We start from the raw sequence: 44,553 nt of genomic DNA, 5'->3' as shown, positions 1-44,553 counted from the left end.
TGACCGCCAGTTGAGCCTCAGTATATGTTAAAAGCCTCAACCGGACAGCCGTGGGTCAAGCCCGGGCATGACGGAGCAACTGATTGGCACGATCGTTGGTCGCACCAGCCCTGTTCGTTATGTCGATGGCCCCGCCTGCGCGAAGGCATTGGCGATGTTGAGGTGACGCTCCGAGCCTACCGCCCCATCAGCTGATCGGCGTAGTAGCCGATGGTCTTGCGGTAGATCACCGCCCTGTTCCACTCGCGCATGGCATCGAAATTCGCGGAGCCCTCGTCATAGGGCGCGCCCATCTTGAAGCCGTTGCTGTGCAGCAGGTTGGCGGTCGAGGCCAGCACGTCGGCGGTCGAGTGGCGCAGGTCGACGCGGCCGTCGCCATCGAAGTCGACGCCGTATTTGATGTAGGACGACGGCAGGAACTGGGTCTGGCCGATCTCGCCGGCGAAGGCGCCGACGAGGTCGGACTGCGTGAGATCGCCGCGCTGCAGGATCTTCAGCGCCGCCAGCAGCTCGCCCTGGAACAGCTCGGTGCGGCGGCAGTCATGCGCAAGGGTGGCCAAGGTGCGAATGACCGGCAGCTTGCCCATATCGCCCTTGCCGAAATCGGTCTCCAGTCCCCAGATCGCGACCAGGATCTGACGCGGCACGCCATACTGCTGCTCGATGCGCGACAGCAGCGCCGCGTGCCGCTGCAGCATGGCGCGGCCGCCATTGATGCGGCCGGCGCCGACGCGGGTCGAGACGTACTGCTCGAAGCTCTTGTTGAAGGTGTAGCGCTGGCGGCGGTCGAAGGCGAGCACGGCCGGATCGAGCGTCACGCCCGACAGCGCCTGGCTGACCACGGCGCCGGAGACGCCGGCGCTCTGCGCTTCCGCCGACATGCTCGTGACGAACGTATTGAAATCGCCGCCGCAGCGCGCGGCCAAAGCGGGCGAGGCAAACGACAGGATCGCAACGGCGACGAGGGATCGAAAAGCCAGCATCAGATGAAAGGTCCCTGCATGAGAGCGTGGTGGGAACGGGCAGGTCGCGCGCCCGCCGGTTACGCGATGGCCATGATCGGGCAACCATGATGAACATGGCATGGCCGGGCCGATCATCGCGCCTGCCGCGCCGCCGAGGCGCCGCGACAATGCCCGATTTCGCCGCGGCAGGCCAGCCGCGGCGGACGATCGGTCGCAATCGGTCCGCGCAAGCCGTCACACACTCGGCCGTCACAAATTCAGCCGTCACACATTTGAACGGCCGGCGGCGTCATCCTCACCAATGGCAGACGTGCCCACGTCTCACGTCCCGTCGTCCGTAGATCTCGAACCACAACAGCCGTCGCCGACGAGAGCCTTGATCCACACGGGCCGTGATCCGCAGGAGCCTCGGCCCGCCATTTTCTCGAGAGGTCACAATGAAAATGCGTTTCCGCCCCGGCACGCTGGCGCAACTGGCGCTCATCGCGGCTTCGATCTTTCACTCTTTCGCGCCCGCGGCCGCTCAGCCCGGTGATGTGGCGGGGGCCAAGGATTATCCCGGCATAGGCCGCTTCGCCGGCAGCGTCATCACCGGCTATGTCGCCAAGGATTTCGACGCGGCGCGGCTGCAGGCAGCACCGTTCAAGGACGGCAAGGCGACCGACGAGCGGCGCCTGGAGGGCCGCATCGTCAGGATCGCCTATCGCACTGCGCCGGGCCCTTCGATCCTGGAAGTGGCGCGCAATTTCGAGAACCAGCTCGCCAAGCAAGGCTTCGAGCCGCTGTTCGCCTGCGACACCGACGCCTGCGGCGGCATCCCCTTCACCGAGGCGATCGACATCCTGCCGGTGCCGCAGATGTGGGTCGACGGCTTCGAGTATCGCTATGTCGCCGGACGCAAGGCCGCTGATGGCCGCGAGATCTATGCCGGTGTGCTGGTCAGCCAGAACAATCAGCAGATCTATGCCCAGCTGACGATCGCCGAGCTCGGCGCGATGGAGAACAAGATGGTCAGCGCCGCCGCGATGGCCAAGGGCCTCGGCGACAAGGGCCACATCGCGCTCTACGGCATCTATTTCGACACCGACAAGGCGACCATCAAGCCGGAGAGCCGGCCGACGCTGGAGCAGATCGCGCAGCTGCTGACCGGCCAGCCGCAGCTCAACGTCTTCATCGTCGGCCACACCGACAACCAGGGCAGCTATGACTACAATCTCGATCTGTCACGGCGGCGCGCCGAGGCGGTCGCCGCAGAGCTGGTGAGGAGCTTCCGCATCGTGCCCGCCCGGCTGCGCACCGCCGGCGTCGGCCTGCTCGCGCCGGTCGGCAGCAATGCGACCGATGCGGGCCGCGCGCTGAACCGGCGTGTCGAACTGGTGGCGCCGTGAGGCCAGGTGCCTGAGGCAAGATGTCTGAGACAAGGTGCCTGAGTCAGGGTGTCCTGGCAGCCGCTTGATCCGGATCAACGCCGCGCCATCTTCGCTTTCTAAGCTGAACCACAAAGGAGATGACGCGATGATCGGGATTACGCTATCCGCCGACCAGATCCGCTCGGCGCCGCCGGAGGTGCGCCGCTGGATCGAGCATCAGGTGCTCGCCAGCCTCGGGCTCGGCCCGGAGGCGGCGCAGACGCCTGCGCTCCCGACCCAGGGCGCGCATCTCGTCGCCTGCAGCATCGAGGATGCGGCGAAGGTCCTGGCGCAGATCCAGAGCGCGCTGCCGGCGGTGAACGTGTTCTTCGAATTCGGCCGGCCGGGCATCGCGATGGGCCAGCCGCCGATCATGATGTTCCGCCTGATCGACATCCTGCATCACACGCGGCTGCAGAACATCGGCCAGGTGATGGCCTCGCTGGAGATGATCAACAAGGCGCTGGTCGAGGTGCGGCACGATCCCTCGGTGCGCTTCTGCGGCTTCGACAATGAAGGCCACTGCCTGATCGCACCCGAGACGCAACGCGCCATCGCCAGTGTCTGGCAGAGCGTGATCGCCCGGCAGCATGGCGTGGCCGAGGGCGAGGCGGCGTGAGAGCGGCGGAGTTTTGTGCGCTGAGCGCAGGTCTGGACAAGTTCATTCCAAGCCCACGCCCTTCGCTCTTGCTCCGTGATTCCGTGGCGCTGGCGCCCTCCTCTTGCTCCGTCATTCCGGGGCGCTCGCGCAGCGGCAAATCAGCGAAGCTGATTTGGTGCGGAGCGGGCGAGCCCGGAATCCATACTCACAGGCCGGCGTTGTCGGGGCTAGCTGGTGGCAAAGAGGGTGCCTGATCACGTTCGCCTGTGGTTATGGATTCCGGGCTCGCGCTGCGCGCGCCCCGGAATGACGGAGCAAGAGGAGCACGCGGTTCTCCCCATCTGACGGTTTTGAAGAAGGCATATCAATGCGGCGACCACCGCCTCGGGCCCCAGACGGCCGGCCACTCACACGATGACAATCGACCACCTGTCCCAAAACGATGCGCCCTCGCTGCGCCACAGCCATGTCCGCACCGGGCGGCTCCGGCCTTGAGCCCGGTGAGATCGATGCTACGATTCCGCTCATCGCTCACGATCCGCAGGAGATCGCCGATGCAGCCCAGCCAGCGCCCGCGCCGACTGCTCCAGGTGCCCCTGTTCCGCCTGCTCGCGATCAACCTCGCGCTCGGCCTCGGCATGGCCGTGGTGCTGGTCGGCGGCCTGCTGGCGCTCGATCCCTGGGGCCTGCGCCACCTGATCTTCTCCGACCACTCGCCCGGCGTCGCCATCGGCCTGCTGCTCGGCTCGTTCTTCGTCACCTTCGGCTCGACCGCCATGGGCACCGCCATCATGGCGCTCGGCGGCAGCGATGACGACGACGATGACAGCCGCGGCCCACGGGTGCATGCGCGGGTCAAGGTGCGGCGGCGTTAGACTCGAACTGTCGCGACACCGACGGTGCGCTCCCCTCCCCCACGCCGCAATCGCGCAGCGATTGTCGGCAGCGGGGAGGGGAGTTCACCGCCATCGCGGTGAGAGTGTGGGCTCAAGCAAAGATCCCCCCTCACCAATGCCCCTGGCGCTTGTTCCAGGCGAACAGCACGTCCGCGAAGCGGTCGTAGCCGAAGCGGGTCAGCGGGCGCATCAGGCGGTTGCCGAACAGCGTCGCCAGCCAGCTTTCGCCCGGCGTGAGCTTCCACAGGCGGAGCGCCACGTCGGCGCCGGTGATCAGCTGCCCGTCCTCGTCGGTCGCGTGCAGGCGGCGGCGGACATCGTCGACGTCGGCGCCGAAGGAACTGAGCGCCTCCGGCTCGTCGTTGATGTCCTTGAACACGACCCGTCCCGACTTGACCAGCGCCAGCAGCTTGTTGCGTTGCCAGTCGATGCCGGCGTCGCAGACCGGGCAGCGCGTGTTGTACCAGACGGTGAGTTGGGGCATCGACATCAGCGGGGTTCATTCGCGGCTTCGTTGGGCCGCACAGGGATGCACGTTCATCCGGCAAAATCGAGGAGCATCGCCGGTGCGGTCGAAGCCCGAACCGGTGCGGCGGCGCAACCTGCCACCGCGCCTCCCGGGACGGCCGTTGCAGCGGCATCCCGTCACCTCCGGTGGAGGACTTTGCCGCTGTCGGCGGGACCTCGCCGCCACGCCGATTCCCGCGAAAACCATATGACGGGAAAGTCAAATTCGGACAGCGGATAAGCATTTTCTTGCATTGACCGGACGGGTCCCGCCGCCGTAAAGCGCACCCCATGGCGAAAAAACCCGGCTCCAATCCCAAAGGCGAATTCGCCTTCTTCAACGTGACCTACGAGGACGGCTCGCAGCGCTCCAACCGGCGCGTCCCGGCCGAGCTGCTCGGCGGCCTCGACGGCGACGAGCCGGCCAAGGGCTTCATCATGGAGCAGGACCGCGACATCGCCGAAAAATCCGGCCGCCCGCCGCTTCAGATCAAGTCGCTGGAGCGCGTCGGCGCGAAGAAGAAGTAGCGGAGCCCCGCCGCAGTAGGGTGGGCAAAGGCGCGCCGAGCGGCTTCCGTAACGAAGACAAGCTCCCGCGCCGTGCCCACCATCCGCTGACTGCCGCAAGACGCGGTGGGCACGGCGCGCTCGACACCGTCCTCATCTCAACACCGTGCCGCGCCTTTGCCCACCCACCGGCAGCGGGCTATGCGGCTTGCCTCTCGCGCTCCGGCAAGAGCGCGTTCTCCCCGGCGTTCATCGCCCTCGGCCGGTTGATCAGGCTGACCAGCGTGTAGCTGATGATCAGCAGCAGGAACCATGAGCCGAGCTTGGCCGGCGACACCATGGCCCAGCCATGGGCCTGCTGCGGATACAGCCAGACCCGGGTGAAGGTGCCGACGTTCTCCGACAGCCAGATGAACAGTGACACCAGGATCAGCCCGAGCAGCAGCGGCATCGCGCGGTGCACGCGCCAGACCTTGAAGTGGACCGTCGCCGGCGCGAACAGCAGCGCGGCCCAGCCGAACAGCACGAGCCGCAGATCGAGCCCGTAATGGTCGGTGAAGAAGTTGAGGTAGATCGCAGCGCTTAAAGCGATCAGCCAGCGCCGCGACGGATGGCCGGTGAAGCGGAAATCGAACAGCCGCCAGACCCGGCAGAGATAGCTGCCGATGCAGGAATACATGAAGCCGGAGAACAGCGGCACGCCGCCGAGCTTGATGAGGCTCGGCTCGGGATAGATCCACGAGCCGGTCGCGGTCTTGAACAGCTCCATGGCGGTGCCGACGAGGTGATAGATCAGGATGATCTTCGCCTCCTCCCAGGTCTCCAGGCGCGCAGCGAGCAGCGCGGCCTGGACGCCGAGCATGCAGAGAAAGAGAAAGTCGTAGCGCGCCAGCGGCGCGTTGGCCGGATAGAACCGCCACGTCAGCAACATCAGCGCCACCGCGATGCCGCCGAACAGGCAGGCCCAAGCCTGCTTCACGCCGAAGCGAAGGAATTCGTAGAGGAAGACGGTCCAGGGCGTCTTCGCCGCGCGCACGGCGAGACGCGCCTCAGCGGCGATGAAGGGACGCAGTGGCGCCCAGATCGCGGCGGCGCTGTCATGCGCTGCGGCCGATGAGAACTCGTCGTCATGCATGGGAATCGGCGTCCGGTGAGGCGCCAATTGCTAGCAGTCGATCGCCCAACGCCGTCTGCGCAAAGTTCAGCCTCTTGCGGCAAGGACACGGACATTTGCGGACAAGAGGCCTTGTCGGCCGACCCTGGAAGCTCGGAGCCGCCCTCGACGCGAGATGAAGTGCACTGTCATCGTCACATCCCGAGCGCAATCGGTAAGCTCGTACGGATTGGAAGCCACCTCTCCTCTCTCGTCACTATCCCGGAATTCTCTTGATGATCACGCGTTCCTGGTTGCGCGACTCTCCGATCACACCTAAGTAAGGTGTGTTGGCAATCGCTTCTTTTCCGAAAGCGACCTCACAACGGTGATCTGTCAAGAGCCGAGAGTGTCGCGCGCAAGCGTGGCAGATGCAAAGCTCAAAGAGCCAGCGGATGCGTCTTTGACCATCTGGTGGCGTGGCAGAACAACGGAGGTGTCCATGTCCGTGGTGCATAATACTAAGAGACGGACTAACGACATTTGTGACGGAGCGCCCAAGGGGCGGGGGCGGCGGGCCGACAAGGCTCGTTCACGATATGTTCTCACGATTGCCGCGTGGGTCGTCTGGGCGGGGATCGTCGTAGGAGGTTTACTAAGCTGGTCTACCAGCGCAGTTGATCTCTCGTCGGTGATCTGTCATGAGCCGAGAGTGTCGCGCGCAAGCGTGGCAGATGCAAAGCTCAAAGAGCCAGCGGATGCGTCTTTGACCATCTGGTGGCGCCAGTTCTATCAAGCTTAGGTGCACCGCTAACCTCGATCCTAAGCTTGTGCGAACGGAATGTACCCGAGACCCACAAAGATACTATCGAAATCGAAATTGCGCGCAGCTTGGAATGCTTCGCGAGACTCGTCGGCAGATGTTGGCCGCCCTGGGCTCGACGGGATTACGGCAGCAAGATTTGGAGCAAACCTAGATCACAATCTTACTGTGCTAGCCGAGCAACTACAGAAAAACATCTATGGCCCAGCACCACTCAAAGCGATTTTTATTCCGAAGCCAAATTCAGATAAAGAACGGATGATCTGCATCCCGACAGTGCGTGATCGGCTGGTTCAGCGCACCATCATTGCCTATCTCAACCGAACTAGAATACTCCCAATCTATCACTCATCATCTTTCGGCTTTCTACCTCAACGAGGCACAAACGCGGCCATCAACCTAGCTGTAAGTTATCGCCAGTCCTTCGACTGGTGCCTAAAGACTGACATCGAATCCTTCTTCGATAAGATACCAAGGCACTACTTGAAAGTTTGCGTGGAGAAGGCTTTAGGCAGACATAGCCTAGTCCCGATCATCAATAGAACAATTGATTGCGAAGTAAAGCTTACCGACCGGAACAGATCCAAGTTTTATCGACAAGGGATTAAAGCAGGGACTGGCATACGGCAAGGCATGCCGTTGTCTCCGATCTTGGCAAATCTGATTTTGTCTTCCTTTGACAAGAATGTCGAGAGACGTGGACTGAGCATGGTGCGCTATGCGGATGACATAGTTGTGTTTACACCTTCAAAGGAAGAAGCGAAGGCTACTCACGCGTTCGTCGGCAAACTCTTGGATGATATAAAGCTCTCGATTCCCGGGTTAGATTCAGAATCAAAAACGCAGATCCTTGGGCCAGACGACCCGATAGATTTTCTTGGTCGTGAAATTGTCCGGGTCGGCATCGAACAACGAGCCGTATGGCGCGTGTCTAAGAAGCAAATAGCTAAGATTGTTAGACGGCTTGAGGACGAGTATACGCTTGAAGCTCGATTGAAAGATGGAAGTAATTTTCAAGATACAATTATTGATGTAAGGAATTCGATTGCGGCATACTTCTCGATCTACAAAGGCGCGCACAATTTTCCGACGTTGGACACTGAGCTTCACGGAGCCAACCGACGAATTATTCGTGACATCTTTTTTGATCTGTTCGGCGAAAATGCTTTTACAAACATCACACTTGAACAGCAGAAATTTTTAGGAATAAGCCGCATTGATTTAGATGAGACCGACCACGAATTTATCGCCTAACACTCATCATCGATGATCAACAAATGGCCGTCTTAGATATGCCGATAGCTGGCTACAAGCGCGGACGGCGGTCTTTTACCCGCCATTTCATTTCGATGGATTGCCGAGTCAGGCCCGGAAATGACAGCCTGTCTGACAACCAAGTTCTTCAAGAAGCTTCGCAGCTTCTTCGACCCGTGACGGATGCTTCAGCTTCCACAGTGCCTTGGCTTCCCACCTCGAAGCCGCCTTTCGCGCGAGAAATTGATGCACCCTAACCCAAGTCAGCTCTGTCGACCCCGGCAATAGGTCTGCCACATCGTGCGATAGGCTGCTTCGACGTCCCTTGTGTAGACGGACGGAGCACAGCGTGCGGCGATGAGGTCGGGAAGCTGGTGACGGAGCGTCCTGAGCCGGTCCGGCGTCGCCCGCAGCGCGATGTCGACATAGTCATCATCCGTCGTGGCGACCCAGTCGGCCAGGCCGATCGCCGTCAGGATCGCACCGCCGGCCCGGCTGCACATCCCGTTGCCGAGCTTCGACACCACCGGCACGCCCATGTGCAGGGCTTCCCAGGCCGAGACGCCGCCGCCATTGGGAAATGGATCGAGCCAGATGTCGATCAGCCGGTGGGCGGCCAGATGCTCGTCGCGGGAGGTCGGTCCGATCAGGTCGATGCGCTCCGGCGCGATGCCGCGCGCGGCGAAGTCGGCCAGCAGCCTGGCCTGGACCGCAGCATCGCCGAGCAGATAATCCTTGACCAGCAATCGGGCGGTGACGTCGGCGCGCAGGATGCGGGACCAGACGTCGATGACGGCGCCGGACAACCGGTTCGCCCGGGTGAACGCGCCGTAGGTCACATGGCCATTGGACGTCACGGGCGCCTCGAGGCTGCGCAGCCCCGCCGGTGGCGGCTCGATGATGATCAAGCAGGGCAGATCGTAGATCTGCTCGGTAAACAGGTGACGCACCTCCGGCGGCGCCATCACGGGATCGCCGAACAGGTAGTCCATCGTCGCCAGGCCGGTGCCGGTCGCATGGCCCCACGCGGTGACCTGGACGGGGGCAGGCTTGCGCGCGAAGGTGGCCAGCCGATTGCCGCGCGAATGTCCGGACAGGTCGACCAGAATGTCGACCCGGTCGGCCCGGATGCCATCCGTGAGCTGATCGTCGGACCATTGCATCACCTCGCGCCACTTGTCGGCAACCTGCCGGAACGAGTCGGTGATCTCGTCCTGGACCGGTGAGTTCGAATAGCAGATCACCTCGAACTGCGATTTGTCGTGATTTTGCAGCACGGGCCGGAACGTGCGGGCGGCGGAATGCTCCTTGAAGTCGCCCGACACGTATCCGACGACGATCCGTCGGTGAGGGTCGAGATCATTGGCGTGGTCAGGCGGATGCCTCTCGGCGATCCTGGAGCCGATCCGGCGCCACCACTCCGACCGGGCCGCCTGGTGCTGCGCATAGCCGACATCGCAGAAGTCCAATGAGAAGATCCGGTTCGCCAGCGCAATGTCGTCGGCCGGGTCGATCGCGAGCGCGCGATCGAAAAAGGCGACGGCGGCCTCCGCATCGCCCAGCAGGGCATGACATTGACCGATCTGGCTCAGCGCTTTCGGTGAGTTCGGCTCGATCGCAACCGCGCGCTGGCAGGCCGCCAGCGCCTCGCTCACCCGCTTGTTCAGCATCAGGACGTTGGCGCGGCCGAGCCAGCCCAGCGCAAGTCCCGGATCGAGCGCGATCACCCTGTCGAAATCAGCGAGCGCCTCGTCGTTGCGTTTGAGCGAGAGGAACGTCTCGCCGCGATCGATCAGCGCCGTGGTGTCGTCGGGCGCCAGCGCAAGCGCCCGGTTGAAATCGGCGATCGCCTCATCGGCGCGACGCAGATCCTTGAACGCGCAGCCCCGGTTGATCAGGGCGGCCACATGCGCAGGCTTTGCCGCGAGCAGCTGATCGTAGCAGGCGATCGCGTCGACGAACCTGCCGAGATAGTGCAGCGCCTCGCCCTTGCTGATCAGGACGTCCAGCTGCTGCGGGTTGATCAGCAGGGCGTTGTCGAAACTGACGACGGCTTCGGCGAAACGCTGGAGTCGCAACAACAGCTTGCCGCGTTCCAGATGCGCATCGAAGAAATCCGGCTTCAAGGCCAGCAGATCGTCGAAGCCTGTCAAGGCCTCGCTGTCGCGCTGCAGCGTGGACAGGACGACGGCCCGGGCATACCTCGCCGCAACGGATTGCGGGTCGACCAGCAGCGCCCGCTTCAGAAGGCGCTCCGCCGCGACCGAATTGTTGCTCTGGTGTTCGGACAGTCCAAACATGTAAAGCGCGCCGAAATGGTTCGGCCGCTTCTTGAGGATCTTGGTGTAGCCGGCCTGAGCCTTGGCCAGATCGCCGGAGCGGTGGAACGCACTCGCCCGGGCGAACATGTCGGCGACATCGTCGCCTTTCCGCAAGGCTGGCTGCATGCTGAAAACTTCCAGAGATCAGCCGCCATCGTCATGTTCTGTCACGACGGGGCAGAGTGCCGGAACCCGAGCGTCATTCGGTCGCCCGGCGAAGCTTCGATGAGAAGCGTAAACAATTCATTGACCATGTCTCTGCGGCAGTTTGCGGGGCCAATGCCATCATATGACGAAGCTCTTTGACGAGCTGCTTTCGCCTGCAGGCGGCCCTCTCACTACGGATCCACCGCAGACTGCAGAATGAGCATCAGTTCGTCGTAGCCGCTTTCTACACTCTCGTCGCCCTGGAAGCGGCTGAACTCGAGATGGTCGTCTTCGAACACATCGATCTCAAGCCGCTCGCCAACCAACGTCACCGACAGGCGGATTGTATCGGGTCGCGTTCGTTCAATGAAGAAGTGAAGGCCGAGTTTATCGAGCAGGCGCATGGTCGCGAAGAGAGTCGAGGACATCGGGCTGCCTGTCATTCGAGCGCTGGGTTGCTCCTGTCAGAAATGACAAGGGCGGACCTCTCGGCCCGCCGCTGTCATCTCAGTAACTGCCCGGGCCTTCGCCCGGGCATGACGATCGGAATCAGTTGTCGAGGAACGAGCGGAGCTTGCGGCTGCGCGAGGGATGCTTCAGCTTGCGCAGCGCCTTGGCCTCGATCTGACGAATACGCTCTCTGGTCACCGAGAACTGCTGGCCGACTTCTTCCAGCGTGTGGTCGGTGTTCATGCCGATGCCGAAGCGCATGCGGAGCACGCGTTCTTCGCGCGGGGTCAACGAGGCCAGCACGCGCGTCGTGGTTTCGCGCAGGTTGGACTGGATCGCCGCGTCGATCGGCAGGATCGCGTTCTTGTCCTCGATGAAGTCGCCGAGATGGCTGTCCTCCTCGTCGCCCACGGGGGTTTCGAGCGAGAGCGGCTCCTTGGCGATCTTGAGGACCTTGCGCACCTTCTCCAGGGGCATGCCGAGCTTTTCGGCGAGCTCCTCAGGCGTCGGCTCGCGGCCGATCTCGTTCAGCATCTGGCGCGAGGTGCGGACGATCTTGTTGATCGTCTCGATCATGTGCACGGGGATGCGGATGGTGCGGGCCTGGTCGGCGATCGAGCGGGTGATCGCCTGCCGGATCCACCAGGTGGCGTAGGTCGAGAACTTGTAGCCGCGGCGGTACTCGAACTTGTCGACGGCCTTCATCAGGCCGATGTTGCCTTCCTGGATCAGGTCGAGGAACTGCAGGCCGCGGTTGGTGTATTTCTTGGCGATCGAGATCACGAGACGGAGGTTGGCTTCCACCATCTCCTTCTTGGCCTGACGGGCCTCGCGCTCGCCCTTCTGCACCGAGTGCACGATCTTGCGGAACTCGCCGATCTCCAGACCCGTGAGGGCCGCCATCGACTGCACCTCCTGGCGCAGATCCTTGATGCGGTCCTTCTCGTAGTGGACGAAGTTCTTCCAGCCCTTGGCCGACAGCTTCGAGACACGGTTGAGCCAGCGCGGATCGAGCTCCGAGCCCTGGTAGTTGCGCAGGAAGTCCTCGCGCCCGACGCCGTGGGAATCGGCCAGGCGCATCAGCCGGCCCTCGAACGAGACCAGCTTCTTGTTGATGTCGTAGAGCTGCTCGACCAGCGAGTCGATGCGGGCCTGGTTGAGGCGCAGCGACTTCACCTCGACGATGATCTCGTCCTTGAGTTTCTTGTACTTGCGCTCCTGCGAGGGCGACAGCGACTCGCTCTGCAGCTGGTTGGCGATGTCCTGCTCCTGCAGGCGGCGCAGCTTCTTGTATTCGGACGCGATCTTGTCGAAGGTCTCGACCACCTTCGGCTTCAGCTCGGCCTCGATGGCGGCGAGCGACATCTGGTTCTCGAACTCGTCGTCGTCCATGTCGGCTTCGGCCGCCGCCTCGCCGGGATCCTTCTCCTCGGCGGGCGCGCCGTTCGGGGCGGCCCGGAACGGGGTCGGCTGCTGCGGGGCGGCCGGCGGCGCGACGGCGGCCTGGATGCCGCCGCCCTCGGCCGTCTCACCCTCGCCGGCGGCGGGAGCTGCGATCTGCGGGTTCATGCCGCCCTTCGCCTCCGGGCCGGCATAGGTGGCTTCGAGATCGATGATGTCGCGAAGGAAGATCTTGCCTTCGTTGAGCTCGTCGCGCCAGATGATGATGGCCTGGAAGGTCAGCGGGCTTTCGCAGAGCCCTGCGATCATCGCCTCGCGGCCGGCCTCGATGCGCTTGGCGATGGCGATTTCGCCCTCGCGCGACAAGAGCTCGACGGTGCCCATCTCGCGCAGATACATGCGGACGGGATCGTCGGTGCGCTCGCCAGGCTCGGACTTCTTGACCTCGGTGACGGCCTTCTGGGTGATCTCGACGAGCTCGTTGTCGGTCTCGTCCTCGCCGTCGTCCTTCTCCTCGGCCTCGTCGGTCTCCTCGGCCTCGGTCACGTTGATGCCCATGTCGGAGAGCATCGACATGATGTCTTCGATCTGTTCGGGCGAGGTGGTGTCCGGGGGCAGCACTTCGTTGAGCTGATCAAAGGTCACGAAGCCGCGCTTCTTGGCCTGCTTGATCATCTTCTTGACGGCGGCGTCCGACAGGTCGAGCAACGGCGAAGGCGCATCGGCGGCGTCCTTCTCAGGAGCGTCCGCGGCCTTGTCGTCCTTTTCCTTGTCCTTCACCTGCAGCGTCTTTGCCTTCGTGGCCATTCATTGCTCCCGAAACGCGCCCGCCCCGCCCGTGGCATCTTTGCCCTTGGCATCGCGGCGCCCGCCTGCTCTACTCAAACTGTTCTCGACGCGGAAAGGGCGGCGCACATTTAACGTCGCCACCCCCATAAGTCTGTCGCTGGTGTCGTCCTATTTCTGGACCGGCGCGCGTTTCTTGCAAAAGCGATACCGGTTTTGCAATCGAATCCGGCGCCCCGAAAGCGGCGCGGTGTCCGACAGCGAAACCAACCCATCTGCTGCAGAAAATGCCCCGGACCTCTTAAACTTCGATTAACCCTGTTTTTGCAGCCAAACCATGGATTTGGCGAGTCTTTTCACGTGGCCCGGAACCGGCGTCGGCGGTCGGGGTCGAAATGTGCTCGGTCGATGACAGGGCGCCGGGCCCGCGGTCTACACGTTTCGGTTGGTGCGTCCGGACAATTCTCCGAAGCCTTCGATCAGCGCCTCGGTCCCGTCCACCTCGGCCATCCTGGCCTTCACGTCCCTCAACCAGCCCATATTGGACTCGCTCGGCTCCTCGCCCAGCGCCAGCTCGGCATCCTTCAATTCCCTAAGTAAGGAGTGCCATTGCCGATGCAAGGCAACGAGTTGATGCCATGTCGCAAGAACGTCATCGCGCGCCGCCCCGGACTTCGTCGCCCACACGGCAGCGGTCGTGATCGCCCGCTCAACTCGTTGAAGAAGCTCGGAAAAGCCGGACTTCTCGAGGTCGGCCCGCATCTTCTCGGCCTGCTCGTCCGGATCGGGGGAATGATGGTGGTCGTGGGCGAAGGCGGCGATGATCGCGGCGCGCAGCTTGTGCGCCTCGGGGTGGGCGAGCTCGAGTGCTGCGACCTCCTCGAGGTGGTCGTGCAGCAGCCAGGGGTGGTTGATCAGGCACTGCAGGATCAGCGCCTCGCGGCGCGAGATCGCCGAGCGCTGGCCGCGCATGATCGGGCTCATGGCGAGCTGCGGGCTCGCCGCCATGTAGGGTCCGCGGGACATCGCGGGGCCTGTGGATGGCGCCCCGCCGCGCCGGCCGTTGCCGCCGCCCCCTGTGGATAACCGGCCGCCCGGCTGTCCCATCCCGGCACCGCGGGGCGGAAACCGGCGTCCTGATTCGGCACCGTAGCCGCCGCGGCCATAGCCCCGGCCGCCCTCGGGCGCGAACGCCCGGTACAGCCGGTCGGTGAGATCCTGCTTGTAGTAGCGGCGTACCACCTCGTCGCGGATGCCGTTGGTGAGCTCGCCGATCCGGGCCTCCAGCGCAGCGCGGCGCTCCGGCGTGGTGAAGCCGCCGCCCTCGGTCTCGCGCGTCCAGATCACCTCGGCGAGCGGCTTGGCCACCGCCAGCACCTCCTCGACGGCGCCGCGGCCGCCGGAGCGGACGAGATCGTCGGGGTCCTGCCCCTCCGGCAGCAGCGCGAAGCGCAGGCTCTTGCCGGGCAGAAGATGCGGCAGCGCGAGGTCGGCGGCGCGCCAGGCCGCCTTCTGGCCGGCGCGGTCGCCGTCGAAGCACAGGATCGGCTCGTCGACCATTTTCCAGATCAGCGACAGCTGGCTCTCGGTGAGCGCGGTGCCGAGCGGCGCCACGGCACCGGCAAAGCCGGCCGCGACCAGCGCGATGACGTCGACATAGCCCTCGACCACGATCATCGGCGCGCCGTTGTGTGCGGCCTGGCGGGCGGTCTGCAGATTGTAGAGGTTGTCGCCCTTGTGGAAGAGCGGCGTCTCCGGCGAGTTCAGATATTTCGCCGGCACGTCCTTCTGCAGCGCGCGGCCGCCGAAGGCGATGACGCGTCCCCGAAGATCGGTGATCGGGAACATCACGCGGTCGCGAAAGCGGTCGTAAGGCACCGGGATATCGTCGCCGGCGACGAGCAGCCCCGCTTCCACCATGTCGGGCACCGGCACGCCCTGGGCGCCGAGATGCTCCTTCAGCGCGAAGCGCTCCTGCGATGCGTAGCCGATGCGAAATTGCAGCTGCGTCTGCGGCAGGATCGCGCGATCGGCGAGATAGCCGCGGGCGCGGGCGCCATGGCGGGAGGCCAGCGTGTCGGCGAAGAACTTCGCCGCCAGCTCCATCACATCATACAGCGTCTTGCGCTGCCGCTCCTGCCGCGCCGCATCCGGCGTCACCGCCGGCAGCGCCAGGCCCGCCAGGCCGGCCAGCCGCTCGACCGCCTCGGGGAAGGAGCAGCCCTCGGTCTCCATCACGAAGTCGAAGATGTTGCCGTGCTTGCCGGAGGAGAAGTCGTGATAAAAGCCCTTCTGGTCGTTGACGTAGAAGGACGGCGTCTTCTCCTGCTGGAACGGCGACAGCCCCTTCCACTCGCGCCCCGCCTTCTTGAGCTTCACGCGCTTGCCGACGACATCCGAGACCGGAAGCCGGGCGCGCAGCTCATCGAGGAATTCCGGCGTGAAGCGAGCCATGAGCGGGGCGGTGATCCTATTCTCGTGCCTTACGCATATAGGGGCCCGGGTACGAAATGTGAACTTCCTCGACCTTGTCCGGGCTATTCACAGCCCCGCTCTCTCCGCGTCATTCCGGGGCGCCCGCAGGGCGAGCCCGGAATCCATAACCACGAGCGGTCGTGAGGCGGGACGGCCGCGCCGCCTGCGTTTCTTCGTACCGTTCGTGGTTATGGATTCCGGGCCCATCGCTGTCGCGATGTCCCGGAATGACGACGTGGAGAGACTGGCGCTAGGGCGCCAAAAACCGTCCCGAGGCGATGCGGGCGGCCGCGTCCACGGGCCAATTGTAGACGTAGGTCCAGGCCTCGCGGGCCGATCCGTCGGCGAGCGTGACCGTGAGATGCTGGCGGAGATATTCGGTCGGCTGCGCAAAACCCTCGCCGCAGGCCTCGTACATGTCGAACTCGCGCAGCATCGGCTCGGGCTGGCGCAGCCGGAACAGCTCGCCATGGACCAGATCGGCCGCATCCTCGGACAGCACGAGGCCCGGATAATGCTGGATGCGGTAGAGCCGGCCGCGGCAGCTGGCTTCACCCGCGAAATCGGCATTGGCCGACAGCAGCCGCGCCATCGGATGGTCGAAGCCGCGCATCAGCGTGCCGTAGACGAACAGGAGATCGGAGGTCATGGCCCGTCTATAGCGGCGATCGCCCGCGATGCGAAGCGGCACGCCGCAAGACAGCCCACTCAGGCGGCGACGATCTCGTCGCTGATGATGTGGAATTTGGTCAGGATCATCCGGCCGAAGCTCGTGGACAGCGCGACGTCGGCGGCGTCCCGTCCGGTCGCCATCAAAATGCGGCCGATGCGCGGCGCGTTGTGACGGGCATCGAACGTGTACCAGCGGCCGGAGAGATAGACCTCGAACCAGCCGGAGAAATCCATCGGGACCGGGTCCGGCGGCACGCCGATGTCGCCGAGATAGCCGGTGCAGTAGCGCGCCGGGATGCCCATGCAGCGGCAGAAGGTCAGCGCGAGATGGGCGAAGTCGCGGCACACGCCGGCGCGCTGCTGATAGACGTCATGGGCTGATTTCATCGCGTGGGCGTGCTCATAGCCGAAGGTGACGTGGCGGTGCACGAAGTCGCAGATCGCCTGCACCCGCGCCCAGCCCGCCGGTGCGCTGGAGAACAGCGACCAGGCGATGTCGGTGAGCTTGTCGGTCTCGCAATAGCGGCTCGGCATCAGATACAGCAGAACGTCATCGGGCAGTTGCTCGATCGGCAGCTGCTGGGCGGCAGTATCGATCGCGTCCGGCTTCCCGCTGTCGCGGACGATGGCGCTGCCGTGGAAGGTGACGCCGCCAGCCGGCGCCACCAGCCGTCCGCACAGATTGCCAAAGCTGTCGTTGTAGAATTTGATCGGCACCCGCGGCTCGGTGGTGATCGTTTCGGTGCCGACGATGTCCGCAAAGCGCGACGGATGGATCGACAGCATGATCACCATCGGCGTTGCCGCCGGGGCGGAGTAGGCGATCTCGAATCCAACCTTGATCAGCATGAAGGCTCCCTCGCCCCGTTCGGGCGGCACGTCGCGCCAGCCTCGTCGTCACAGTGGACCGTAGGCCCATTGTGAACTTCTGTCTTGTGAATGATCGCCAGAATCAGCATCGTTCGACGAACATCATGATGCACGCCGGCCCCATCCTCATTTTTCTGCTCGATTCGAGATCGGTCTGCCGCTTCATGAAGCAACGAGAGGCAGCATGACCACGTCCGGCACGAGCAACACGCATCGACTCCTGCAGCACGACGAAGTTCCGCCCGTGCTGGAGCAAAACGTCGATGGGGCGTCCGCGTTCCTTCTCACCTGTGATCATTATGGCCGGCTGCTGCCACACGCGCTCGGCGATCTCGGCCTTCCCGAGAGCGAATTGGAGCGGCACATCGCCTGGGACATCGGCATTGCCGGCGTCGCAGAGGCCGTGTCGCGGGCGCTCGATGCGCATCTGGTGGCGCAGCGCTACTCGCGCCTCGTGATCGACTGCAACCGGTCGCCGAAGGCGCCGAACTCCATTCCCATGATCAGCGAGCGCACGACCATCCCCGGCAATGAAGGCCTGACGCATGAGGATGCCGAGCTCCGGCGCCGGGAGATCTTCGATCCCTATCACGACCGCATCACCGCCGTGCTCGACGCGCGCAAGGAAGCGGGGCGGCCCACGGTGCTGGTCGCCTTGCATAGCTTCACGCCGGTCTATGCCGGCATCTCCAGGCCCTGGCACATCGGCACGCTGTATCAGCACGACCGTGTGCTGCCGCCGCTGCTGCTGAAGGCGTTGCGCGCCGAGCCCGATCTCGTGGTCGGCGACAACCAGCCCTATGCGGTCGGCGACGGCACAGACTACACCATCCCCGTGCATGGCGAAGCGCGCGGCCTGATCAATTCCGGCATAGAGATCCGGCAAAACGAGATCGCCGAGCCCGAGGGCCAGCAAAGCTGGGCCGAGCGGCTGATCCGCATCCTCGGCGCCATCGAAATCGAGCTGCGCGGCAAGGGCCTCGCCTGAGGCCCTATTCGGTCATGTCCGACGCATCGTGATGCGACAGCAGGCCGGCGAGCCGCCACAGCGCCGTACGCAGATCGTCATGGCCGGGCAGGCCGAGCGCGAGCCGCACCGCATTGGGTGAGTGGCCATGCGCCACCGCAAAGGCGCTCGCCGGCGTGATCGCGATGCCCGCACGCGCCGCCGCGGCCGTCAGCGCCTCGGCGCGCCAGCCCTCCGGCAGATGCAGCCAGACATGGTAGGAGCGCGGATCGGCCTCGATGCGATGGCCGGCGAGGCACTCGGCAACGATCGCCTGCCGCACCAAGGCATCGGCCCGCTTGCGCCGGGTGATCTCCGCCGCGGTGCCGTCGGCGAGCAGCCCCATGCCGGCCGCGAGCGCGAGCGACGTCACCGACCACGCGCCGGTGCGCACCGTCGCAGCGAATTTCTCGCGGAGATTCGACGGGACATAGAGGAAGCCGACCGCGATGCCCGGGGCGAGGCGCTTGGCGAGACTGTCGACGATGACGACGCGCTCCTCGGCCTGCGCCGCCAGCGAGACCTGATCGCTGAGGAAGCCATAGACGAGATCCTCGATGATCATCAGCTCATGCTTGCGCACGAGACGCACGATCTCCTCGCGCCGGGACTCGCTCATGGTGAGCCCGAGCGGATTCTGCATCACGGGCTGGATGTAGATCGCGGTCAGCGCGCTGCTGCGATGCGCCTTGGTCAGCGCATCCGGGCGGATGCCCTCGCCGTCCATCGCGAGCGGCACCAGGGTGACGCCGAGGCGGGCCGCGATGCCCTTGATCATCGGATAGGTGACGGCCTCGACGCCGAGCCGGCCGCCGACCGGCACCAGCGCCGAGATCGCCGCCGCGAGCGATTGCCGGCCGCTGCCGGCGAAGACGAAATTCTCCGCGCGTGGGCGCCAGCGGTCGCTGGCAAAGAACGCCGCCGCGGTGCGGCCCGCCTCGGCGAGCCGGCGCTGCGTGATCGGCGCCAGCACCGGCGCAAGCTTCTCCGGCCGCTGCCAGACGGCCATCGATTTCGCGATCATGACCGCCTGGTCGGGCAGTGTCGGAAAATTGAACTCGAGATCGATGCGGCCGTCGAACGGCTCCAGCCGCAGCGAGGGTGGCACCGGCGCCGCCTGGCCCGCGACGAAGGTGCCGCGCCCGACCTCGCCCACGACGAGACCCCTGCGCAATAATTCGGCATAGACGCGGGCTGCCGTGGATGCGGCAATTCCCCGTTCATAGGCGAACTGGCGCTGCGGCGGCAGCCGGTCTCCGGCCCTCAGCCGCCCTTCCGCGATGTCCTCGGCAATGTCGTCCACCAGGGCCGTATAGGAAGCATTCATGCTATATTGCACCGAGAGCAATGTTTCGATTGCACCGAGATATGTCCTGCGCGATTGCTCTTCGAACCACGCAATTGAAGAGCAATAGGTGACACATGGCATATTCCCTGGCGCAGCGTTGGGCAACTCCGCAAGTTGCCCACGGGAAGAGCAATTTGCTCCAGGTCCCGCAACTCTGGCTGCAGCGCCTGTTCTGGCGGTCCGAACTCGCGATGCTCGACGCCGAGCAGATGCGCGACTGCGGACTCGATCCGACGGCGGTTCACGAAGAGGCCAATAAGCCGTTCTGGCGCGACTGACGACGACCCCGGGGAGGACACTGCCATGCCGACGCTTCCATTCCATCAAGTCGACGTGTTCTCCGCGGTCCCGTTCAAGGGCAACCCGCTTGCCGTGATCGCCGAGGCCGACGGCCTCGACGATGCGGCGATGCAGGCGATCGCCAACTGGACCAATCTGTCCGAGACGACGTTCCTGTCGCGTGCCCAGGATTCGGGCGCTGATTATCGCGTGCGCATCTTCACGCCGCAGCGCGAGCTGCCTTTTGCAGGCCATCCGACGCTGGGCTCGGCCCATGTCTGGCTCGCGCTCGGGGGCCGGCCGAAGGGTGAGCACGTGGTGCAGGAATGCGGCGCGGGTCTCGTGCGCATCAAGCGCGACGGCGATCGACTCGCGTTCGCCGCGCCGCCGCTGCGCCGTACCGGCGCCGTCGATGCTGAGCTCACGGCGAAAATCGCAGCCGCGCTGGGCGTCAAGCCCGAGGCGATGCGCGCCGTGCAGTGGGCCGACAACGGCCCGGGCTGGATCGGCGTGCTCCTGGACTCGCGCCAGGATGTTCTGAACATCAGGTACAACGCTCAGGCGCTGTCGCAGCAGCCGATCGGTGTCGTCGCGCCATGGTCGGCCGAAGACGGCAACGATGCCAACTACGAGGTCCGCGCCTTCACCTGGAGCGGCGCCGAGGACCCCGTCACCGGCAGCCTCAATGCAAGTCTGGCGCAATGGCTGATTGGCGCCGGAATTGCTCCGAAGCACTATGTTGCGTCCCAGGGCACCGTGCTCGGCCGCTCAGGCCGTGTGCACGTGGCTCAGGACGGCGACACGATCTGGATCGGCGGCGCCGTGGCGCCGGTGGTGAAAGGCACGATCGGCATTGAGAACTCTTCCCGTCGGGGCCTTTAAGTTTCAGAAAGAAGGTCGAACGATCTCAGGTGAGGGTGGAGCCTACGGTGCCTTCTCGGTAGTCGCGAACACGCGAGCTAGTGTAGCGGTCAGGTCTACTTCCAACTGTTCGTTTGAATTGAAAATCACCACCCGATTGCTCCTCAGATCGAATGGGACATCAGCAATCGACTTGGATATAAGCACCGTCTGCTTGTCCAAAGCATGAGCTATCCCAAGCTCGTAGAAAACGTTCGGATTTCGCGCACCAACGTCAGCGACAATAAGACGCGCCCGGACCATCAGACGCAAAATGTGAGACATAACGTCTCCGGTAGCATTCTGCTCATCTCCTCTCAAACACCGCAAATCAAGGCGAAAGCATACTTTCCTTATTGAGTCGAAAAGCGGTCGACTTTCATCATCAAACGGCATCAGCACGAATATCAATTTCGGATCGATCTCGAGGTCCGCTTCCGTGACACGCATGGATTCGAGAAAACTAGTAAGATGCTGCTCCGGCTTGGATCCGAATACCCTAGATTTCTGAGCTTCCTGAGAAGAAACCAATAGATGATTTACATCATTCCAGCGCCGTTCGGTGGCAGTAAGCTTTCTATTTATGTCTGCTATCTGCGTCTCATAAGAAAGACGCATCTCGGAGAGTGCAGCCCGATTTTTCTTCTCATCATAAGTTGACTGCGACCGCTCCTTAAGAATCGTGCGAAAGGCCAATAGTGAAAGCACAGCAACGCAGAGCCCAATAACACCGGCAACAGCCGGAAGAATCTGAAGTATTAATTGCAAGTCGGGTTGATTCACGTCAGCTTCCCCCAACCAAAAAAATGAAAGCCAACAAGCACCCGGAGAGCATGTAAGCCAAAGTAATCCAGGCGACGCATTTTAGGTTGCTGTCCTGATCGAATTTGCTCTCTGATTTTCTAACCAGGATCGCAACGACTGCACATACAGCAATACAAAAAACGAAACAGCCAAGAGACTGTTTTGGCTCGATCGCAATTTTTTCACGAGCCTGCAAAAAAGACAGAACAATTGCAGCAAACGAAAGCGCGAGAAAAGCTAAATCGATAGGAAAACTAAGTACAGCGCGGAAGAAATCCACAGCCGTCACGGATCGACCTATCAGCAACTTGAACAAGAACTTTAAAATTACCACCGATCCAGGGAACAAATAATCGACAACCATTGGTGATCCCCAATTATAGATAGCCAAAATAATGGAGACAACCATATCGTGCAACACAAAGATGCATCTGCTGATACTGGTCGGTTGCTATGAACTTAGATGCCAACCCTACCGCTCCAACATCCACTCGAGAATCGCAGCAAAACGGCAGTAAGGGCTTCCGACCTCAGTCAAATACCAAAAGCAAAGCTCACCGCGCCCGAGTCAGCGCCAGCCACAGACCACCGCCGATCATGAAGCCGCCGGAGATGCGCGAGACCAGCCGGGTGCGCCTGGCTGAGAACAGTTTTCGCGCGCGGCCGGCGAGCAGCGCATAGACGGCGTCGGTGAGGCCTGCGATCACCATGAAGGTGACGCCGAGCAGCGCGACCTGCGGCACGTGATCCCGGCTCATGTCCATGAACTGCGGCAGGAAGGCGCCGAAGAACACCATCACCTTCGGGTTCGACAGCAGCACCAGGAGCCCCTGCAGGAAGAAACCGCCGCGCGGCGGCGGAGGCGGCGCCTCGCCCGCGGCGATGCCTTCGATCGGCGAGCGGATCAGCTGGATGCCGAGCCACACCAGATAGGCGGCGCCGATCAGGCGCACCCATTCGAACCAGTAGCCCATTGTGGCCATGAGCGTCGTCAGGCCCATCGCGACGATGCCGATGGCGATCGCGAGCCCCGTCTGCACGCCGGCGATATTGATCAGCGCGGCGCGGGTTCCATGGCGCAGCCCATTGGCGATCAACAGCGTGACGACCGGCCCGGGCAGCAGCGCCAGCGCGATGCAGGCGGCGACGAAGGCGAAATAGACTTGCAGGGACATGAAGACGACTCGCGATGGAGGACACCATGTCATACATCAGAAAGACATCTCCACGCCATGTGACGCCGCGCCGGCACCATCCGCCATGTCCATCTCGATAGCTTCTCTCTCGACCGCGGATCGCGAGATCGTGCATCGCGCGCTCGGCGCCGCTGTCGAAGGCCCGTTCTTTCCGGAGTGGGAGTTCGACACGCTGTTCGGTCTCGATCGCTCTGAGGTCAGAGCGATCTACGAAGCCTGGCCGTCTCCGGCCTGCAACTCCGACCGCCTGCTTGCGGCGATGACTTGGTCCCTGATCTATCTGCTCCACTATCCGCACAAGCACGAAGACGCTTTTCGCCGGTATTTTCCGGAAGGCCGCAGCGTCCTCTCTGCGACACTCGCGCGGCTCCCCGGACGGGACAGGTGACGAGAAGCAAGACTCTAAGAGGCTGCCGCCAGCAATTCGGCGGCTTGACACGCAACCTTTTGGTTGCATAATCCTCAGCCATGGACGACGTCTTCAAGGCGCTGGCGGATGCATCGCGGCGGGCGCTGCTGGACAGGCTCCATGCACGGAACGGCCAGACCCTGACCGAACTCTGCGATGGCCTCACGATGACGCGGCAGGCCGTGACCAAGCACCTCGCGATTCTCGAAGCGGCCAATCTGGTCACGACGGTCAGGCATGGCCGCGAGAAACTGCACTTCCTCAATCCGGTGCCGATCCATCAGATCGGCGAGCGCTGGATCAGGAAGTTCGAGCGCGCCAGGCTGACGGCGCTCGGCGAATTGAAGAAGCGATTGGAGGAAGGTGATGACTGATCCGCGCGGCACCACCGTCGACATCTCGAAATTCAGGCCGGAGACCGTCTACACCATCTACATCGCCGCGAGCCCGGAGCAGGTCTGGCAGGCGCTGACCTCGGCCGAGTTCAGCCGGCAATATTTCTTCGGCTTCGCCGTCGAGGCGGAGCTGCGGGCGGGCGGCGCCTTCATCGTCCGCGCGCCCGACGGCTCCGAGCACATCAGCGGCGAGGTGATCGTCTGCGAGCCGCCGCACCTTCTGACCATCACCTGGGACGTCAACTGGCCCGGCCTCGTCGAGGCGCTCGGACGAACGCTGGTCACTTACGAGATCGAACAAGCCGGCGACGCGGTGCGGCTCACGATGACGGAAGCGCATGAGCGGCCACTGTCGGACGACATCCTGTCCGGCGGACGCGCGGGCTGGCCGGCGATCCTGTCGAGCCTGAAGAGCGTGCTCGAAACCGGCAAGCCGCTCGCAGTGAAAATGGTGCCGCCGACGCGCATGCTCGCCGCGCTGAAGGCGATGGGCATTCAGATGCCTTGATCAGGATATCGTCTAGGACACCGCCGCGATGTAGGGAATGCACGCCAGGACACCGCCGACCTGCACGGCGTTGCTCAGCATCCCGCCCCAATGCAGCCAGCGCAGCCGGCGCACGGCGCTGACATCTCCGAAATCCCGGTCGCGGATGCGGGCGTCCATCTGTCCCAGAAACCAGCGGCGCGAAAGCAGCGCGAAGGCGGCGATCGCGGCAATGCCCAGGGCCAGCACCGGACGGCCATCTGCGAGGACGGCGAGCACGCCGATGCCGCCGGCGATCGCGAGGGCGATGAAGTAGGACTCGAACATGCCGCGCAACAACTGCGTCACCTGCACGATGTCGAGCCGCACCAGCAGGAAGGCCGGCGCAGCCAGCAGCAGATAGAACATCGGCAGGAGCAGGATGATCGTGGCAAACAGCGCGATATTGTCCGGCATCATCCTTCCCCTGAGAGTGCGTCCGCCGGACCTCCGCCCAGCGTCATTTTGAACCTATCCTAAAAGGAGCCACCCCTGCGCGCCATCGAACCTTCGTCGGTGGCTGGCAACCAGCCGCCGGCGGCACCCTGCGAGCCCCAGCGCACGCGCGTTCACATCACGCCGGCGCCACGATCCGCCGGTAGAGATGCCAAGTCGCATGGCCCAGCACCGGCACGGTGACGAGCAGGCCGAGGAAGTACGGCAGCGCCGAGACGATCAGCAGCACGGTGATGACAGCCGCCCAGCCGATCATCGGCCCCGGACTGGCCACGACCGCCCGCACGCTGGTGATCATCGCGGTGACGAAATCGACGTCGCGATCGAGCAGCAGCGGAAACGACACCACCGTCAGCGAGAACAGCACCAGCGACAGCGCCGCGCCATCGAGATTGCCGATCACAAGAAACAGCAGGCCCTCATTGGTCGTCAGCACCACCGTCATGAACTCCTTGAAGCTGGAGAACGAGGCGTTGAGCCCGAGCAGCAGCGCAATCAGCAGCCTGATCTGGTACATCCAGATCACGAAGAAGAACACGGTGACGAACGCCATCCAGGCGATCTCGCCGCGCGAGGTGATCGTGCGCCAGATCGCGCCATAGGTGATCGGCTGGCCAAGCTCGCGGCGGCGGCTGACCTCGTAGAGCCCGATGGCGACGAACGGACCAAGCAGGGCAAAGCCGGCTGCCAGCGGATAGGCGAGATAGACCATGCCGAACGCGGTCACGCACAGCACGATGCTGACGCCGCCGAGCACGTAGATCAGGCCGAAGGCGAGGCCGAACAAGGGCTGAGCCTGGAAGTCGCGCAGGCCTTGCGTGAGGGCCTCGGCAATATCGGCCGTCGTGATGCGGCGCACCACGGGATCTGTTCGTCCCGAGACAGATGCGGTCATCGGCGGTCCCTCCTGACTGTTGTTCGTTGCGCCGATGCTAACAGCGGGAGGGCGGGGATTTCAATTTCAACTTGTGGGCAAGAGACGATTGGCGTGGTCTCAAAATGCCTCAGCGAGAGATACGATCTGCCGCGACACTTGCAGTCCGCTCCCTCTCCCCGTTCTTACGGGGGCGCGACGAGCTTCGCTCGCGCTGAGAGGGTTGAGGTGAGGGGCAGCCACACCCAGTGATCCGCATTGTTAGACCTGTCCCCCCTCACCCGGATTGCCTCTGGCGATGCAATCCGACCTCTCCCCGCAAGCGGGGAGAGGTACGCAAGCCGCGCGATCGCGCCTCAAACGGGAGCGTGCCCTACCCCCGCGCCCGCAACTCGCGCCGCAGCACCTTGCCAGTGGCCGTCATCGGCAGGCTGTCGGTGAACTCGACGTGGCGCGGATATTCATGCGCGGCGAGCTTCACCTTGACGAAGTCCTGGATCTCTCGCGATAGCGTGTCATTTGCAACGAAACCCGGGCGCAACACGATCCAGGCCTTGACGGCTTCGGTGCGCACGGGATCGGGAATGCCGACGACGGCGGCGAGCGCCACGGCGGGATGCTTGAGCAGCGTGTCCTCGATCTCGGCCGGGCCGATGCGATAGCCGGCCGAAGTGATGACGTCGTCCTCGCGGCTCGCATACCAGAAATAGCCATCTGCATCCTGGGTGCCGAGATCGCCGGTCAGCAGCACGTCGCCGGCGAACTTCGTCCGCGTCGCCTCGGGATTGCGCCAATATTCGATCATGGTGCAGGGATTGGGCTGGCGTACGCCGATGATGCCCCGGGTGCCGCGCGGCAGCTCCTCGCCCTTGTCGTTGACGATCAGCACCTCGAAGCCCGGCGTGGCCTTGCCCATCGAGCCCGGCCGGATCGGAAACAGCTTTGCGTTGTTGCCGACGACGAGATTGCATTCGGTCTGGCCGTAGATCTCGTGCGCATCGATGCCGAAGGTCGCGCGCACCCAGTCGAGCAGCTCGGCACCGAGCGACTCGCCGCCGGTGAGGATGCTGCGAAGCCTGACGCCCTCATGCCTGACGTTGGCCTGCCGCATCAGTTTCAACGCGGTCGGTGGCAGGAAGACGTTGCGGACCTTGTAGTCCGCCATCAGCTGCATCGCGGCCTGCGGCACGAACTTCCGGGCGCGATAGCCGATCACCGGCACGGCGTGATACCAGGCCGGAAACAGCGCATCGAACAGGCCGCCGATCCAGGCCCAGTCCGCCGGTGTCCACATCACGTCACCCGGCTTGGGCAGGAAGCCGTGCACCATCTCGACATTGGGCAAGTGGCCGAGCAGCACGCGATGCGCGTGCAGCGCGCCTTTGGGATTTCCGGTCGTGCCGGAGGTGTAGATGATGATCGCGGGATCGTCGCTCGAGGTGACGGCGGTGGGGAATCGAGCGGGCGCGCGCTCCAGCGTCGGCCAGAACGGCACGGCGCCGCTGCCTTCGCCGTCGGTGACGTAGATCGTCTTGAGCTCGGGCAGTTGGTCGCGAATGCGGGCAAGCTTGGCGAAGCCCGTCGCGTCGGTGACCACGACCTTGGCGCCGGAGTTCTGCAGGCGGAATTGCAGCGCGTCCTCGCCGAACAGCGTGAACAGCGGCACCGAGACGAGGCCCGCGCGGAACGCCGCGAGATGGACGATCGGCAGCTCCAGCGACTGCGACAGGAACACCGCGACGCGGTCGCCCTGCGCGAGGCCGTCGGCCTTCAGCACATTGGCGAAGCGGCAGGAATAATCGTGCAGTTCGTCGAATAACACGCGGCGCGCGGCTCCATCCTCCTCGACGACGATCAGCGCCAGCCGCCCCGAGCCGTCGGCGTGGCGATCGCAGGTCGCGACCGCGATGTTGAACTGCGCCGGGATGTCCCAGCGGAAATCGCGAGTGAGCTGGTCGTAGTCGGACGTTTCCTTGAGCATGGTGGAGGTTTTTCCCTCTCGGTTGTTTGTTCAAGCGCGGCGCTCGCGAGGTCGCGCATTGCATTCGACGCTCGTGGCGCTCACCTCTCCCCGCTTGCGGGGAGAGGTCGGATTGCATCGACAGATGCAATCCGGGTGAGGGGGGCTCTCCGCACGGTCCGTGCGTGTGGCTGCCCCTCACCCCAACCCTCTCAGCGCGAGCGAAGCTCGTCGCGCCCCCGTAAGAACGGGGAGAGGGAGCGCACCGTGTGAGCGGGGCGCTTGTCGTGACTCAGCGGCAGCAGCTCAGCCGGACAGCGCCGCCTTCACCAGCGCGCTGGCCTTCGCAAAGTCCATCTGTCCCGTGTACTTGGCCTTCAGCGCGGCGATGACCTTGCCCATGTCCTTCATGCCGGCGGCGCCGGTCTCGGTGACGGCGGCTGAGATGGCCGACTTCACCTCGTCGTCGCTCATCTGCTTCGGCAGATAGGCGGAGATCACCGCGATCTCCTCGCGCTCGGCGGCGGCGAGCTCGGCGCGGCCGCCCTTCTCATACAGCTCGACCGATTCCTGGCGCTGCTTGATCATCTTCTGCAGCAGCGCGAGCACGTCGGTGTCCTCGAGCGGCGGCTTGCCCTCGCCGCGGGCGGCGATGTCGGCGTTCTTCAGGGTCGAATTGACCATGCGAAGGGTGGACAGCTTGCGCTCGTCCTTGGCCTTCATGGCCTCCTTGACCGCAGTGTTGATGTCGTCGCGCAGCATGGTCTCGTCCTCTCAAATTCGGTTGGCGGCTGGTCTAGGCGGTTCGTCCCCTTGAGACAACTCGGTTCCGCATCCGTTCCGGTCCGAGGCGCGGAAACGGCGGCGATCTCAGCCCAAATTGACCGAAATCGCGTGTGAATCGGCCGCTTCCCGCTTTGACGCCGGGCCCTCGCCCCACTATGTAGGAGCCTCATGACACACATCGATACTGACGCCGCCTGGCCGGACCATAAACCGACCGCGCTCCTCGTGCTCGCCGATGGAACGGTGCTGGAAGGCTACGGCCTCGGCGCCGAAGGCCATGCCGTGGGCGAGGTCTGCTTCAACACCGCAATGACCGGCTATGAGGAGATCCTGACGGATCCGTCCTATGCCGGGCAGCTCATCACCTTTACCTTCCCGCATATCGGCAATGTCGGCACCAACGACGAGGATATCGAGACGGTGAACATGGCGGCGACGCCGGGCGCGCGTGGGGTGATCCTGCGCACCGCGATCACCGACCCGTCGAACTACCGCGCCAGCCGCCATCTCGACCAGTGGCTGCGCGCCCGTGGCATCATCGGGCTGTCGGGCATCGACACCCGCGCTTTGACCGCGCTGATCCGCTCCAAGGGCATGCCGAACGCCGTGATCGCTCACGCCAAGGACGGCAAATTCGATCTCGATGCCCTGAAGAAGCAGGCGCGGGAATGGCCGGGCCTCGAGGGCATGGACCTTGTGCCGATGGTCACCTCGGCGCAGCGTTTCAGCTGGGACGAGACCCCCTGGGTGTGGAACGAGGGCTTCGGCCAGCAGGCCCAGCCGGAGTTCAACGTCGTCGCGATCGACTACGGCATCAAGCGCAACATCCTGCGCCTGCTCGCCGGCGTCGGCTGCAAGATCACGGTGGTGCCGGCGACGACCTCGGCCGAGGACATCATGGCGCTGAAGCCGGATGGCGTGTTCCTCTCGAACGGTCCGGGCGATCCGGCCGCGACCGGCAAATATGCCGTGCCGGTCATCCAGCAGGTGATCGCCTCGGGCACGCCGACCTTCGGCATCTGCCTCGGCCATCAGATGCTCGGCCTCGCGGTCGGCGCCAAGACCAAGAAGATGCACCAGGGCCATCACGGCGCCAACCATCCGGTCAAGGACGAGACCACCGGCAAGGTCGAGATCACCTCGATGAACCACGGCTTCGCGGTCGACCAGGACACGCTGCCGTCAGGCGCGACGCAGACCCACATCTCGCTGTTCGACGGCTCCAACTGCGGCATCGCGCTGGAGGGCAAGCCGGTGTTCTCGGTGCAGTACCACCCGGAAGCCTCGCCCGGCCCGCGCGACTCGCACTATCTATTCCAGCGCTTCGCCGAGCTGATGCGCGAGAAGAAGCGCAGCGCGGCCTGAGGCCGAACGCCTGATCGACATCGAATGCCCGGGCCGCGTCCCGGGCATTTTCTTGTGATGCGTCGGATCGGCCGGGGACTCGCTCTGCGGCTCGCTTCATTGTATGATAACCATCATTCCTTTAGGAGACCGGTATGAACGACAGGATTGCAGACGGGAGGGAGTTCGGCGTGGTGCCGCTGTCGGTGCTAGCGTCGATGCCCGGGCTCGATTTCGTGCGGGGCGTTTTCGCAGACACCCTGCCGCAGCCGCCGATCATGCAGTTCGTCCAGCCGTTCGATTGCACCGCCGAGGCCGGCCATGTCGTGATGCACAGCGTGCCGGGATTGCGGCACTACAACCCGATCGGCTCGGTGCATGGCGGCTACGCCGCGATCCTGCTGGATTCGGCCATGGGGCTTGCCGTTCAGACGATGTGCCCGAAGGGCAGCGGCTACACCACGCTGGAGTTCAAGATCTCCTTCATCAAGGCGATGACGGACACGACCGGCACGGTGAGGACCGAAGGCAAGACGCTGTCCTTCGGCCGCCGCGCCGCGACGGCCGAAGCACGCATCACCGATTCGCAAGGCCGCCTGCTGGCGCATGCCACGACGACCTGCCTGGTGTTCGAGCTGCCGAAGGCCTAGCTCGGCGGAGCCTCACTTGCGGGCGACGTTCCAGTACACCGGCGCAGGTGGATTGAGGATGCCGGTCAGGTCGGCGCGCGCGGCGCGGAACTGATAGGCCACGGCGATCGGGATGTACGGCACCGTCTGCACGGCGCGCAGTTGGATCTGCTCGGCCAGCGCCTTGCGCTCGGCGATGTCGGCGGAATCGCCGAAGGCGCCGCGCAGCTTCTCGATCTCGGCATCGCACGGCCAGCCGAACCACGCCTTCTCGCAGTTCGAGCGCAGCCCGAGATGGCTGATCGGCAGCATCATGTCGAGACCGCCGGGGCCGGAGATGAAGATCGACCAGCCGCCCTGCCCTACCGGCTCTTTCTTGGTCCGGCGGCTCACCACCGTCGCCCAGTCCATCGCCTGGACGTCGACCTTGAAGCCGGCCGCCTTGAGCTGCTGCTCGGCGACGAGGCTCGCGGGATGGATCTGCGCATTCTCCGAGGCGTCGAGGATCACGACCGGCGTGCCGTCATAGCCGCTCTCGCGCAGCAGCGTCTTCGCCTTCTCCAGGTCGAACGACGGGAAGCCGGCTTCCGTGTAGTAGGGCGAGGAGCAGATGTAGAACGACTTGCAGGCCTTGATCGCCCCGCCCTCACCGCCGCCCCAGGCCTCGATATAGTCCTTCGGGTTCACGGCAAGCAGCGCGGCCTTGCGAATGGCGGGATTGTCGAATGGCGGCTGGGTCGAGTTCAGGCGGATCTGCTGCGCTACGCCGATCTCGTCCTGGTTGGAGACGACCACGTTCTTGCCGGCCTTCGCCACCGGAACGAGATCGGTCGGAATGTCCTCGGCGATATCGAGCTCGCCCTTCTTCAGCGCGTCGAGCGCGGTCTGCTGGTCGGGAATGATCAGCCATTCGACGCGGTCGAACTTGACGACCTTGCCGCCGGCGAGGCCCGACGGTGGTTCGGCGCGAGGCACGTAATGCGGGTTCTTGAGGAACACCAGCTTGGAGCCCGGCACCCATTCATCCTTCTTGAAGATGAAGGGGCCCGATCCGGTCTGGTCCGCGAGCGGCTGACCCGCCGCGGTGCTGGCAATGACCTTGGCCGGAACGATGAAGGGCACCGGCGCGCCCGGCTTGGCGAGCGCGTCGAGCACGAAGCCCCATGGTTCCTTCAAGGTCAGCGTGAAGGTCTTGGCGTCGACGACCTCCCATGACGCGCCATGGGCATTCAGCATCTGCCCCATCGCATCGGTCTGGCTCCAGCGCTTGAGCGAGGCCACGACGTCATCCGGCGTCACGCTCTGCCCATCGCCGAACTTCAGCCCGTCGCGCAGCTTGAAGGTCCACAGCTTGCGGTCCGCGGAATTGGTCCAGCTGTCCACCATCTGCGGCTTGACCTGGAGCTTGTCGTCGACCGTGAACAGCGTGTCGTAGATCATGTAGCCGAAATTGCGCGCGATCGAATCCGCGGCAATGGTCGGATCGAGCACCTTGAGATCTCCCGACGGCTTCACCTTCAGCACGGTTTCCGCGCGCGCGAGCGTCGCCGGCAAAGCAGCGGTCAGGCAGAGCACAGCGCCTGCCAGGGCTCGGCCGATCAGAACTTGGCGTCGTTTCATCATTCCCTCCATGATCGTCGGACGTGAAGAGTGCCGACGTGTGTCAACTCGAGATCAATTGCCGTCCCCGCGCACGACGCTCGCCGCTGCGCCGGATGAACGAGAAGGCGGCGAGCGCCAGTCCTGAGACGGGTTCGCGGCCCAGGCTCGCATTGGAGAAGGTGAGCGCGACGCGTTGCAGACCGCCCAGGCGCGACTGGCCGATGGCCTCCAAGACGACCGCGCGATCATCGGCGGGCAGAGCCCCCGGCCATCCGGCAATGACGACGTTGCGCTGGCGGTTGAGATTGAGCGCGTTGCCGATCGCAAGGCCCAGCCTGCCGAGGCGCATCCGGATCGCCGCTCTCGCTTCCGCGGAGATGCGATAGTCATCAGGCCAGCGATCGCCGCGGCCAATCAGGTCACTTTCCGGCACCTTCAGAATGTCCGCCAGCGCCACGGTCGACACATGGGTTTCGAGGCAGCCGGCGTGCCCGCAGCGGCACCGGCCGCCGGAGGGGTCGATCACCACGTGGCCGATTTCGCAGGTCTCGACATCGCCGCTTTCGGCAAGTTCGTCGACGATGGCGGCGCCGACACCATGGCCGACGAAGACGAAGAAATACGACCCGCCGAGCACACCCGTGCCCATCTGCAGCCGGTGGCCCACGGCGCGAGCGACCATCGAATTGGTCCATCGCGCCGGCGTTTCCGGCAGCTTGCGCTGGCAGAGATCGGCAAGCGCGGGGACATCCAGCGCAACGATGGGGCTGGCGCGCAGATCGGGGTCGTAGCCCGGAATCGAGACCGCCAATTGCTCCAGCGCGATACCGCGCGGTGTAGCCCAGGCCGCGAGGTCACAGACGGCCCGGGTCACCGTCGCATCGACATCGGCGGCGCCCAGGCCATCGGCCAAGTCGTATTGCTCCGCATACAGCGTGTCGCCGGCCAGCGTGCCAACGGCGGAATAGAGACGGTTGTTGGAGATTTCGATCGCAGCGACGGAGATCTGGTTGCTCAAGGTGATGAACAGGCTCGGGCCGCCGCGATAGGGCGCCGCCCGCCGGGTCTCCTGGATCACGCCCTCGGACTTCAGATCGCTGATGATGCGCGAGATGCTGGCCTCGGTGAGCGCAACCCCCTGCGCCAGATCCGGCCGGAAAGAGCCCCCGGAGCACCAGAGGTAACCAAGGATTGCAGATCTCGTATCGTGCCGACTGCGAATGAGCCGCACGCCGCCCTCCCCGCTCATTCTTACTTATTGTAAGGATGCTATTCAGCGGAGCCGGATGTGTCAATCGGCGGGTGCGCCGCGGGCCGCATCTTCAGCAGGGTCGTCTATGCCCGCGCTCGGCAATCCAGCCGCGGCAACGAGCTTCGTTGCGAGGAGGCTGCTCCAGGATCGTTCGGTGGTCCCTGGAACCTTCGCGGTGGCCACCGTGTTCAGACGATGACCCCATCCGTCGGGAGGCTCCATGGCGCCTGTCGCAAGCAGCACCGAACCGATCAGCATCATGTTTGCTGACGACGGCATCGTGCCCAACAATCCCATGCCGTTCCTGGTCTACAAGCGGGCCACCGACCTCGATCGCGCAGATCCGGCTGCAACCATCGAGCGCTTGTTCGCCCGCAACGGCTGGGGCGACATGTGGCGCAACGGCGTCTACGACTACCTGCACTATCACGCGACGGTGCATGAGGCCCTTGGCGTCGCCAGTGGCACGGCGCGGGTCCGGTTCGGCGGCGATCAGGGCCGCGAGCTGGAGCTGTCGCCGGGTGATATTGCCATCCTGCCGGCCGGCACCGGACACCAATGCCTCTCGGCCAGCGAGGATTTCTGCATCGTCGGCGCCTATCCACCCGGACCGAAGATGCAGATCACACGGCCGACGAAGGAGAACCACGCACGTGCCTTGCAGATGATCCCGGATGTGCCGCTGCCCAAAACCGATCCGGTCCTGGGCGCAGGCGGGCCGCTCACCCGCCTGTGGCGCAGCGCGCGCTGATCAGGCGCAGTACAACCGGTAGAGGGTCTGCAGAATCTCGCGGACCTCGTGGCTCGCCAGCCGGTAATAGATGGTCTGACCGTCGCGCCGCGTTGCCACCAGATCGAGCGCCCGCATCATGGCGAGGTGCTGCGACAACGCCGCCTGTCGCAAGCCGACCTGCTCGGCCAATTCACCGACGGCGCGTTCACCTTCGATCAGGTTGCAGAGCACCATCAGCCGCTTCGGATTCGCCATCGCCGTAAGCAGACGAGCAGCCTCTTCCGCCTTGTCTTCCAGGCGGGCCATGGAGGCGACCTGGGGCTTGCGACCGGCACGTGCTGTCATGATTGTTACTACTCTATTTTCGTATATAAGCAATAATGCAAATGAAAGCGGATGGCAACGCGCGGGCGACCAGGAACCAGGACGAGATGATCAGCGAGCATACATTCATTGCGGCGCTCACCGGCGGCGCCCTCATCGGCGTTTCCGCCGTCATGATGATGGCCCTGACCGGCCGGGTGGCCGGGGTCAGCGGAATTGCCGCGCGGCTGCTGCCGCCATGGGACGGCGCAATCGCTGGGCGGTTCGCGTTCATCCTCGGCCTGCTGGCCGCCACCCTTGTTGTCCGGCTCGCGACGGGCAGCCTGCCGCCCCTCACGCTCGAGGCGGGCACGATCGATCTGGTGCTGGCCGGACTGCTGGTCGGCTTCGGCGCAGTGCTGGGGAATGGCTGTACGTCCGGCCACGGGGTGTGCGGATTGGCCGGCCTGTCACGGCGGTCAATGGTGGCCACGCTGGTGTTCATGGCCACCGCGATCGCCACGACCTTCCTTGCGCGGCATATGGCGTGAGGGTGCGATGACCATTCTGACCCAGTTCGTCATCGGACTCGTGTTTGGTCTTGGACTGTTGCTGTCGGGAATGTCCAACCCTGAGAAGGTGCTGGACTTCCTCGACCTGACGGCCATCCGTTCCGGCGGCTGGGATCCGAGCCTGGCGTTCGTGATGGCGGGTGCGGTCACCGTGACCTTCCTGGGATTCCGCGCCATCTTCCGGTGGAAGCGTCCGATGTTCGATGATCGCTTTCATGTGCCGCCCTCGCAACCGCTCGACTGGAAGATCGTGATCGGCCCCGCCCTCTTCGGCATCGGCTGGGGTCTCGCCGGCATCTGCCCGGGACCGGCCTTCGTGGCGCTTGGCTACGGCTCGCCTGCGATCGTCCTGTTCGTGATTGCCATGTTGATGGGCATGGCCGCGGCCCGCACGCTCGCGCGCAGCCTGCCATCGTTCGCCGCCGCCGATTCGGAATGAGCAAGAAGCGCGCTACGACGGAGGTTCAAATGTCCAGCATCCCGCATCCGGTCGATCTCTCCTTGAAGCCCGACGTCACACCGTTCTTCGATCCCGCCACCAACACGGTCAGCTACGTGGTCAAGGACCCGAACTCGTCCGCTTGCGCGGTGATCGACTCGGTCATGGACATCGACTATGCGTCCGGACGCATCGCACCGACCTCCGCCGACAAGATCATTGGCCTGATCCAGGAGCATGGCTGGCAGCTCGAATGGCTGATCGAAACCCATGTCCATGCCGATCATCTGTCGGCCGCTCCCTACATCCAGTCGAAGCTGGGCGGCAGGATCGGCATCGGCGCCAACATCAGGATCGTGCAGGAAACCTTCGGCAAGATCTTCAACGAAGGCTCCGAGTTTCAGCGCGACGGCAGCCAGTTCGACCGCCTGTTCCAGGATGGCGACTGCTACGGGATCGGCGGGATGACCGCGTTCGCGATGCATACGCCGGGTCATACACCGGCCTGCATGACCCATGTGATCGGCGATGCCGCCTTCGTCGGCGATACGCTGTTCATGCCCGATGGCGGCTCGGCACGGGCCGACTTCCCGGGCGGCGATGCGCGCACGCTGTATCGCTCGATTCGCCGGGTGCTGCAGCTGCCTGACGCGACGCGGCTGTTCATGTGCCACGATTACGGCCCCAACGGCCGCGACATCCGCTGGGAAACGACTGTCGCCGAGCAGCGCGCGCACAACATTCACGTCCGCGACGGCATCAGCGAAGACCAGTTCGTCGCCGCGCGCGAGGCGCGTGACCGCACGCTGGACATGCCCAGGCTGATTATCCCATCGCTGCAGGTGAACATGAAGGCCGGGCAATTGCCGCGCGCCGACGCCAGCGGACGCCGGTTTCTCAAAGTCCCGCTGAACGCCCTCTGACCGGCGAAGACGGATCCTCGCGCAGATCGACAGCTCTGGTCGGACTCATACTCGGCCCGATCGGTAGCGGCCGGTCGGCACTGGCGGTGCCGCTGATGATCGATCCGGTGGGGATCAGCAGCCCTCACGTTGCGATCGGAACGAGCGCCTTAGCCGTCAACGTCTACCTCAGCCTGATCGCGATCAGCGCGGCTGGCCAGCTGGCGAGATCGTCGCCTCGGGAAGCCGACATGCACGCAAGTCCGAGGGCCGCGCCACTTCGCCGCGTCGCGCCCCTCAGACCATGTCCGGCGATCAGCTCAAGCGGCGTTGCTGCCTTCCTGGCGGCTGGCTTCGAACAGGAACCAGGTGCGGCGCTCAGTCTCGTCGATGAAGGTCTCCAGCAGCCCCGCGGTCGCCGGATCGTCATTGTCGTCGCACAGCCCGTGAGCCTTCCGCATCGCGGCGGCGATGTGCTTGTTGTCTTCCATCAACTCCCGCAGCATCTCGCGCGGCGGCACATACTCCTCGTTGTTGTCCTTGATGGTCTGCAGCTTGCTGATCTGGCTGACCGATTTCAGCGTGGTGCCACCGAGCTTGCGCACCCGCTCGGCCAGTTGGTCGGTGGTGGCGAAGATCGCGTCAGACTGCTCGTCCAGCATCTCATGGTAGTCGTGAAAATGCCGGCCGCTGACGTGCCAATGGAAGTTCTTGGTCTTGAGATAGAGCGCGAAAGCGTCGGCGAGCAGGGTATTCAGGGCCGTCGAAATCTTGTTCACGGCGTCCGGCGACAGATCGGTCGGGGTGTCGAGCTCGGGGGCAGTCTTGTCGGTCTTTGCTTTACTCACGGCTTAACCTTCCTGTTAGAAGCAGCGATGGACACGGGTGATCGGACCCGTTAACGCTCGCTCACCCCTCCAGTTCCGATCAAGGAACTGTGTTTGCCGGAACCCGCCATGGACGATTGGATCGATTATTACGATTCCACGCACACGATCTATGCGAGCAAGCTGCATCGCGACCTGCACTTCCAGGTGATCGCGCGCGACATCGTCGGCTACATCCCCTCGCCCGATGCGGTGGTCCTCGACTATTCCTGCGGTGAAGCGCTGTCGGCTGCCAAGGTTGCCGAGGCCTGCATGACACTGATTCTGGCCGAGCCTGCGCCTGGCGTGCGTGGGCGGCTGATCGCGCGCTTCGCTCCCAACACCAAGATCCGCGTGCGCTCGCTCGACGAGTTGCGCAACATGCAGGAAGCCTCGATCGACCTCGTCGTCATGAACTCGGTCGCGCAGTACATGAACGAGGCCGAGTTCGACACCGCCCTCACCATCATCAGGCGGCTGCTCAAGCCGTCGGGAAAGTTCGTTCTCGGCGACGTCCTGCGTCCGGACGTCGGCATGGCCCGCGACGTGCTGGCGCTGCTGATGTTCGCGGCGCGCAACGGCTTCCTCAAGGACGCGCTGGTCGGACTGGTCGCGACGGCCTTGTCCGATTACCGACAGATGCGCAGCAAGGTCGGCCTGCAGCGCTACAGCGAGGCCGACATTCTGGCGAGGCTCACCAAGGCCAGGCTCAGCGCGGTCCGGGCGCCCAAGAATATCGGCTACAATCGCTGGCGCATGACGTTCGTGGCGCGCCCGGCGCCTGGAACTCCCTGAGACCCCAACGCACGGCCACATCCGGCAACACAGTTAGGGTTAACTGAAATACAGGGCTGGCTCAGGAGCCCGTGAGAGGTAAGATCGCCTCGGCCCGGTGGCGGAAGCTACGACGCGAAGAGCGGTGCAACGCTCTTGAACCTGGTTCAAGTCCAGGCCGGGCCTCCAACCGCCGCAACTCGGGGCGGCAGCTGCAGAATGCGCGGCGCGAAGTCCGACCTCTCACCCCTCCGTCACGATCTCACAATCCGGCAGTTGCAGCCGCTCGGCATCACGCGCCGCAGCCGCGATGATCGAATCCAGCAGGCCGGGAAACCGCAACTCCAGATCGTCGCGCCGCAGTCGCATGAAGCGCGTCGTGCCGGCGATGCGGGTCTGAATCAATCCCGCCTCACGCAGCCTGGCAAAGTGGTAGGCGAGATTGGATTTGCCGCTCAGGGCGTTGAAGTCGCCGCAGCGCATCTCAGCCGGCTGCTCCTGCTTTGCCAGGCTGTAGACGATCGCGAGACGGATCGGGTCGCTGAGACAATCCAGCAGCAGGGGCAGCTCGATCTGGTCACGGGTCGGATGGTGCGGCGCTCGGCTCATTCTGATGATCATAGGGAGCAAGGACGCTCGGTTCAATGTTCAATATATTTTGAACCAATTGACAAGGGCCGCTTGTGGGCTCACTAGTTCAACGACTATTGAACAATGTGAGACTGTCATGCCCGTGGTCTGGCTCGCCTTGGCGACATTTGCGATCGGCACCGAGGCCTTCGTGATCGCAGGCCTTCTGCCGGCGATCTCGTCGGATCTCGGCATTTCCGCGCCCGCTGCAGGACAGCTCGTGACAGCCTATTCGCTCGCTTATGCGATCGGCTCGCCGCTGCTGGCGGTGCTGTTCAACAATGTCGATCGCAAGATGGCGTTGGCGATGGCGTTGTCGGCCTTCATCGCCGGCAACCTGCTCGCCATCGTCGCTCCCGGCTTCCTTCTGCTGATGGCCTCGCGCGTTCTGATGGCTCTGGGGGCCGGGCTTTGTACGCCGACCGCGATGGGGATCGCAGTGGCGATCTCCGCGCCCGAGCGGCGCGGCCGCGCGGTCGCGCTGGTGACATCGGGCGTGACCGTTGCAACCGTGATCGGCGTGCCGCTCGGAACGTTCGTGGGCAATCAGGTCACGTGGCGTGCGACCTTCGGGCTCGTCGCAGCGCTTGGCGCGCTCGCTTTGGTGGGCGTGCTGCTGCGCCTGCCGCGCAACCTGCCGGCCACGACCGCAAGCTTCGCCGACCGTCTCGCGGTCGCGCGCCACGAATCCGTCGTCTATGCCATCCTGACCACGATGCTGTGGGCCATCGGCGGCCTGACGGTGTTCACCTATCTCGCAGTTCCCCTGCAGCTCATCGGGTTCAGCTCGAGCGACGTCAGCCTCGCGCTCCTGGTATTCGGCTGCGCCGCCGCGGTCGGCAACATGCTGGGCGGCCACCTCGCCGACCGGCTCGGGCCGATACCGACGATGGCGATGAGCCTCTTCGGGATGGCGATGGCATTGGTGCTGCTGTCGGCGGCGTTGAAGGTGGCCGCTCCCGACCTGGGCCGCTATCTCGTGCTGCTGCCGGTCTTCGCCTGGGGGATCTGCGGCTGGAGCTTCTTTCCGGCCCAGGCCGCGAGCCTGATCCGCATCGAGCCCCAGGCTGCGACCATCGCCCTGTCGCTCAATGCGTCGTTCATGTATCTGGGGTTTGCGATCGGGGGCGCGCTCGGCGGGATCGTCCTGTCCACCGCGGCGCCTGCCGACCTCGGCTGGGTCGGCGGCCTCAGCGTCGGGGCCGGACTGGCCGTTCTTGTCGGTCGTTACCGGCGGGAGCGCCTCAAAGTCGCGTAAAATTGCCCGTTGATGGCGATCTAAGGCCCTTTTCGCTCAGAGGAAACTGGTCTAAAGACCGCTCGCGCGCGAGGACTGGTCGCGCCTTGGCCTTACGGGACGCGCGTATGCGCGCCCTTTTTTTGTGCCCAATTCCCTGCCGTGTCTTGCCCGTGAGCCTGAATGCCGAAACGAACCGACATCTCCACCATCCTGATCATTGGCGCCGGTCCGATCGTGATCGGCCAGGCCTGCGAGTTCGACTATTCGGGCACGCAGGCGGTGAAGGCGCTGAAGGAGGAGGGCTATCGCGTCGTCCTCGTCAATTCCAATCCGGCGACGATCATGACCGATCCGGATCTGGCTGACGCGACCTATATCGAGCCGATCACGCCCGAGATCGTCGCCAAGATCATCGAGAAGGAACGCCACGTCATCCCCGGCGGCTTCGCGCTGCTGCCGACCATGGGCGGGCAGACCGCGCTGAACTGCGCGCTGTCGCTGCGCCGGCAGGGCACGCTGGAGAAGTTCGACGTCGAGATGATCGGCGCCACCGCTGACGCGATCGACAAGGCGGAAGACCGCCAGCTGTTCCGCAACGCGATGGAGAAGATCGGGCTGCAGACGCCGAAGTCGCGGCTGGCCAACGCCTCCGCGCTGAAGAAGCAGTATCGCGACAAATATCTCGCCGAGCGCGAGAAGCTCCAGGGCGCCGCACGCGACGAGCTCGACCGGCAGTGGACGCTCGGCGAGAACGAGCGCCGCAAGCGCTACCAGGAGCATGCGCTCGGCCAGGCGCTGATGGCGCTGTCCGAGATCGGCCTCCCCGCCATCATCCGTCCGTCCTTCACGATGGGCGGCACCGGCGGCGGCATCGCCTACAACAAGGAAGAATATCTCGACATCATCGAGCGCGGTCTCGACGCCTCGCCCACCAACGAAGTGCTGATCGAAGAATCGGTGCTGGGGTGGAAGGAGTACGAGATGGAGGTGGTCCGCGACAAAAAGGACAACTGCATCATCGTCTGCTCGATCGAGAACCTCGATCCGATGGGCGTGCACACCGGCGACTCGATCACGGTCGCGCCGGCGCTGACCTTGACGGACAAGGAATACCAGATCATGCGCGACGCCTCGCTGGCGGTGCTGCGCGAGATCGGCGTCGAGACCGGCGGCTCCAACGTGCAGTTCGGCGTCAATCCGGCCGACGGCCGCATGGTCGTGATCGAGATGAATCCACGGGTCTCTCGTTCATCGGCCCTCGCTTCCAAGGCGACGGGATTCCCGATCGCCAAGGTCGCCGCCAAGCTCGCGGTCGGCTACACGCTGGACGAGATCGCCAACGACATCACCGGCGGCGCGACCCCAGCCTCGTTCGAGCCGACGATCGACTACGTCGTCACCAAGATTCCCCGTTTTGCCTTCGAGAAATTCCCGGGCGCCTCGACCACGCTGACGACCTCGATGAAATCGGTCGGCGAGGTGATGGCGATCGGCCGCACCTTCCAGGAAAGCCTGCAGAAGGCCCTGCGCGGGCTCGAGACCGGTCTGACCGGCCTCGATGAAATCGAGATCGACGGTCTCGGCCGCGGTGACGACAAGAACGCGATCCGGGCTGCGCTCGGCACGCCGACGCCGAACCGCCTGCTGCAGGTGGCGCAGGCGATGCGGCTGGGCTGGTCGAACGAGGACATCTTCAACTCCTGCAAGATCGACCCCTGGTTCCTGGCGCAGATGCGCGGGATCGTCGAGATGGAGGACAAGGTCCGCCGGCACGGCCTGCCGCCGAACGCCAGCGGCATGCGCACGCTGAAAGCGACGGGCTTCTCCGACGCGCGGCTCGCCGTGCTGGCCAACACCACCGAAGCCGAGGTCGCGGCCAAGCGCCATGCACTCGGCGTGCGTCCCGCATTCAAGCGCATCGACACCTGCGCCGCCGAGTTCGCCTCGCCCACCGCCTACATGTATTCGACCTACGAAACGCCGTTCGCGGGCGAGCTTGCCGACGAGAGCGCGCCGTCCGACAGGAAGAAGGTCATCATTCTCGGCGGCGGTCCGAACCGGATCGGCCAGGGCATCGAGTTCGACTATTGCTGCTGCCATGCCTGCTTCGCGCTCGCCGATGCCGGCTATGAGACCATCATGGTCAACTGCAATCCGGAGACGGTGTCGACCGACTACGACACCGCCGACCGGCTGTATTTCGAGCCGCTGACGGCCGAGGACGTGCTCGAGATCATCGCTACCGAGCGCAAGAACGGCACCGTGCACGGCGTCATCGTGCAGTTCGGCGGCCAGACGCCGCTCAAGCTCGCACGCGCGCTCGAGGCGGCCGACGTGCCGATCCTCGGCACCTCGCCGGAAGCGATCGACCTCGCCGAGGACCGTGACCGCTTCAAGCGCGTGCTCGACAAGCTGCATCTGAAACAGCCGAAGAACGGCATTGCCTATTCGGTCGAGCAGGCGCGCCTGGTCGCAGCCGACCTCGGCCTGCCGCTGGTGGTGCGCCCGTCCTATGTGCTCGGCGGCCGCGCCATGCAGATCATCCGCGAGGACAACCAGCTCAGCGACTACCTGCTCGGCACGCTGCCCGAGCTGGTGCCCGCCGACGTCAAGGCTCGCTATCCGAACGACAAGACCGGCCAGATCAACACCGTGCTCGGCAAGAACCCGCTGCTGTTCGACCGCTATCTGTCGGATGCCACCGAGATCGACGTCGACTGCCTGTCCGATGGCAAGGACACGTTCATCGTCGGCATCATGGAGCACATCGAGGAGGCCGGCATCCATTCGGGCGATTCCGCCTGCTCGCTGCCGCCGCATTCGCTCGACGAGGCCACCATCGCCGAGCTGGAGCGGCAGACCCGTGAGCTCGCGCTCGGGCTCGACGTGGTCGGTCTGATGAACGTGCAATATGCGATCAAGGACGGCACCATCTACGTGCTCGAGGTCAATCCCCGCGCCTCGCGTACGGTGCCCTTCGTCGCCAAGGTGGTCGGCACGCCGGTCGCCAAGATCGCGGCGCGCATCATGGCGGGCGAAAAGCTCGCCGATTTCGGCCTGACCAAGCGGGCGCTCAAGCATGTCGGCGTCAAGGAATCGGTCTTCCCGTTCGCCCGCTTCCCCGGCGTCGACACCGTGCTCGGCCCGGAGATGCGCTCGACCGGCGAGGTGATGGGCATCGACCGCTCCTTCGCGGTGGCCTTTGCCAAGAGCCAGCTCGGCGGCGGCACACGCGTGCCGCGCAAGGGCACCGTGTTCGTGTCAGTGCGCGAGAGCGACAAGGGCCGCATCACCGAGGTGGTCCGGATGCTGCACGAGCTCGGCTTCAGGGTCGTCGCGACCTCGGGCACCCAGCGCTTCCTGGTCGATCAGGGTGTCCCGGCCGAGAAGATCAACAAGGTCCTGGAAGGGCGGCCCCACATCGTGGACGCCATCACCAATGGTGACATCCAGCTGGTCTTCAACACCACGGAAGGCCCGCAGGCGCTGGCCGACAGCCGATCGCTGCGGCGCGCTGCCCTCTTGCATAAAGTGCCATATTACACCACTCTTTCGGGTGCCGTGGCGGCTGCGCAAGGCATCCGTGCCTATCTCGGGGGAGACCTTGAGGTCCGCACCCTGCAGAGTTACTTTTCCGAAAACTAGTCGCGTCGCGCGGGCAAACGCCCGCTAAGCAGTTGGCAATGATCGGAAATGAAGCGTCCCGGCAGGAACTCGCCGCGCGGTTTGATGTTGGTCCGGCCCTTGACGGGTCGCTATCATCGGGCCGAGCGGCTATGCTTGGGCTGTAAAGGCCTGTTCTGGAGATGCTGATCGTGCGCGCTTTGCCCGCACGACTGAAGGACGAGAAGAGATGGTGGAAAAGGTTCCGATGACTGCGGGCGGCTACGCCGCGCTGGAGACCGAGCTGAAGCAGCGACAGTCGGTGGACCGCCCGCGCATCATCGAGCACATCGCCGAAGCGCGCTCGCATGGCGATTTGTCGGAGAACGCGGAGTATCACGCCGCCAAGGAAGAGCAGTCGCACAATGAGGGCCGCATCGCCGAGCTCGAGGACAAGCTCGCGCGCGCCGACATCATCGACGTCGCCAAGCTCTCCGGCGACACGATCAAGTTCGGCGCGACCGTGACCCTGATCGACGAGGACACCGAGAAGAAGACGGTGTGGCAGATCGTCGGTGAGGTCGAGGCGGATGCCAAGAAGGGAAAGATCTCGATCACCTCGCCGGTTGCCCGCGCGCTGATCGGCAAGAAAATGGGGACGACCGTCGAGGTCATGGCCCCCGGCGGCGCCAAGTCCTATGAGATCGCCAAGGTCGAGTGGCGCTGAGACCAGCGGTTGCAGGCTCGAAGCGAGGGCCGCGCCGATGCGCGGCCCTTTGTCGTTAGGAGCGCCGCTTCACGGTCCCCTGGTCGACCGTACACGGTCAATTCATCGGTTACCCCAGGCACACCATCGTGACGGGGTTACCGTAATCGGCTAGTGCAGAGCCGACGAGCCGTGCTGCAACGATCGGTCCGGTCATCGTCGCATCATGATGACTTTGATTTGGGGGATGATCAGACATGGAGCAGATGCTCTCGAAATGGCAACCGGCTGTGCTCAGCCTGTTTCGCTTCATCACGGGCTTGCTGTTGTTTCAGTACGGCGTGGCGAAGATCTTCAAGTTTCCGGTGGTTCCGTATTTCGCAAACATTCCCCCGCTGATCTATACGGCCGGCATGGTCGAGCTCGTGCTGGGCGGGCTGCTGATGGTGGGCCTGCTCACGCGCCCCGTCGCGTTCATCCTCTCGGGCCAGATGGCCTTCGCGTATTTCCTCGGTCACATGTTCAAGACCGGCGAGCCGGTCTGGCTGCCGCTTCTGAACAATGGCACGGCGGCGATCGCATTCTGCTTCTCGTGCCTGTATCTCGCGACAGCCGGCGGCGGGCCGATCAGCCTGGACGCGCTGCTGCGCAAGAAGGCGTAGGCGCTCGCGCGATTCGTCGTCATTCCGGGGCGCCTCGAAGGGGCGACCCCGGAATGGCCCTCGAGATCAGCTCCGTGCCTTGACGTCGAGCGGGACCGCCGCCTCGTATTTCGAATTATGCAGGACGAGCGACGTTCTCACGTTGCGCACATGCGGCGCCGCGGTCAGATGCGTGACGAA

45 protein-coding genes, 1 tRNA gene and 1 pseudogene (1 of these 47 cut by a window edge) are annotated in these 44,553 nt (G+C 64.2%); 24 read left to right on the top strand and 23 right to left on the bottom strand.

Annotation, left to right across the window (positions count from 1 at the left end):
* Positions 1-176: 176 nt before the first annotated feature.
* A complete protein-coding gene (locus QQL87_RS19075) occupies positions 177-983 on the bottom strand; it encodes a lytic murein transglycosylase (RefSeq protein WP_284420215.1) in 807 nt (268 codons plus the stop codon).
* Between the two features lie 425 nt (positions 984-1,408).
* Here QQL87_RS19075 and QQL87_RS19070 point away from each other — a divergent pair, with 425 nt between their 5' ends.
* The 3 genes from QQL87_RS19070 (at position 1,409) to QQL87_RS19060 (ending at position 3,850) form a co-directional block, all read left to right on the top strand.
* Complete coding sequence (locus tag QQL87_RS19070) at positions 1,409-2,353, top strand: OmpA family protein (RefSeq protein WP_284420366.1); 945 nt, start codon at positions 1,409-1,411, stop codon at positions 2,351-2,353.
* A gap of 127 nt (positions 2,354-2,480) precedes the next feature.
* Complete coding sequence (locus QQL87_RS19065; protein WP_284420216.1) at positions 2,481-2,993, top strand: hypothetical protein; 513 nt, start codon at positions 2,481-2,483, stop codon at positions 2,991-2,993.
* A gap of 536 nt (positions 2,994-3,529) precedes the next feature.
* On the top strand, positions 3,530-3,850 hold the full coding sequence (locus QQL87_RS19060) for a hypothetical protein (protein ID WP_284420217.1): 321 nt from the start codon (positions 3,530-3,532) through the stop codon (positions 3,848-3,850).
* Positions 3,851-3,980: 130 nt separating this feature from the next.
* On the opposite strand, the gene QQL87_RS19055 is transcribed toward QQL87_RS19060, so the two are convergent.
* Positions 3,981-4,355 carry a thiol-disulfide oxidoreductase DCC family protein gene (locus QQL87_RS19055; protein ID WP_284420367.1) on the bottom strand — a complete coding sequence of 125 codons (375 nt, stop codon included), beginning with the start codon at positions 4,353-4,355 and terminating at the stop codon, positions 3,981-3,983.
* Positions 4,356-4,669: 314 nt separating this feature from the next.
* On the opposite strand from QQL87_RS19055, the gene QQL87_RS19050 reads away from it, so the two are divergent.
* On the top strand, positions 4,670-4,906 hold the full coding sequence (locus QQL87_RS19050; protein WP_284420218.1) for a hypothetical protein: 237 nt from the start codon (positions 4,670-4,672) through the stop codon (positions 4,904-4,906).
* 178 nt (positions 4,907-5,084) lie between these two features.
* On the opposite strand, the gene QQL87_RS19045 is transcribed toward QQL87_RS19050, so the two are convergent.
* Positions 5,085-6,020, bottom strand: coding sequence for a DUF817 domain-containing protein (locus tag QQL87_RS19045; protein ID WP_284420220.1), 936 nt, complete (start codon positions 6,018-6,020; stop codon positions 5,085-5,087).
* An 838-nt stretch (positions 6,021-6,858) separates the two neighbouring features.
* Here QQL87_RS19045 and QQL87_RS19040 point away from each other — a divergent pair.
* Positions 6,859-8,055, top strand: coding sequence for a reverse transcriptase domain-containing protein (locus QQL87_RS19040; protein ID WP_284420222.1), 1,197 nt, complete (start codon positions 6,859-6,861; stop codon positions 8,053-8,055).
* A 263-nt stretch (positions 8,056-8,318) separates the two neighbouring features.
* On the opposite strand, the gene QQL87_RS19035 is transcribed toward QQL87_RS19040, so the two are convergent.
* From QQL87_RS19035 to QQL87_RS19010, 6 genes are all read right to left on the bottom strand, one after another.
* Positions 8,319-10,502 carry a tetratricopeptide repeat protein gene (locus QQL87_RS19035; RefSeq protein ID WP_284420223.1) on the bottom strand — a complete coding sequence of 728 codons (2,184 nt, stop codon included), beginning with the start codon at positions 10,500-10,502 and terminating at the stop codon, positions 8,319-8,321.
* 212 nt (positions 10,503-10,714) lie between these two features.
* Positions 10,715-10,966: a hypothetical protein gene (locus tag QQL87_RS19030; RefSeq protein WP_502871189.1), complete on the bottom strand. Its 252-nt coding sequence runs from the start codon at positions 10,964-10,966 to the stop codon at positions 10,715-10,717.
* A 106-nt stretch (positions 10,967-11,072) separates the two neighbouring features.
* Positions 11,073-13,181: an RNA polymerase sigma factor RpoD gene (rpoD, locus tag QQL87_RS19025; protein ID WP_284420225.1), complete on the bottom strand. Its 2,109-nt coding sequence runs from the start codon at positions 13,179-13,181 to the stop codon at positions 11,073-11,075.
* A 411-nt stretch (positions 13,182-13,592) separates the two neighbouring features.
* Positions 13,593-15,614 (bottom strand): DNA primase, encoded by a 2,022-nt coding sequence (dnaG, locus tag QQL87_RS19020; RefSeq protein WP_284420226.1) that lies wholly within the window; start codon positions 15,612-15,614, stop codon positions 13,593-13,595.
* A 271-nt stretch (positions 15,615-15,885) separates the two neighbouring features.
* Entirely contained in the window at positions 15,886-16,284 is a 399-nt protein-coding gene (locus QQL87_RS19015) for a gamma-glutamylcyclotransferase family protein (protein WP_284420227.1), read from the bottom strand.
* Between the two features lie 59 nt (positions 16,285-16,343).
* On the bottom strand, positions 16,344-17,156 hold the full coding sequence (locus tag QQL87_RS19010) for a transglutaminase-like domain-containing protein (RefSeq protein WP_284420228.1): 813 nt from the start codon (positions 17,154-17,156) through the stop codon (positions 16,344-16,346).
* 205 nt (positions 17,157-17,361) lie between these two features.
* Here QQL87_RS19010 and QQL87_RS19005 point away from each other — a divergent pair, with 205 nt between their 5' ends.
* Positions 17,362-18,165, top strand: coding sequence for an N-formylglutamate amidohydrolase (locus QQL87_RS19005; protein ID WP_284420229.1), 804 nt, complete (start codon positions 17,362-17,364; stop codon positions 18,163-18,165).
* A gap of 4 nt (positions 18,166-18,169) precedes the next feature.
* Here QQL87_RS19005 and QQL87_RS19000 read toward each other — a convergent pair whose 3' ends face one another.
* Positions 18,170-19,510: an aminotransferase-like domain-containing protein gene (locus QQL87_RS19000; protein WP_284420230.1), complete on the bottom strand. Its 1,341-nt coding sequence runs from the start codon at positions 19,508-19,510 to the stop codon at positions 18,170-18,172.
* Between the two features lie 155 nt (positions 19,511-19,665).
* Here QQL87_RS19000 and QQL87_RS18995 point away from each other — a divergent pair, with 155 nt between their 5' ends.
* Entirely contained in the window at positions 19,666-19,809 is a 144-nt protein-coding gene (locus tag QQL87_RS18995) for a DUF1127 domain-containing protein (RefSeq protein WP_284420231.1), read from the top strand.
* Between the two features lie 25 nt (positions 19,810-19,834).
* Positions 19,835-20,692 carry a PhzF family phenazine biosynthesis protein gene (locus QQL87_RS18990; protein WP_284420232.1) on the top strand — a complete coding sequence of 286 codons (858 nt, stop codon included), beginning with the start codon at positions 19,835-19,837 and terminating at the stop codon, positions 20,690-20,692.
* Between the two features lie 42 nt (positions 20,693-20,734).
* On the opposite strand, the gene QQL87_RS18985 is transcribed toward QQL87_RS18990, so the two are convergent.
* From QQL87_RS18985 to QQL87_RS18975, 3 genes are all read right to left on the bottom strand, one after another.
* On the bottom strand, positions 20,735-21,493 hold the full coding sequence (locus QQL87_RS18985) for a hypothetical protein (RefSeq protein ID WP_284420233.1): 759 nt from the start codon (positions 21,491-21,493) through the stop codon (positions 20,735-20,737).
* Between the two features lies 1 nt (position 21,494).
* Positions 21,495-21,878: a hypothetical protein gene (locus QQL87_RS18980; protein ID WP_284420234.1), complete on the bottom strand. Its 384-nt coding sequence runs from the start codon at positions 21,876-21,878 to the stop codon at positions 21,495-21,497.
* Between the two features lie 190 nt (positions 21,879-22,068).
* Positions 22,069-22,689: a LysE family translocator gene (locus QQL87_RS18975; protein WP_284420235.1), complete on the bottom strand. Its 621-nt coding sequence runs from the start codon at positions 22,687-22,689 to the stop codon at positions 22,069-22,071.
* Between QQL87_RS18975 and QQL87_RS18970 the strand changes: the two genes are divergently transcribed.
* The 3 genes from QQL87_RS18970 (at position 22,688) to QQL87_RS18960 (ending at position 24,022) form a co-directional block, all read left to right on the top strand.
* A complete protein-coding gene (locus QQL87_RS18970) occupies positions 22,688-23,098 on the top strand; it encodes a hypothetical protein (protein WP_284420236.1) in 411 nt (136 codons plus the stop codon). The two genes, QQL87_RS18975 and QQL87_RS18970, sit on opposite strands and share 2 nt — an antisense overlap.
* An 80-nt stretch (positions 23,099-23,178) precedes the next feature.
* Positions 23,179-23,493 carry an ArsR/SmtB family transcription factor gene (locus QQL87_RS18965; RefSeq protein ID WP_284420237.1) on the top strand — a complete coding sequence of 105 codons (315 nt, stop codon included), beginning with the start codon at positions 23,179-23,181 and terminating at the stop codon, positions 23,491-23,493.
* The gene (locus tag QQL87_RS18960; RefSeq protein WP_284420238.1) at positions 23,486-24,022 is read left to right on the top strand and encodes an SRPBCC family protein; all 537 of its coding nucleotides are present in this window, start codon (positions 23,486-23,488) and stop codon (positions 24,020-24,022) included. The genes QQL87_RS18965 and QQL87_RS18960 overlap by 8 nt, the downstream gene beginning before the upstream one ends.
* A gap of 12 nt (positions 24,023-24,034) precedes the next feature.
* On the opposite strand, the gene QQL87_RS18955 is transcribed toward QQL87_RS18960, so the two are convergent.
* The 4 genes from QQL87_RS18955 to QQL87_RS18940 form a co-directional block, all read right to left on the bottom strand.
* Positions 24,035-24,457 carry a hypothetical protein gene (locus tag QQL87_RS18955; protein WP_284420239.1) on the bottom strand — a complete coding sequence of 141 codons (423 nt, stop codon included), beginning with the start codon at positions 24,455-24,457 and terminating at the stop codon, positions 24,035-24,037.
* 157 nt (positions 24,458-24,614) lie between these two features.
* On the bottom strand, positions 24,615-25,391 hold the full coding sequence (locus QQL87_RS18950) for a DUF2189 domain-containing protein (RefSeq protein ID WP_284420240.1): 777 nt from the start codon (positions 25,389-25,391) through the stop codon (positions 24,615-24,617).
* A gap of 352 nt (positions 25,392-25,743) precedes the next feature.
* On the bottom strand, positions 25,744-27,351 hold the full coding sequence (locus QQL87_RS18945) for an acyl-CoA synthetase (RefSeq protein ID WP_284420241.1): 1,608 nt from the start codon (positions 27,349-27,351) through the stop codon (positions 25,744-25,746).
* 285 nt (positions 27,352-27,636) lie between these two features.
* Entirely contained in the window at positions 27,637-28,092 is a 456-nt protein-coding gene (locus QQL87_RS18940; RefSeq protein WP_284420242.1) for a GatB/YqeY domain-containing protein, read from the bottom strand.
* A gap of 192 nt (positions 28,093-28,284) precedes the next feature.
* Here QQL87_RS18940 and carA point away from each other — a divergent pair, with 192 nt between their 5' ends.
* Positions 28,285-29,481 (top strand): glutamine-hydrolyzing carbamoyl-phosphate synthase small subunit, encoded by a 1,197-nt coding sequence (carA, locus tag QQL87_RS18935; RefSeq protein WP_284420243.1) that lies wholly within the window; start codon positions 28,285-28,287, stop codon positions 29,479-29,481.
* A gap of 134 nt (positions 29,482-29,615) precedes the next feature.
* Entirely contained in the window at positions 29,616-30,110 is a 495-nt protein-coding gene (locus QQL87_RS18930) for a PaaI family thioesterase (RefSeq protein WP_284420244.1), read from the top strand.
* A gap of 12 nt (positions 30,111-30,122) precedes the next feature.
* Here QQL87_RS18930 and QQL87_RS18925 read toward each other — a convergent pair whose 3' ends face one another.
* Positions 30,123-31,709, bottom strand: a complete 1,587-nt coding sequence (locus tag QQL87_RS18925) for an ABC transporter substrate-binding protein (protein ID WP_284420245.1) — start codon at positions 31,707-31,709, stop codon at positions 30,123-30,125.
* Between the two features lie 43 nt (positions 31,710-31,752).
* Positions 31,753-32,922, bottom strand: coding sequence for an ROK family transcriptional regulator (locus QQL87_RS18920; protein ID WP_284420246.1), 1,170 nt, complete (start codon positions 32,920-32,922; stop codon positions 31,753-31,755).
* A 241-nt stretch (positions 32,923-33,163) separates the two neighbouring features.
* On the opposite strand from QQL87_RS18920, the gene QQL87_RS18915 reads away from it, so the two are divergent.
* Positions 33,164-33,694 carry a cupin domain-containing protein gene (locus QQL87_RS18915; protein WP_284420247.1) on the top strand — a complete coding sequence of 177 codons (531 nt, stop codon included), beginning with the start codon at positions 33,164-33,166 and terminating at the stop codon, positions 33,692-33,694.
* Here the strand turns inward: QQL87_RS18915 and QQL87_RS18910 are convergent, their stop codons facing one another.
* On the bottom strand, positions 33,695-34,021 hold the full coding sequence (locus tag QQL87_RS18910) for an ArsR/SmtB family transcription factor (protein WP_284420248.1): 327 nt from the start codon (positions 34,019-34,021) through the stop codon (positions 33,695-33,697).
* 86 nt (positions 34,022-34,107) lie between these two features.
* Between QQL87_RS18910 and QQL87_RS18905 the strand changes: the two genes are divergently transcribed.
* The 4 genes and pseudogenes from QQL87_RS18905 to QQL87_RS37335 all read left to right on the top strand — a co-directional run.
* The gene (locus tag QQL87_RS18905; protein WP_284420368.1) at positions 34,108-34,530 is read left to right on the top strand and encodes a YeeE/YedE family protein; all 423 of its coding nucleotides are present in this window, start codon (positions 34,108-34,110) and stop codon (positions 34,528-34,530) included.
* A 7-nt stretch (positions 34,531-34,537) separates the two neighbouring features.
* The gene (locus QQL87_RS18900) at positions 34,538-34,990 is read left to right on the top strand and encodes a DUF6691 family protein (protein WP_284420249.1); all 453 of its coding nucleotides are present in this window, start codon (positions 34,538-34,540) and stop codon (positions 34,988-34,990) included.
* A 29-nt stretch (positions 34,991-35,019) separates the two neighbouring features.
* Complete coding sequence (locus QQL87_RS18895) at positions 35,020-35,913, top strand: MBL fold metallo-hydrolase (protein ID WP_284420250.1); 894 nt, start codon at positions 35,020-35,022, stop codon at positions 35,911-35,913.
* A pseudogene (locus tag QQL87_RS37335) lies at positions 35,910-36,116 on the top strand (hypothetical protein); the annotation flags it as partial. The gene QQL87_RS18895 and the pseudogene QQL87_RS37335, both read left to right, overlap by 4 nt.
* A gap of 96 nt (positions 36,117-36,212) precedes the next feature.
* Here QQL87_RS37335 and QQL87_RS18890 read toward each other — a convergent pair.
* Positions 36,213-36,740, bottom strand: a complete 528-nt coding sequence (locus QQL87_RS18890; RefSeq protein WP_284420251.1) for a Dps family protein — start codon at positions 36,738-36,740, stop codon at positions 36,213-36,215.
* A gap of 108 nt (positions 36,741-36,848) precedes the next feature.
* On the opposite strand from QQL87_RS18890, the gene QQL87_RS18885 reads away from it, so the two are divergent.
* Both QQL87_RS18885 and QQL87_RS18880 read left to right on the top strand, forming a co-directional pair.
* Positions 36,849-37,553, top strand: a complete 705-nt coding sequence (locus QQL87_RS18885) for a class I SAM-dependent methyltransferase (RefSeq protein WP_284420252.1) — start codon at positions 36,849-36,851, stop codon at positions 37,551-37,553.
* Between the two features lie 91 nt (positions 37,554-37,644).
* Positions 37,645-37,721, top strand: a tRNA-OTHER gene (locus tag QQL87_RS18880).
* 54 nt (positions 37,722-37,775) lie between these two features.
* Here QQL87_RS18880 and QQL87_RS18875 read toward each other — a convergent pair.
* Positions 37,776-38,141: an ArsR/SmtB family transcription factor gene (locus QQL87_RS18875; RefSeq protein ID WP_284420253.1), complete on the bottom strand. Its 366-nt coding sequence runs from the start codon at positions 38,139-38,141 to the stop codon at positions 37,776-37,778.
* Positions 38,142-38,145: 4 nt separating this feature from the next.
* Between QQL87_RS18875 and QQL87_RS18870 the strand changes: the two genes are divergently transcribed.
* From QQL87_RS18870 to QQL87_RS18855, 4 genes are all read left to right on the top strand, one after another.
* Positions 38,146-39,420, top strand: a complete 1,275-nt coding sequence (locus QQL87_RS18870; protein WP_284424118.1) for an MFS transporter — start codon at positions 38,146-38,148, stop codon at positions 39,418-39,420.
* A gap of 162 nt (positions 39,421-39,582) precedes the next feature.
* Complete coding sequence (gene carB / locus QQL87_RS18865) at positions 39,583-43,047, top strand: carbamoyl-phosphate synthase large subunit (protein ID WP_284420255.1); 3,465 nt, start codon at positions 39,583-39,585, stop codon at positions 43,045-43,047.
* Between the two features lie 208 nt (positions 43,048-43,255).
* A complete protein-coding gene (gene greA / locus QQL87_RS18860; protein ID WP_284420256.1) occupies positions 43,256-43,732 on the top strand; it encodes a transcription elongation factor GreA in 477 nt (158 codons plus the stop codon).
* A 236-nt stretch (positions 43,733-43,968) separates the two neighbouring features.
* The gene (locus QQL87_RS18855) at positions 43,969-44,373 is read left to right on the top strand and encodes a DoxX family protein (RefSeq protein ID WP_284420257.1); all 405 of its coding nucleotides are present in this window, start codon (positions 43,969-43,971) and stop codon (positions 44,371-44,373) included.
* A 66-nt stretch (positions 44,374-44,439) separates the two neighbouring features.
* On the opposite strand, the gene QQL87_RS18850 is transcribed toward QQL87_RS18855, so the two are convergent.
* Positions 44,440-44,553, bottom strand: partial view of an Lrp/AsnC family transcriptional regulator gene (locus QQL87_RS18850; protein WP_284420258.1) — the final stretch only. 366 nt of this gene lie beyond the right edge of the window; 114 of the gene's 480 nt are visible here — the last part of the coding sequence; its start codon lies beyond the right edge, outside the window — the gene reads right to left on this strand; the stop codon is at positions 44,440-44,442.

Source organism: Bradyrhizobium sp. SSBR45G (assembly GCF_030159255.1).
Lineage (GTDB): Bacteria > Pseudomonadota > Alphaproteobacteria > Rhizobiales > Xanthobacteraceae > Bradyrhizobium.
This window is presented reverse-complemented; position numbering and strand designations above follow the sequence as displayed.

Bases quoted from the DNA above. Each gene is read 5' to 3' on its own strand.
- QQL87_RS19075 (WP_284420215.1), bottom strand. From the start codon at position 983: ATGCTGGCTTTTCGATCCCTCGTCGCCGTTGCGATCCTGTCGTTTGCC.
- QQL87_RS19070 (WP_284420366.1), top strand. From the start codon at position 1,409: ATGCGTTTCCGCCCCGGCACGCTGGCGCAACTGGCGCTCATCGCGGCT.
- QQL87_RS19065 (WP_284420216.1), top strand. From the start codon at position 2,481: ATGATCGGGATTACGCTATCCGCCGACCAGATCCGCTCGGCGCCGCCG.
- QQL87_RS19060 (WP_284420217.1), top strand. From the start codon at position 3,530: ATGCAGCCCAGCCAGCGCCCGCGCCGACTGCTCCAGGTGCCCCTGTTC.
- QQL87_RS19055 (WP_284420367.1), bottom strand. From the start codon at position 4,355: ATGCCCCAACTCACCGTCTGGTACAACACGCGCTGCCCGGTCTGCGAC.
- QQL87_RS19050 (WP_284420218.1), top strand. From the start codon at position 4,670: ATGGCGAAAAAACCCGGCTCCAATCCCAAAGGCGAATTCGCCTTCTTC.
- QQL87_RS19045 (WP_284420220.1), bottom strand. From the start codon at position 6,020: ATGCATGACGACGAGTTCTCATCGGCCGCAGCGCATGACAGCGCCGCC.
- QQL87_RS19035 (WP_284420223.1), bottom strand. From the start codon at position 10,502: ATGCAGCCAGCCTTGCGGAAAGGCGACGATGTCGCCGACATGTTCGCC.
- QQL87_RS19030 (WP_502871189.1), bottom strand. From the start codon at position 10,966: ATGACAGGCAGCCCGATGTCCTCGACTCTCTTCGCGACCATGCGCCTG.
- rpoD (WP_284420225.1), bottom strand. From the start codon at position 13,181: ATGGCCACGAAGGCAAAGACGCTGCAGGTGAAGGACAAGGAAAAGGAC.
- dnaG (WP_284420226.1), bottom strand. From the start codon at position 15,614: ATGGCTCGCTTCACGCCGGAATTCCTCGATGAGCTGCGCGCCCGGCTT.
- QQL87_RS19015 (WP_284420227.1), bottom strand. From the start codon at position 16,284: ATGACCTCCGATCTCCTGTTCGTCTACGGCACGCTGATGCGCGGCTTC.
- QQL87_RS19010 (WP_284420228.1), bottom strand. From the start codon at position 17,156: ATGCTGATCAAGGTTGGATTCGAGATCGCCTACTCCGCCCCGGCGGCA.
- QQL87_RS19005 (WP_284420229.1), top strand. From the start codon at position 17,362: ATGACCACGTCCGGCACGAGCAACACGCATCGACTCCTGCAGCACGAC.
- QQL87_RS19000 (WP_284420230.1), bottom strand. From the start codon at position 19,510: ATGAATGCTTCCTATACGGCCCTGGTGGACGACATTGCCGAGGACATC.
- QQL87_RS18990 (WP_284420232.1), top strand. From the start codon at position 19,835: ATGCCGACGCTTCCATTCCATCAAGTCGACGTGTTCTCCGCGGTCCCG.
- QQL87_RS18980 (WP_284420234.1), bottom strand. From the start codon at position 21,878: ATGGTTGTCGATTATTTGTTCCCTGGATCGGTGGTAATTTTAAAGTTC.
- QQL87_RS18970 (WP_284420236.1), top strand. From the start codon at position 22,688: ATGAAGACGACTCGCGATGGAGGACACCATGTCATACATCAGAAAGAC.
- QQL87_RS18975 (WP_284420235.1), bottom strand. From the start codon at position 22,689: ATGTCCCTGCAAGTCTATTTCGCCTTCGTCGCCGCCTGCATCGCGCTG.
- QQL87_RS18965 (WP_284420237.1), top strand. From the start codon at position 23,179: ATGGACGACGTCTTCAAGGCGCTGGCGGATGCATCGCGGCGGGCGCTG.
- QQL87_RS18960 (WP_284420238.1), top strand. From the start codon at position 23,486: ATGACTGATCCGCGCGGCACCACCGTCGACATCTCGAAATTCAGGCCG.
- QQL87_RS18955 (WP_284420239.1), bottom strand. From the start codon at position 24,457: ATGCCGGACAATATCGCGCTGTTTGCCACGATCATCCTGCTCCTGCCG.
- QQL87_RS18950 (WP_284420240.1), bottom strand. From the start codon at position 25,391: ATGACCGCATCTGTCTCGGGACGAACAGATCCCGTGGTGCGCCGCATC.
- QQL87_RS18945 (WP_284420241.1), bottom strand. From the start codon at position 27,351: ATGCTCAAGGAAACGTCCGACTACGACCAGCTCACTCGCGATTTCCGC.
- QQL87_RS18940 (WP_284420242.1), bottom strand. From the start codon at position 28,092: ATGCTGCGCGACGACATCAACACTGCGGTCAAGGAGGCCATGAAGGCC.
- carA (WP_284420243.1), top strand. From the start codon at position 28,285: ATGACACACATCGATACTGACGCCGCCTGGCCGGACCATAAACCGACC.
- QQL87_RS18930 (WP_284420244.1), top strand. From the start codon at position 29,616: ATGAACGACAGGATTGCAGACGGGAGGGAGTTCGGCGTGGTGCCGCTG.
- QQL87_RS18925 (WP_284420245.1), bottom strand. From the start codon at position 31,709: ATGAAACGACGCCAAGTTCTGATCGGCCGAGCCCTGGCAGGCGCTGTG.
- QQL87_RS18915 (WP_284420247.1), top strand. From the start codon at position 33,164: ATGGCGCCTGTCGCAAGCAGCACCGAACCGATCAGCATCATGTTTGCT.
- QQL87_RS18910 (WP_284420248.1), bottom strand. From the start codon at position 34,021: ATGACAGCACGTGCCGGTCGCAAGCCCCAGGTCGCCTCCATGGCCCGC.
- QQL87_RS18905 (WP_284420368.1), top strand. From the start codon at position 34,108: ATGATCAGCGAGCATACATTCATTGCGGCGCTCACCGGCGGCGCCCTC.
- QQL87_RS18900 (WP_284420249.1), top strand. From the start codon at position 34,538: ATGACCATTCTGACCCAGTTCGTCATCGGACTCGTGTTTGGTCTTGGA.
- QQL87_RS18895 (WP_284420250.1), top strand. From the start codon at position 35,020: ATGTCCAGCATCCCGCATCCGGTCGATCTCTCCTTGAAGCCCGACGTC.
- QQL87_RS18885 (WP_284420252.1), top strand. From the start codon at position 36,849: ATGGACGATTGGATCGATTATTACGATTCCACGCACACGATCTATGCG.
- QQL87_RS18875 (WP_284420253.1), bottom strand. From the start codon at position 38,141: ATGAGCCGAGCGCCGCACCATCCGACCCGTGACCAGATCGAGCTGCCC.
- QQL87_RS18870 (WP_284424118.1), top strand. From the start codon at position 38,146: ATGATCATAGGGAGCAAGGACGCTCGGTTCAATGTTCAATATATTTTG.
- carB (WP_284420255.1), top strand. From the start codon at position 39,583: ATGCCGAAACGAACCGACATCTCCACCATCCTGATCATTGGCGCCGGT.
- greA (WP_284420256.1), top strand. From the start codon at position 43,256: ATGGTGGAAAAGGTTCCGATGACTGCGGGCGGCTACGCCGCGCTGGAG.
- QQL87_RS18855 (WP_284420257.1), top strand. From the start codon at position 43,969: ATGGAGCAGATGCTCTCGAAATGGCAACCGGCTGTGCTCAGCCTGTTT.